General features: G+C 65.7%; 54 protein-coding genes and 3 tRNA genes (2 of these 57 only partly in view). 28 read left to right on the top strand and 29 right to left on the bottom strand.

Annotated elements, in window-relative coordinates; all coding sequences use genetic code 11:
- The 7 genes from M3N53_05275 to M3N53_05245 form a co-directional block, all read right to left on the bottom strand.
- Positions 1–495: the 5' portion of an ABC transporter ATP-binding protein gene (locus M3N53_05275; GenBank protein ID MDP9067747.1), read on the bottom strand. 552 nt of this gene lie to the left of the window's left edge; 495 of the gene's 1,047 nt are visible here — the first part of the coding sequence; it begins with the start codon at positions 493–495; its stop codon lies off the left edge, out of view.
- On the bottom strand, positions 495–1,595 hold the full coding sequence (locus M3N53_05270; protein ID MDP9067746.1) for an ABC transporter permease: 1,101 nt from the start codon (positions 1,593–1,595) through the stop codon (positions 495–497). Before M3N53_05270 ends, M3N53_05275 begins: the two co-directional genes overlap by 1 nt.
- Complete coding sequence (locus tag M3N53_05265) at positions 1,588–2,511, bottom strand: ABC transporter permease (GenBank protein MDP9067745.1); 924 nt, start codon at positions 2,509–2,511, stop codon at positions 1,588–1,590. The genes M3N53_05270 and M3N53_05265 overlap by 8 nt, the downstream gene beginning before the upstream one ends.
- Before the next feature lie 84 nt (positions 2,512–2,595).
- Positions 2,596–4,230 carry an ABC transporter substrate-binding protein gene (locus M3N53_05260; protein ID MDP9067744.1) on the bottom strand — a complete coding sequence of 545 codons (1,635 nt, stop codon included), beginning with the start codon at positions 4,228–4,230 and terminating at the stop codon, positions 2,596–2,598.
- Between the two features lie 104 nt (positions 4,231–4,334).
- Complete coding sequence (locus tag M3N53_05255; protein MDP9067743.1) at positions 4,335–5,798, bottom strand: M56 family metallopeptidase; 1,464 nt, start codon at positions 5,796–5,798, stop codon at positions 4,335–4,337.
- Between the two features lie 45 nt (positions 5,799–5,843).
- Complete coding sequence (locus M3N53_05250; protein MDP9067742.1) at positions 5,844–6,245, bottom strand: BlaI/MecI/CopY family transcriptional regulator; 402 nt, start codon at positions 6,243–6,245, stop codon at positions 5,844–5,846.
- Positions 6,246–6,363: 118 nt separating this feature from the next.
- Positions 6,364–7,926: a glycoside hydrolase gene (locus M3N53_05245; GenBank protein MDP9067741.1), complete on the bottom strand. Its 1,563-nt coding sequence runs from the start codon at positions 7,924–7,926 to the stop codon at positions 6,364–6,366.
- Between the two features lie 216 nt (positions 7,927–8,142).
- Here M3N53_05245 and M3N53_05240 point away from each other — a divergent pair, with 216 nt between their 5' ends.
- Positions 8,143–8,526 carry a hypothetical protein gene (locus tag M3N53_05240; GenBank protein MDP9067740.1) on the top strand — a complete coding sequence of 128 codons (384 nt, stop codon included), beginning with the start codon at positions 8,143–8,145 and terminating at the stop codon, positions 8,524–8,526.
- Between the two features lie 36 nt (positions 8,527–8,562).
- On the opposite strand, the gene M3N53_05235 is transcribed toward M3N53_05240, so the two are convergent.
- Positions 8,563–8,645: transfer RNA gene (locus M3N53_05235), tRNA-Leu, on the bottom strand.
- 71 nt (positions 8,646–8,716) lie between these two features.
- Between M3N53_05235 and M3N53_05230 the strand changes: the two genes are divergently transcribed.
- The 9 genes from M3N53_05230 to M3N53_05190 all read left to right on the top strand — a co-directional run bounded on the left by M3N53_05230 (position 8,717) and on the right by M3N53_05190 (position 19,500).
- Positions 8,717–9,505, top strand: a complete 789-nt coding sequence (locus M3N53_05230; protein ID MDP9067739.1) for a DUF3662 and FHA domain-containing protein — start codon at positions 8,717–8,719, stop codon at positions 9,503–9,505.
- Complete coding sequence (locus tag M3N53_05225) at positions 9,498–9,959, top strand: FHA domain-containing protein (protein ID MDP9067738.1); 462 nt, start codon at positions 9,498–9,500, stop codon at positions 9,957–9,959. Before M3N53_05230 ends, M3N53_05225 begins: the two co-directional genes overlap by 8 nt.
- On the top strand, positions 9,956–11,179 hold the full coding sequence (locus tag M3N53_05220; GenBank protein ID MDP9067737.1) for a Stp1/IreP family PP2C-type Ser/Thr phosphatase: 1,224 nt from the start codon (positions 9,956–9,958) through the stop codon (positions 11,177–11,179). Before M3N53_05225 ends, M3N53_05220 begins: the two co-directional genes overlap by 4 nt.
- Before the next feature lie 14 nt (positions 11,180–11,193).
- Positions 11,194–12,510 carry an FtsW/RodA/SpoVE family cell cycle protein gene (locus M3N53_05215; GenBank protein ID MDP9067736.1) on the top strand — a complete coding sequence of 439 codons (1,317 nt, stop codon included), beginning with the start codon at positions 11,194–11,196 and terminating at the stop codon, positions 12,508–12,510.
- On the top strand, positions 12,510–13,979 hold the full coding sequence (locus tag M3N53_05210) for a penicillin-binding transpeptidase domain-containing protein (GenBank protein ID MDP9067735.1): 1,470 nt from the start codon (positions 12,510–12,512) through the stop codon (positions 13,977–13,979). Before M3N53_05215 ends, M3N53_05210 begins: the two co-directional genes overlap by 1 nt.
- Positions 13,973–15,388 (top strand): protein kinase, encoded by a 1,416-nt coding sequence (locus M3N53_05205; GenBank protein MDP9067734.1) that lies wholly within the window; start codon positions 13,973–13,975, stop codon positions 15,386–15,388. Before M3N53_05210 ends, M3N53_05205 begins: the two co-directional genes overlap by 7 nt.
- 2 nt (positions 15,389–15,390) lie before the next feature.
- On the top strand, positions 15,391–17,307 hold the full coding sequence (gene pknB, locus M3N53_05200) for a Stk1 family PASTA domain-containing Ser/Thr kinase (GenBank protein ID MDP9067733.1): 1,917 nt from the start codon (positions 15,391–15,393) through the stop codon (positions 17,305–17,307).
- A 25-nt stretch (positions 17,308–17,332) separates the two neighbouring features.
- The gene (locus tag M3N53_05195) at positions 17,333–18,748 is read left to right on the top strand and encodes a glycoside hydrolase (GenBank protein MDP9067732.1); all 1,416 of its coding nucleotides are present in this window, start codon (positions 17,333–17,335) and stop codon (positions 18,746–18,748) included.
- A gap of 68 nt (positions 18,749–18,816) precedes the next feature.
- A complete protein-coding gene (locus M3N53_05190) occupies positions 18,817–19,500 on the top strand; it encodes a GerMN domain-containing protein (protein ID MDP9067731.1) in 684 nt (227 codons plus the stop codon).
- 1 nt (position 19,501) lies between these two features.
- Here the strand turns inward: M3N53_05190 and M3N53_05185 are convergent, their stop codons facing one another.
- From M3N53_05185 to M3N53_05175, 3 genes are read right to left on the bottom strand one after another with little or no spacing between them, the layout of a single operon-like run.
- Entirely contained in the window at positions 19,502–20,080 is a 579-nt protein-coding gene (locus tag M3N53_05185; protein ID MDP9067730.1) for an aminodeoxychorismate/anthranilate synthase component II, read from the bottom strand.
- Positions 20,058–20,603: a hypothetical protein gene (locus tag M3N53_05180; GenBank protein MDP9067729.1), complete on the bottom strand. Its 546-nt coding sequence runs from the start codon at positions 20,601–20,603 to the stop codon at positions 20,058–20,060. The genes M3N53_05185 and M3N53_05180 overlap by 23 nt, the downstream gene beginning before the upstream one ends.
- The gene (locus M3N53_05175; GenBank protein MDP9067728.1) at positions 20,596–21,648 is read right to left on the bottom strand and encodes an NAD(P)-dependent oxidoreductase; all 1,053 of its coding nucleotides are present in this window, start codon (positions 21,646–21,648) and stop codon (positions 20,596–20,598) included. Before M3N53_05175 ends, M3N53_05180 begins: the two co-directional genes overlap by 8 nt.
- A gap of 55 nt (positions 21,649–21,703) precedes the next feature.
- Here M3N53_05175 and M3N53_05170 point away from each other — a divergent pair, with 55 nt between their 5' ends.
- Entirely contained in the window at positions 21,704–23,011 is a 1,308-nt protein-coding gene (locus M3N53_05170) for a M20/M25/M40 family metallo-hydrolase (GenBank protein MDP9067727.1), read from the top strand.
- Positions 23,012–23,120: 109 nt separating this feature from the next.
- Here the strand turns inward: M3N53_05170 and M3N53_05165 are convergent, their stop codons facing one another.
- Positions 23,121–23,762 carry a sortase gene (locus tag M3N53_05165; GenBank protein MDP9067726.1) on the bottom strand — a complete coding sequence of 214 codons (642 nt, stop codon included), beginning with the start codon at positions 23,760–23,762 and terminating at the stop codon, positions 23,121–23,123.
- 39 nt (positions 23,763–23,801) lie between these two features.
- On the opposite strand from M3N53_05165, the gene M3N53_05160 reads away from it, so the two are divergent.
- Together M3N53_05160 and M3N53_05155 are read left to right on the top strand one after the other, a co-directional pair.
- The gene (locus M3N53_05160; GenBank protein MDP9067725.1) at positions 23,802–24,032 is read left to right on the top strand and encodes a cell division protein CrgA; all 231 of its coding nucleotides are present in this window, start codon (positions 23,802–23,804) and stop codon (positions 24,030–24,032) included.
- Positions 24,033–24,140: 108 nt separating this feature from the next.
- On the top strand, positions 24,141–24,464 hold the full coding sequence (locus M3N53_05155; GenBank protein ID MDP9067724.1) for a hypothetical protein: 324 nt from the start codon (positions 24,141–24,143) through the stop codon (positions 24,462–24,464).
- 3 nt (positions 24,465–24,467) lie between these two features.
- Here M3N53_05155 and M3N53_05150 read toward each other — a convergent pair whose 3' ends face one another.
- The 3 genes from M3N53_05150 to M3N53_05140 form a co-directional block, all read right to left on the bottom strand.
- A complete protein-coding gene (locus M3N53_05150) occupies positions 24,468–25,640 on the bottom strand; it encodes a thiolase family protein (protein MDP9067723.1) in 1,173 nt (390 codons plus the stop codon).
- Between the two features lie 132 nt (positions 25,641–25,772).
- Positions 25,773–27,887, bottom strand: coding sequence for a SpoIIE family protein phosphatase (locus M3N53_05145; GenBank protein ID MDP9067722.1), 2,115 nt, complete (start codon positions 27,885–27,887; stop codon positions 25,773–25,775).
- A 33-nt stretch (positions 27,888–27,920) separates the two neighbouring features.
- Positions 27,921–29,417 carry an MBL fold metallo-hydrolase gene (locus M3N53_05140; GenBank protein MDP9067721.1) on the bottom strand — a complete coding sequence of 499 codons (1,497 nt, stop codon included), beginning with the start codon at positions 29,415–29,417 and terminating at the stop codon, positions 27,921–27,923.
- Positions 29,418–29,467: 50 nt separating this feature from the next.
- On the opposite strand from M3N53_05140, the gene M3N53_05135 reads away from it, so the two are divergent.
- Together M3N53_05135 and M3N53_05130 are read left to right on the top strand one after the other, a co-directional pair.
- A complete protein-coding gene (locus tag M3N53_05135) occupies positions 29,468–29,857 on the top strand; it encodes an SCP2 sterol-binding domain-containing protein (GenBank protein MDP9067720.1) in 390 nt (129 codons plus the stop codon).
- A gap of 106 nt (positions 29,858–29,963) precedes the next feature.
- Entirely contained in the window at positions 29,964–30,725 is a 762-nt protein-coding gene (locus M3N53_05130) for a 1-acyl-sn-glycerol-3-phosphate acyltransferase (GenBank protein MDP9067719.1), read from the top strand.
- Here M3N53_05130 and M3N53_05125 read toward each other — a convergent pair.
- A complete protein-coding gene (locus tag M3N53_05125; protein MDP9067718.1) occupies positions 30,722–32,164 on the bottom strand; it encodes a hypothetical protein in 1,443 nt (480 codons plus the stop codon). The two genes, M3N53_05130 and M3N53_05125, sit on opposite strands and share 4 nt — an antisense overlap.
- Before the next feature lie 98 nt (positions 32,165–32,262).
- Positions 32,263–33,027 carry a copper resistance protein CopC gene (locus tag M3N53_05120; protein MDP9067717.1) on the bottom strand — a complete coding sequence of 255 codons (765 nt, stop codon included), beginning with the start codon at positions 33,025–33,027 and terminating at the stop codon, positions 32,263–32,265.
- A gap of 73 nt (positions 33,028–33,100) precedes the next feature.
- On the opposite strand from M3N53_05120, the gene M3N53_05115 reads away from it, so the two are divergent.
- Positions 33,101–33,652, top strand: a complete 552-nt coding sequence (locus M3N53_05115; GenBank protein MDP9067716.1) for a hypothetical protein — start codon at positions 33,101–33,103, stop codon at positions 33,650–33,652.
- A gap of 136 nt (positions 33,653–33,788) precedes the next feature.
- On the opposite strand, the gene M3N53_05110 is transcribed toward M3N53_05115, so the two are convergent.
- Positions 33,789–33,861 (bottom strand) — tRNA-Ala (locus M3N53_05110).
- A gap of 114 nt (positions 33,862–33,975) precedes the next feature.
- Between M3N53_05110 and trxA the strand changes: the two genes are divergently transcribed.
- From trxA to M3N53_05085, 5 genes are all read left to right on the top strand, one after another.
- Entirely contained in the window at positions 33,976–34,299 is a 324-nt protein-coding gene (gene trxA / locus M3N53_05105) for a thioredoxin (protein ID MDP9067715.1), read from the top strand.
- Positions 34,300–34,429: 130 nt separating this feature from the next.
- A complete protein-coding gene (locus M3N53_05100) occupies positions 34,430–35,809 on the top strand; it encodes a hypothetical protein (GenBank protein MDP9067714.1) in 1,380 nt (459 codons plus the stop codon).
- Positions 35,810–35,891: 82 nt separating this feature from the next.
- Positions 35,892–35,966, top strand: a tRNA-Ile gene (locus M3N53_05095).
- Between the two features lie 41 nt (positions 35,967–36,007).
- On the top strand, positions 36,008–37,459 hold the full coding sequence (locus M3N53_05090) for an MFS transporter (GenBank protein ID MDP9067713.1): 1,452 nt from the start codon (positions 36,008–36,010) through the stop codon (positions 37,457–37,459).
- A 4-nt stretch (positions 37,460–37,463) separates the two neighbouring features.
- On the top strand, positions 37,464–38,072 hold the full coding sequence (locus tag M3N53_05085; GenBank protein MDP9067712.1) for a DUF1684 domain-containing protein: 609 nt from the start codon (positions 37,464–37,466) through the stop codon (positions 38,070–38,072).
- Between the two features lie 42 nt (positions 38,073–38,114).
- On the opposite strand, the gene M3N53_05080 is transcribed toward M3N53_05085, so the two are convergent.
- The 4 genes from M3N53_05080 to M3N53_05065 form a co-directional block, all read right to left on the bottom strand.
- Positions 38,115–39,086 carry an ABC transporter gene (locus M3N53_05080; GenBank protein MDP9067711.1) on the bottom strand — a complete coding sequence of 324 codons (972 nt, stop codon included), beginning with the start codon at positions 39,084–39,086 and terminating at the stop codon, positions 38,115–38,117.
- A 77-nt stretch (positions 39,087–39,163) separates the two neighbouring features.
- Positions 39,164–39,898, bottom strand: coding sequence for an ABC transporter permease (locus M3N53_05075; protein MDP9067710.1), 735 nt, complete (start codon positions 39,896–39,898; stop codon positions 39,164–39,166).
- Positions 39,898–40,611, bottom strand: a complete 714-nt coding sequence (locus tag M3N53_05070; GenBank protein ID MDP9067709.1) for an ABC transporter permease — start codon at positions 40,609–40,611, stop codon at positions 39,898–39,900. The genes M3N53_05075 and M3N53_05070 overlap by 1 nt, the downstream gene beginning before the upstream one ends.
- A complete protein-coding gene (locus M3N53_05065; GenBank protein ID MDP9067708.1) occupies positions 40,608–41,738 on the bottom strand; it encodes a betaine/proline/choline family ABC transporter ATP-binding protein in 1,131 nt (376 codons plus the stop codon). The genes M3N53_05070 and M3N53_05065 overlap by 4 nt, the downstream gene beginning before the upstream one ends.
- A 63-nt stretch (positions 41,739–41,801) precedes the next feature.
- On the opposite strand from M3N53_05065, the gene M3N53_05060 reads away from it, so the two are divergent.
- Together M3N53_05060 and M3N53_05055 are read left to right on the top strand one after the other, a co-directional pair.
- Positions 41,802–41,945: a hypothetical protein gene (locus M3N53_05060; protein ID MDP9067707.1), complete on the top strand. Its 144-nt coding sequence runs from the start codon at positions 41,802–41,804 to the stop codon at positions 41,943–41,945.
- On the top strand, positions 41,942–43,036 hold the full coding sequence (locus M3N53_05055) for a saccharopine dehydrogenase NADP-binding domain-containing protein (protein ID MDP9067706.1): 1,095 nt from the start codon (positions 41,942–41,944) through the stop codon (positions 43,034–43,036). The genes M3N53_05060 and M3N53_05055 overlap by 4 nt, the downstream gene beginning before the upstream one ends.
- Positions 43,037–43,044: 8 nt before the next feature.
- On the opposite strand, the gene M3N53_05050 is transcribed toward M3N53_05055, so the two are convergent.
- The 7 genes from M3N53_05050 to dnaA form a co-directional block, all read right to left on the bottom strand.
- Positions 43,045–43,428, bottom strand: coding sequence for a DUF3566 domain-containing protein (locus tag M3N53_05050; GenBank protein ID MDP9067705.1), 384 nt, complete (start codon positions 43,426–43,428; stop codon positions 43,045–43,047).
- A 333-nt stretch (positions 43,429–43,761) separates the two neighbouring features.
- Positions 43,762–47,544, bottom strand: a complete 3,783-nt coding sequence (gene gyrA, locus M3N53_05045) for a DNA gyrase subunit A (GenBank protein ID MDP9067704.1) — start codon at positions 47,542–47,544, stop codon at positions 43,762–43,764.
- A gap of 14 nt (positions 47,545–47,558) precedes the next feature.
- Complete coding sequence (gene gyrB / locus M3N53_05040) at positions 47,559–49,469, bottom strand: DNA topoisomerase (ATP-hydrolyzing) subunit B (GenBank protein ID MDP9067703.1); 1,911 nt, start codon at positions 49,467–49,469, stop codon at positions 47,559–47,561.
- A 174-nt stretch (positions 49,470–49,643) separates the two neighbouring features.
- On the bottom strand, positions 49,644–50,123 hold the full coding sequence (locus M3N53_05035) for a DUF721 domain-containing protein (GenBank protein MDP9067702.1): 480 nt from the start codon (positions 50,121–50,123) through the stop codon (positions 49,644–49,646).
- Positions 50,113–51,288, bottom strand: coding sequence for a DNA replication and repair protein RecF (recF, locus tag M3N53_05030; protein MDP9067701.1), 1,176 nt, complete (start codon positions 51,286–51,288; stop codon positions 50,113–50,115). The genes M3N53_05035 and recF overlap by 11 nt, the downstream gene beginning before the upstream one ends.
- 24 nt (positions 51,289–51,312) lie before the next feature.
- Positions 51,313–52,437 carry a DNA polymerase III subunit beta gene (dnaN, locus tag M3N53_05025; GenBank protein MDP9067700.1) on the bottom strand — a complete coding sequence of 375 codons (1,125 nt, stop codon included), beginning with the start codon at positions 52,435–52,437 and terminating at the stop codon, positions 51,313–51,315.
- A 268-nt stretch (positions 52,438–52,705) separates the two neighbouring features.
- Positions 52,706–54,169, bottom strand: a complete 1,464-nt coding sequence (gene dnaA, locus M3N53_05020; GenBank protein MDP9067699.1) for a chromosomal replication initiator protein DnaA — start codon at positions 54,167–54,169, stop codon at positions 52,706–52,708.
- A gap of 450 nt (positions 54,170–54,619) precedes the next feature.
- On the opposite strand from dnaA, the gene rpmH reads away from it, so the two are divergent.
- The 5 genes in view from rpmH to M3N53_04995 are tightly spaced (at most 11 nt apart) and all read left to right on the top strand, a layout consistent with a single transcriptional unit that may run on beyond the window.
- Positions 54,620–54,757, top strand: coding sequence for a 50S ribosomal protein L34 (rpmH, locus tag M3N53_05015; protein ID MDP9067698.1), 138 nt, complete (start codon positions 54,620–54,622; stop codon positions 54,755–54,757).
- Positions 54,758–54,768: 11 nt separating this feature from the next.
- Complete coding sequence (rnpA, locus tag M3N53_05010; protein MDP9067697.1) at positions 54,769–55,089, top strand: ribonuclease P protein component; 321 nt, start codon at positions 54,769–54,771, stop codon at positions 55,087–55,089.
- Positions 55,086–55,310 carry a membrane protein insertion efficiency factor YidD gene (yidD, locus tag M3N53_05005; protein MDP9067696.1) on the top strand — a complete coding sequence of 75 codons (225 nt, stop codon included), beginning with the start codon at positions 55,086–55,088 and terminating at the stop codon, positions 55,308–55,310. The genes rnpA and yidD overlap by 4 nt, the downstream gene beginning before the upstream one ends.
- Entirely contained in the window at positions 55,310–56,290 is a 981-nt protein-coding gene (locus tag M3N53_05000) for a YidC/Oxa1 family membrane protein insertase (protein ID MDP9067695.1), read from the top strand. The genes yidD and M3N53_05000 overlap by 1 nt, the downstream gene beginning before the upstream one ends.
- A protein-coding gene (locus tag M3N53_04995; protein MDP9067694.1) for a KH domain-containing protein crosses the window boundary here: on the top strand, positions 56,287–56,406 show its 5' end (the start). Its footprint extends 426 nt past the window's final position; only the first 120 of its 546 coding nucleotides appear in the window; it begins with the start codon at positions 56,287–56,289; the stop codon falls past the right edge of the window. The genes M3N53_05000 and M3N53_04995 overlap by 4 nt, the downstream gene beginning before the upstream one ends.

Here is a 56,406-nt window from a genome sequence, read left to right as displayed (position 1 = left end):
GACCCGTTCTCTGGCGGAAGGGATCCGAACCCGATCCATCAACTCGATCGCCTTTTCCTTCGCGTCCGCCTTCGACATCCCCCGGTGCACCCGGAACATCTCGCCGATCTGGAAACCCACCGTGAATACCGGGTTCAACGCGGTGAGCGCGTCCTGGAAGATCATCGAGATCTCGCGACCTCGTACCGCGCGACGTTCCGACTCCGGGACCTTCAGCAGGTCCCTGCCCTTGTACCGGATCGCTCCGCGCGTGATGAAGCCGGGAGGCGAATCGATGATGCCCATGATGGCTTGCGCGCTGACGCTCTTGCCCGACCCGGACTCGCCCAGGATCGCCAACGTCTCGCCAGGATCGAGCGTGTAGCTGATCCCGTTCACCGCGTTCACGACGCCGTATGGCGTGCGGAACTCGACGGCGAGATCTTCTACCTCGAGAAGGTGACCTTCGTAATCACGCGCCCTGGTTTCGAACGTCACGCCCGTGTGCTGCATCATCAGTGGAGCCTCGGATCCAGCGCGTCGCGCAGAGCATCACCCAGCAGGATGAAGCTGAACACCAACACGACGAGGAAGGCTGCTGGGAAGAACAGCAGATGGGGGTACTCGAGGATCCGGTACTGCGCGCCGCTGATCATCAAGCCCCAAGAGATCGCCGGCAGTTGCAAACCCACACCCAGGAAAGACAGCGTGGCCTCCACCGCGATGATGATGCCCACGGTGATCGTCGCGTAGACGATCACCGGCGCCAGACCGTTCGGCAGGATGTGCCGTTGAAGGATCCTCCAGTCGCTCGCGCCGAGGGCTCGCGCGGCTGCGACGTAATCCATCTCTTTGACGCTCAAGACCGACGACCTCATCAGGCGCATCATCGTCGGCCAGCTGAACAGCAACAGCGCGAAGCTGACTTCAGGCACGCCCCTGTTGTTCAGGGTGTTCAGAACGACGATCCCGCCGAGCGTGATCGGGATGGCGAAGATGATGTCCGCAAAGCGTGCGATGAGACCATCGACCCAGCTACCGTAGAAGCCCGAGAGCGATCCCAGAGACACTGCGATCACCGAAGCGAAGAAGACGGTGAACAACCCGATCGTCAGAGACACTCGAGCTCCGTAGATCACGCGGCTGTAGTAGTCACACCCCTGCACGTCGAAGCCGAACGGGTGCCCGGGACTCGGGCCCCGGATCAGGAGCTTCCCGTCGACGATGTTGTTGCGCAGGTTGCAAGACAGCAGCGGATCCTGGTCGGTGAACAGCTGCGGGGCGACAGCCATCACCGTGTAGACCAGCAGCAGCCCCAGCGGCAGGATGAAGAACGGGTTTCGACGCAGCTGCCGCCATGCGTCCCCCCACAGGCTCGCCTGCCGCAGCGGCGCGTCACCCGCCGCGGCCGTGACGGCCGCCCCCGGGCCGGAGGGATCGGGACCGGACAAAGACGGGCCGTGGTCGATCGTTTCCTGTTGCGGCTCCTCCAGACCAGGCAACTCCATGCCCTCGCCGGGTTCCAGCGGCCGATCACGCTCAGTCATCGACCGGTCGCGCTGATCGACGGGCTCTAGTGGAGCGTCGCCGCCCGTCCGCCGCTCCTCATCAGTCATATCGGATCCGCGGGTCCAGAACCGCGTAGAGCAGGTCGACGATCAGGTTGGCGAACATGAAGATGAGAACTCCGGCCGTCACGATCCCCACCACTAGCGCTCCCTCCTGCCCGCGGATGGCGAGGAAGACCTCACGCCCGATACCCGGCATGTTGAAGATCGTTTCGGTCACGATGGCGCCACCCATCAGGATCCCCAGGTCGACGGCGAGGTACGTGATCACCGGGATCAACGAGTTACGCAAGGTGTGGCGCCCAACTACGCGGATGCGGGAGAGGCCTTTGGCCGTTGCGGTGCGGACGTAGTCGGCGCGCAGGTTCTCCCCGAGGCTCGTACGGAGAAGACGCGCGACGTAGCAGAGAGACAGTGAACCCAGCACCATCGCGGGAAGGAAGAAGCTCTCCGTCCCGTCCTGGATACCTGCGATCGGGAACCACCCGAGCTCCGCGCCCAGTATCAGCTGAGCCAGGAACCCCAGGACGAACACCGGAACGGACACGACCGTGATCGTCGACACCAACACTAGGTTGTCGATGAAGGAGCCCCTCCTCAGTCCCGCAAGCACTCCCGCCAGCACACCGAGGGTGGCCTCGAAGATGAACGCGAACAGTGCCAGCTTCGCCGTGATCGGGAACTTCTCTTTCATGATGTCGATCACCTGCTCGCCGCGGAAGGTCTGACCGAAGTCACCCTGGAACAGACCTCCGATGTAGTAGCCGTACTGAACCGGGAGCGTCTCGTCTAGGTGGTACTCCTCGCGGAACTCCCGCTGCACAGCAGGAGACAAGGGCTTCTCTCCCGCGAGCGCCCTGATCGGGTCGCCCGGCAAGGCGAAGACCATCGCGAAGATGAGGAAGGTCGCCCCGAAGAAGACGGGGATGATCTCGAGGAATCGCCTGATGAAGTACCGGCCCACCACTCCCCCTTGAGGAACAGGAACGGCCGGCTCGAAGGCCGGCCGTTCCGTTCGATGCTACCTACTTGCATATGTCCTTGCTAATTACGCGCTGCCGCCACCCACTACCTCGACATCGTCGAGACGCACGAAGCTGAACACGTCGACGATCACGTTGGTGACGTTCTCGCTGTGGCCCGCGTTCGTGACACCGAACCAGGTCGGGAACGCGGGAAGGTCCTCGAGGATCTTGTCCTCGGCCTGCTGGTACAGCGCGATCGCCGCGTCCAGGTCCTCTGTTGCGTTCGCCTGGTCGATCAGCTCCTGCGCCTCTTCGCAGCCGTGCTCCTCGTAACCGAACTCCTGAGAGGACCCCTCACAGCCGAAGATCGGCTCCAGGTAGTTCTGCGGGCTCGGGTAGTCGAACACCCAGGCGCCGCGGTAGGGGCCGGTGATCTTCTCCTCCTCTTGCAAGGTCAGGTACTCCTCGAACGCGAGCGACTCGAACTTGACCTTGACCCCGAGCGCGTCGCGCACCTGGTTCGAGTAGGCCTCCATCCACTCTTCGTGACCGCCGTCGTTGTTGAACCACAGCGTGACCTCGTCGGGGCCGCCGTTCTCGTCCCACAGACGCTTCGCCTCCTCGGGATTGAACTCGCAAACGGCGCCGCAGGCGTCTTCGCGGAATCCCGGGACCACCGGCGCGATGATCGACTTCGCCGGCTGGTAGGTGCCCTGGAAGATCGCGGTCGTGATGGCTTCCCGGTCCATCGCCATCGACATCGCCTGGCGAAGCTCCAGCTTGTCCCACGGCTCCTGGTACATCGGGAACCCGATATAGCCGAAGTACGAGCTCGGGACCGAGATGAAACGCTCGCCGAGCTCCGAAGGTGCCTGGGCGAGGTTCTCCGTCGGGATGGTGTCGGTGATGTCGAGGTCGCCGGCGATCAGGTCGACGTATGCAGTGTTGAGGTCCGCGTAGATCCGGAACTCGATCGCGTCCGCGTTCGGCTCCTCCCCCGCATAGTCGGCGAACTTCGTGACGTTGATCTCCTGGTCGTGCTTCCACTTCCCGTCCATCTCGTACGGGCCTTGGCCGATCGGCTTCTGGTTGTACGCGTCGGGGTCGTCGAAGAACGCCTCGGGCAGGGGGTAGAAGGCGCCGTAACCGACCGTCAGGGGGAACTGGCTGAAGGGCTCGGACAGCGTCACCTCGAAGGTCGTGTCGTCCACGACACTCAGGCCGCTCATCTCATCGGTCTTCGGGTCACCCTTCTCGGGGTTGAGGTCGTCGTAGCCCTCGATGTTGGCGAAGAAGTAACTGTTGAGCGCCTTGTTCTTCGCGTTGGCCGCCCAGTTCCACGCGTCTACGTAGTTCTGCGCGACGAGCGGCTCACCGTTGTGCCAGGTGTAACCCTCTTTGATCTTGACCGTCCACGTCTGGAGGTCTTCGCTCTCGATCGATTCCGCCACGTCATTGAAAGGCTCGGCCGTCTCGGGGTCGAACTCCACCAGAGGGTCGAAGAGCGCCTGAAGGACCTGCGACCCACAGGTCTCCTGGGTGTTTCCGGGCTGCAGGAACTGCGGCTCGCAGATCCCGACCGAGAACGTGCCACCGGTCGCGCCGCCGGTGTCTCCCGTGTCTCCGGTGTCACCACCGTCATCGCCACCACACGCAGCCGCCACGAGGGCAAGCGCGAGTAGTAGGGCCATGAGCGACATTCGTTTGGTTCGTCGCATCTCCCCTCCTGTGTTCGTCGCTGCAGCATCCGCGCCCAGCGAATCGGCCGATGCTACCACCGTAGTAGTAGGGCCGAACGAGCGCGTAAAGAACGGCGGGCGCGTTAGCGCAGGGGCTGCGGGCCCGGAAGCGGGCGAGTCAGAGCCGAGATCCGATAGAACCCGAACGGGCCGATCTGCGGAGTTCCGGGCAGGGGAACAGCGCGCCACCCCTGGGTTACCTCGGCCGTGAGGATGCGCGGGGAGAGGCCCCTTCGCTTCGCCCACAGAGCCATGGCGTCGATCCACCGGGGGAGATCCTTCTCTCGCAGGAGGTAGCCGTTGCCGAACAGGGAGAAGCGGGCCGAGGCAACCCCACGAGCGTCGCCTCTTCGCCCCTTGGCGCGGGCGGCGGCGGCGGCCTCCTGCTGCGCGCGTGCCCTCTGAGCCTGGATGCCTCGGTCCTTGAACCACAGCGGGACGTCGCGGGTCTCCGCGGCTCCCCACACGATGGCGAAGTCCGCCTGCTGCGCGACGCGAGCGCCTGCTTGGAGGCCGAGCACAGCGGCGAGGCAGGCAGCCGCGATGTAGGGGAGGTGAGTGCCGCTGAGGGGACGGGACGGACCGTCGGCGAGGACCAACAGGTTGGCCACCCGACGCCTGAGGCCGGCGCCCTTTCGGAGGAATCCCAGCCCCGGCTGAACCGCCCTGGATGGCCCGGACCGCATCAACTCGCACATCCTCAGGAGGCTGGACGCGAGCGCGAGAGGTTTTCCCGTCAGCAGAGCGGCCAGGCGATCCGCCTCGAACTCCCGCTCGGCGACAAGCCGTCTCAACGCGACGTGCGCGACGGGGTTCCACGCAACGAGGTCACGCAGTACACCCCCGATCACCATGACGGGGATGTCGCGCGACGCGATGTGCGCGATCTCATGCGCCAGGATCCCGTCGAGCTCGTCCGAGGTCAGGTCCTCGACCAGACGGGCAGAGATCAAGATCCGCTGGGTCCTGATCCCGGTGACGAACGCCCCCGGTACGTCGGGTGGCAGGAACAGGGTGGTCGGCGGCGTGCGCAGGCCGGCGGCCGAAGCAAGCACCGCGACGCGCCCCGCGAGATCCAGATGTTGCTGGGATGCGCGGTCCAGAGGCTGGCAGCGCGAGACCAGTCGCCTCAGCGCGATCGCGCCGGCGAGGCGCCGCAGAAGCATGAACGACGTGAATCCGGCTCCCAGCGCGAGCAGCCACGTGCCGGGCGCTCCCGACAGGACATAGGGCACCAGACCGCCGGAAGCACCGTCGGCCACGAACAAGAAATGCAGCAGACCCCAGTCGGGCTTCTCGAAGACCTCCGGCGCGAGCGGCTGGAGAACCGACACCTCCGGCAAGACGCTCTTCTGGAAGAAGAGGGCCGCCACGAGCGGGAGCCCCAATGGGAGGCCGAGAAGGATCGACGACGCGAGCGCGCCCGGACGGTCGATCAAGCGGCGCAGGAGCAACGCAACGGGAAGCGTCACGAGGGACACCGCGAGGATGACGACCCATGCGGAGTTGGTCTCGATCGTGACGATGGTCGGAGCTGCGGTGATCATGCTGGCGCCATCTACCCCCCGGTTAGAGGCGAGCGAAAAGGAAGGTCAGTCCTGCGCTTCTCGTTGCTGGATCGCTTCTCTGAGGCTCTCTATGACGTCCTGATCCTCTTCCTCGACCCGGTCGATGAAGTACGCCACGGCGGGGTCCCGGAAGTGGTTCACCAACCAGTCGACCACGGACTTGACCGTGGAGTTGGCATATTGCTCTCGGCTCATGAGCGGGAAGTAGTGGTGCGCCGGCTGATCCTCGACCCGGCGGAGGATGCCCTTCTCCGTGAGCCTGCCCATCGTCGTCATCACCGTCGTGTAGGCGATCGATCGCCTGTCCGCCAGCGCGCGGTGGACGTCACGGACGGTCGCTTCGCGACGATCCCACACGATCTCCATCACCTCGGCCTCGAGGGGGCCCAGCACGTCGGCCAGCGGCTGACGTCTTCTGGCGGTCATCGTGATCCTTCCATCCGCAGGTGCAAGAGGTAGATAGTACGCCCCCCCGCTCACTGGGCCACCCGTTTGCGTCAGGGTAGCGGTGCCACATCGCGGCGCGGCTGGCTGCGCCCCGTGGCTACCTGAGCTTCGGCGCGTTCACGATCGTCCCGAGCACGCCCTCGTCGCCGACATTGCTCGGGCCCTTGGTCGCGCAAACCTGGATGCAGATGTCCACATACGCCGCCCACGGCTGCCCCGCGCGATCGACCACGACATCGATGAAGTCGTAGACGCTCTTGCAGCGGATCGGACCGCACGTCCCGCGCACGAACGGGTCGCGTGGGTCGTTGACCGAGGCCGTGTGGAACGTGGGGTTCCGGTCGACGACGTCTTCACTCACGGTCATGTAGCCGTTCCACGTCACGTCCTTGTAGCGAGGGGGGTCCGGGGGGCCCAGGAAGAACAACTCGCGGAAGCACGAGACGGGGTCCGGTTTGCAGTCGTCGGTCTGCGGGAACGGTCGGCCGGGCGAGTTCGTGGACCCGTAGTAGGCGATCGCGACCTTGCCCGGCGCTCCGACGTCGATCTTCGGAAGCGTCGACTCCTTGATCCCGGGCGGCCCGATCATCATGGGCTCACTCCATCGCTTGCCGCCGTCGCGGCTGATCGCCAGGTACGGCATCCGGTCGCCCGCCACCCAGAAGTAGTAGACGTTGCCTTTCGCGTCCGCGGCCACCGCGGTCTCGTGCTCGTACACGCCGATCTCCGTCTGCGGCATGCCGTTGTCCGCAACCTGCACACGTTCCCAGGTAGCCCCCTCGTCGCGGCTGATCGCCAGCCAGGGCTGGCCGCAGAGACCCTTGGGCAGATAGACGGTCCCGTCGTCGCCGACGAAGCCGTGACCCACGGCGCCGTGGCAGTACCCCTCGAGGCCGAGGTCGTTCTCCTCTTCCATCTGCGTCCTGTACGGCAGAGTCCCCGTCGGAAGCCAGGTGATCCCGCCATCGAGCGACTTGAGACACTGCGCCGCGACCGAGTAGATCGTCACTCCGAACTGGGTCGAGCACGTATAGACGACGTTCGGATAGCCCACGGTAGGACTGACCACGGGCGGCCCCGCGAAGAGGTTCTGATGGTCCATCAATCCACAGTTGAGGACGGTGGTCGTCCAGGTCTTGCCGCGGTCGTCGGAAAAGGAGATCTCCGAGCACCCGAAGTAGAAGTCGTAGGTGAAGACGCGGTCGGTCCTGGGATCTACGTAGAGATATGGGTCGAGGGTGAGCGGGTGGCGCTGGCGGCCGGCGATCTTCGGCGACACGTCTTTCCACGTTCGTCCGCCGTCCTTCGTCCGCACGACCTTCGGCGGTCCGTCCAGCGCCTGGAAGAAGATCGACCCGTCGCTGGTGACTCCGAGCGTCGGCTCGCCGGCGCCGAAACCCGTCCGGAAGAGCCTGGCGCTGGCGCTCGAGGTGCCGAGGGGACGGCCGCCCGCGAGATGGGTCACCGCGGCGCCTCCCGCGTCGGCGGCAGGGGACCTTCGGTCCTCCGGCGAGGTGACGCCACCCGGGATATCCGGCACCGCCGGATAGGGATGCAGTAGCGCCTGCGGTAGATAGCGGCTCTCGTCCACAGTCGGCTGCGGCCACAGCGCGCCGAAGAACACCATCAACGAGATCCACGCCACCGCCAGCCGACGCACGTCTGCTCGCCTCCTCCCCCTCCGCTACCCCTGGAGGTATTCGGACCAGCCGTGGCCACTCCTGCAGCCGCCGCCGCTTAGCTCGTCCAGATGCTGACCCGCAGGCGTCGCGGGGGCTGCGAATCGTCTCTGGCGAGCCAGGAGGAAAGCGGCTTCTCCGGTAGAACCGTCAGTGAGGTGCCGGAACGAAACCGAGGCCCGGCAAGGAGGGTGGACATGTCAGCTTCCAAGATCGGGCGGCTCGCGGCGGTGGTCCTGAGCGCGGCGCTCTTCTTGCCGCACACACCCGCACTCGCCCATACGGTGAACCACGATGCCTTCATCTTCGTAGAAGCCATCAGCGAGGGCTTCCGCGGCGGCCTCAGCTCCAACGCCGAGAGTTGCCGATTCCACCGCAGGGTCGTCCTGGTCAAAGTTCTACGGACCGGGGAACACCGAGTGGTCGACCGGACGATGAGCAATGGGGAGGGGTACTTCCGCTTCTACGCGCCGCGGGCGCGCGGAAGGTTCTTCGTCAGGGCACCCTGGAAGAGGTGGAACGCCGACGGCCACGGGCACCGCTGCTGGGCAACGAAGTCCCAGACCATCACAAGGCGCTGACGGCACGGGCATGGCGACCCTCGCCTGCACGAAGTGTGGGCGAGGGGGGATTTGAACCCCCACACTCTTGCGAGCACTGGCACCTGAAGCCAGCGTGTCTGCCGTTCCACCACTCGCCCTCGAACGCGGCCAAGGATATAGAAGGCGCCCAGCGAGTGAGACCCAGGGCCGACGGGCATAATCGCGCCTCATGGGCGTCGCGAAGAGCATCGAGCAGCGGCTGGAGGGCCTCGTCGAGGGCTTCTTCACCAAAGCCTTCCGCTCGGGGCTGCAGCCCGTCGAAGTGGGGCGCCGGATCCTGCGCGAGATGGCGGAGAACAAGACGGTATCGGTGAACCGCGTGTACGCGCCGAACGAGTTCCGCGTGTTCCTCGGACCGGATGACCACGAGCGGTTCGCACAGATGGAGGCAGGTCTCCAGCGCGAGTTCTCGGAGATGGTGATCGACGAGGCCAAACAGAACCATTGGAAGCTGATGGGGCTGCCGCGGGTCACCTTCCACGAGGTCGACGAGATGGGGAGAGGCGAGCTTCGGGTAGAGGCGTCGCTCGTCGCGGACGATGCCGTAGAAGGTTCGCGGGTCTCGACGCGGGAACCTTCTCCCACAGACACCGCTGCCACGCGCGCGGTGGAGTCCGACACCGCGGCCAGGCTCGGCATCTCCAGCTCAGGCGCTCGACTGGTGGTCCTGGACCACGCGGGCGGCCGGAAAGAGACGATCTCTATCACCAGCGATCCCGTGGTGATCGGGCGGCTCTCCAGTAGCGACGTCGTGCTGGCGGACTCGAACGTGAGCCGGCGGCATGCCGAGTTGCGCCGCGACGCTGGCCGCTGGAGCATCGTCGACCTGGGCTCGACCAACGGGACCCTGGTGAATGGGAAGCTGGCACGGGAGCACCCGCTCAAGCACGGCGACCGCATCGCCTTCGGCACCAGCGAGCTGCTCTTCGAGGTCGAAGGCGCTTCCGCAGATGCCTGACCTCGTACTCGATCTCCTTAAGTACGTCTTTCTCGCGGTCCTCTACATCTTCATCGCTCGTGCCGTTCGGGCGATATACCTCGAGCTACGTCCGGCTGCGGCCGCGGCCCCCGCGCCGCGACGTTCGGCAGCTCAACCAACGCCCGCCCCTCGCGGCAAGAACAAGAGCATCCGCAAAGCAGCGGTCGTCGAGGGCGACAAGAAAGGGCGGACCTTCGACCTGACCAACGAGTTCATCATCGGCCGCGCCGACAAGTGCCACCTGGTGCTAGACGACTCTTACGTCTCGCAGATGCACGCTCGGATCTTCCCGAGAGACGACAGCTACCTCGTGGAGGACCTCGGCTCCACCAACGGCACCTATCTCAATCGCCGGCGCATCACGTCACCGACCCAACTGCAGCGGGGCGACCACGTCAAGATTGGCAAGACGGTCCTGGAGATGCGTCGATGAGACCGATAGTCGCTGCGAAGACCGATGTCGGCCGGGTGCGACAGGGCAACGAGGATTCGTATCTCGTAGCCGAGCCCTTGTTCGCCGTGGCGGACGGGATGGGCGGTCACCTAGGTGGCGAGATCGCGTCGGAGACCGCCGTCGACACGATCACCGAACGGGCCCGGGCGGAGGCGCCGCAAGACGCCGCCGGACTCGGCGCGCTCGTGCGGGCGGCGAACTCGGCTATCTGGGAGAAGGCGCAGGGGGATCCGAACCTGCACGGGATGGGGACGACCTGCACGCTCGCCCTCGTAAGAGATGGCGAGCTACACCTCGCGCACGTGGGTGATTCACGGGCCTACCTGTTGCGAGCGGGCGAGCTGTCGCAGCTGACCGACGACCACACCCTCGTCAGCCGGATGGTGCGAGAAGGACGCTTGAGCGCCGAAGAAGCGGACCGTCACCCTCAACGGAGCATCATCACGCGCGCTCTCGGCGTCGACGCGGACGTCGAGGTCGACGAGATGTCGCTCGGCATAGAGGAAGGCGACCGGTTCCTCCTCTGCAGCGACGGCCTGACCTCGATGATCGACTTTCAGGAGGTACACAACGTCCTGGGACGGGAGCACGATCCCCAGAGCGCCGTGGACCGCCTGGTGGAGCTCGCGAATGAGGCAGGTGGCGAGGACAACGTGACCGTCGTCGTCATCGATATCGCGGACGACGCGGGTCGGTCTGCACCGGCCACCGCAGCGACCTCCGCAACACCCCCGCCCCCGCCGCGCGAGGACACGGACCCGAACCCGGTACCTGCTGCGCCGGCGGTCGACACGGGAGTGCACCGGCTCGACGCGGTGCGGGCGCAAGAACAGCCTCCCAGGAGGCGCCGGTCCCGGCCGTTCCTGGTCACGCTGCTGCTGCTGTTGATCCTGGCGGCCGCGGCCTTCATGGCCGCTCGCGCCGCGCTTGCCACCTCATACTTCGTCGGTACCGACGACAACGGCATAGTGACGATCTACCGCGGCATCCCCGAGGAGATCGCGGGGCTAAGCTTGAAGCAGTCGGAGGAGAGCACCGGCGTCGCTGTAGAGGACCTTCCGGACTTCCTCCGCGGCGGCGTCGAGGAAGGGATCAAGGCGGACTCTCTCGAAGACGCCCGAGCCAAGGTCCAGAACCTCGAAGAGCGCGCACGAGACGCCGAGTTCGAGAAGACATCCCAGGGAGGCAACAACAACTGAGCGCGCAGCTGACGATGCGGCGCAACCGCGAGCTCTCCCTGTTGATCCTCGCGCTCATGCTGGGCTCGGGCGCGCTCGCGCTCGTTGCGCTCGCGCGGGATGCCGACAAGGTTGGGGTGGCAGCACCCTTCATGGCACTGCTGACCTGTTTCTACGCAGCGGCACATGTCGCGGTGCGGAAGGTTGCACCGCAGGCCGATCCTTTGATCGTTCCCGTCACCGCGATCCTCAATGCGCTCGGGCTCGCGGCCGTCTACAGGCTGTCGCCGGCGGAATACGGACCCGCGCAGATCACCTGGACCGTCGTCGGGATCGGTTGCTTCATCGGGACCCTGGTTGTGGTCCGCGACTTCCACACGCTGAGCCGGTACAAGTACATCCTCGGCTTCGCAGGAGTAGCCCTTCTCCTTCTCCCGCTCGCTCCCGTGATCGGGGCCACGATCAACGGCGCACGTCTCTGGGTCGCCATCGGACCGGTCTCGTTCCAGCCGGGAGAACTGGCGAAGGTCTGCCTCGTCATCTTCTTCGCGGCCTACCTCGCCGAGCGCAAGGAGCTGCTCGCGATCGCCTCCCGCCGCGTGCTGGGATTCCACGTGCCGGACCTCAAGCATTTCGGGCCGTTGCTCGTCATGTGGGGGTTGTCGCTCGCGGTGATGTTCTTCGAGAAGGACCTCGGATCGAGCCTGCTGTTCTTCTCCATCTTCTTGGTGATGTTGTACGTGGCGACGGCGCGCATCGTCTACGTGGCGTTCGGGATGTTGCTGTTCCTGCTCGGATCTTTCGTGGGCTACCAGATGTTCACACACGTACAGCAGCGCGTTCAGATCTGGCTCGACGTCTTCGATCCGAAGTACATCAGCGACGAGGGCTACCAGCTTGCGCAGTCGCTGTTCGCTCTCGCCACCGGTGGCCTGTTCGGGACCGGCCTCGGGCAAGGGCGGCCGGACCTGATCCCCGCAGCTCACACCGACTTCATCTTCGCCGTCATCGGTGAGGAGCTGGGGATGCTCGGCACCGCCGCGGTACTTCTGTGCTTCATGCTCGTCGTCGCGCGTGGGCTGAGGATCGCGATGCAGTCCCGGGACGACTTCGGGCAGCTGCTGTCGCTAGGCCTCGTGACGATCTTCGCCATTCAAACCATCATCATCCTGGGCGGCGTGACGCGGCTGATGCCGCTGACCGGGATCACGTTGCCGTTCATGTCCTATGGCGGATCGAGCCTGCTCTCTAACTTCATCCTCGTAGCGATACTGATCCGGATCTCGCACCAGACGGCGGCCGCGCCCGACCCCGCGATGACCGGAGAGATCTTGATAGGAGGTCGGCGCTGATGCAGCGACAGATCCGCAAGGTCGGGTTCGGCCTCGTCGTGGCGTTCATGGCGGTGTTCTTCCAGCTCAACTACGTGCAGATCTTCGCGGCGGAGCGGATCGCTTCGAACAACGCGAACGTGCGGTCTTTGCTGCGGGAGTACTCGATCGCTCGCGGCGACATCCTCACGCTCGACGGCACGCGCGTCGCCGTGAGCGAACCGACGGGTGACCGGCTCGAGTACAGGAGGAGCTACCCGGGCGGTGCGCTCTACGGTCACATCACCGGCTACTACTCCATCCGCTACGGCACCTCCAGGATCGAATCTGCTTACAACGAGCAGTTGCTGGGCGACAGCGGGGTCATCTCCATGCAGGACATCCAGGACCAGTTCCTCGGATCCGGCGAGGAAGGAGACGACGTTCGGCTCACGATCCACTCGCGCCTCCAAGAGGTCGCCCGCTCAGCTCTAGGCGACAACGAGGGCGCCGTCGTAGCGCTGGACCCGCAGTCGGGGGAGGTGCGGGCGATGTGGAGCAACCCGTCCTACGACCCCACACCACTTGCGTCGCACGACGGGAAGGAAGCGAAGCGGTACTGGGAATCGCTCAACCCCGACTCTCCGACCGGACCTCTCGTATCCCGCGTGACATCCGTCGGCTACCCGCCGGGCTCGACCGCGAAGGTCGTCACCGCGGCCGCGGCCCTCGAGTCCAAGTACGAGCCGGATTCGGTGTTCCCCGACCCTGTCGAACTGGAGCTTCCGCAAACGGACGAGACCCTGACGAACTTCACGAAGACGAGCTGTGCCGGCGGACAGATCGACCTCCGCACCGCGCTGGAGGTCTCCTGCGACACGACCTTCGCCATGCTGGGCATGGAGATTCCGAACGAGATCCGCCAGATGGCGGAAGCCATCGGCTTCAACGAACCGATCCCATTCGACGTGGGTACGGAGCCCAGCAACTTCCCCGAGGTCGGTGAAGACGCGAAGCCTTTCCAGGCCTACGTTGGAATCGGCCAGGGTGACGTGGTTGCGACGCCTCTGCAGATGGCGCTGGTGGCGGCCACCGTTGCGAACGGAGGCGAGGTGCCGCGGCCCCAGCTCGTTCGAGAGGTGATCGACCCGTCCGGCGGGATCGTCGATCGGATCCAGCCCGAGAGCCTGGGGACCGCGATGTCCTCGGAGACCGCGCGCGAGGTCACGGAGCTGATGGAAGCCGTCGTGCACGGCGACAACGGCACCGGCCAGGCGGCGCAGATACCTGGAGTCACGGTGGCGGGTAAGACCGGGACCGCGCAGACGGTCGAGGGTGAGAATCCACACGTTTGGTTCATCGCGTTCGCTCCCGTCGAGGACCCACAACTGGCGGTCGCGGTGATCGTCGAGAGCGGCGGGACGGTCGGCTCCGAGGCCACCGGCGGCGCCGTCGCGGCTCCCATCGCGAAGCAAGTCCTGGAAGCGGATCGCCAGATACGCGAATGGTAGAGGGGACCCTCCTATCTGACCGGTACCGCATCGAAGAACGGCTCGCGACCGGCGGGATGGGCGCGGTGTACGCCGCAACCGACCAGCGACTGGGGCGGCGGGTTGCGGTGAAGGTACTGAAGGAAGGCCTGGCCGACGATCAGCGCTTCGTCGAACGGTTCCGGCGCGAGGCGCGAGCCGCGGGGGCGCTGTCACATCCGAACGTCGCCGGCGTGTACGACTTCGCCGAGCACGCGGGACGCCACTACATGGTCATGGAGCTGGCCCAGGGCCGCGATCTCTCGTGGGTCCTGCGCGAGGAGGGCCCGTTGTCCCCGGAGCGAGCTGCGCGCATCGGAAGCCGGATAGCGCGCGCTTTGGCGCACGCGCACGCGGCCGGCGTGGTTCACCGCGACATCAAACCGGCGAACGTGATCGTTGACGACAGCGACAAGGTCAAGGTCACGGACTTCGGCATCGCTCGAGCGGTCGGAGATTCCTCGCTGACGGCAACCGGATCGATGCTCGGGACGGCCCACTACATCTCTCCGGAGCAGGCTTCGGCCGGGGAAGTCGGACCCCGCTCGGACATCTATTCGCTCGGCATCGTGGTTTACGAGATGCTGACCGGGACGCTCCCGTACACCGGCGACTCTGCGATCGCGGTGGCGATGCGTCACGTCTCCGAAGAGGTTCCCGCCCCCAGCGCCATCAACGGGCAGGTCCCACAAGCCCTCGACGCGTTCGTCGCACGGGCAACAGCCAAAGATCCCAAGGATCGGTTCGCGGATGCCGGTCACATGGCCACGGCTCTGGAAGAGACCCTCGGCGGCACGGTCGAGACGCCGACCGCGGCTATGGGAGTCGCCGCGCCCGCGGCCGCCACCGCTGCCATGACAGGAGCGGCAGCGGGGGCGACGCAGACACTCGGTCAGACCGTGTGGCCCATTCCCGGAGAGCGATGGGATCCACAACGCCTTGGGCGACGCGTCGTCCTGTTCTTCGCCGCCCTCTCACTGATCGCGCTGCTGTTGCTGCTGTTCCGGCTCGGAGGCGACGAGCAACCTGCGGCAGCCGTCGGTGGTCAAGAGCAAGTGGAGTCACCGATCGAGGAGCCGGTAGCAGAGGAGACCGCCGCCGAGCCCTCCGGTAACTACGTCCTCTCGGAGGACGTCATAGGCGCGGACTACCGCGAGGTCGAAGAGATCCTGAAGGAGGCGGGGCTGAGCGTTGGGAAGGAAGACGTGGACAGCGACGAGTTCCCCAAAGACGCCGTCGTCGCCACCGATCCACCTCCCGGCACGGAACTAGAGGAAGGGGACGCCGTTACCCTCTTCGTAAGCAAGGGCGAGGACTTCGAAGAAGAGGACGACGACGAGGGCCCGCCCGGGCACTCCAAAGGAAAAGGGCCGAAGGAGAAGGACGACTAGAGGTGACTGCAGAGGCCAAGACCTACGGCCAGCGCTACGAGGTCATCGAGCGCGTCGGGGTCGGCGGCATGGCGGAGGTCTACCGCGCCCGCGACGGCTTGCTGGGGCGCGAGGTCGCGGTAAAGGTCCTGAGCGACCGGCTGTCGACCGACCAGTCGTTCGTCGAACGTTTCCGGCGCGAGGCACAAGCAGCCGCCAACCTGAGCCACCCGAACATCGTCTCGCTGTACGACTACGGCTCCGACGACGGGGCGAACTTCATCGTCATGGAGCTGATCGACGGTCGGGGCCTGGAAGCGGTGATAGCCCAGGAAGGTCCGCTGCTGCCCGAGCGCGCCGCCGAGATCGCCTCCGACGTGGCGAGGGCGCTGGAGCGTGCGCACAACACCGGGCTCGTTCATCGCGATGTGAAGCCCAGCAACATCATGATCACGTCCTACGGCCAAACGAAGGTCACCGACTTCGGGATCGCACGGGCCCTCGGCGACGGCGACCAGACGATGACGCAGACCGGGATGGTCATCGGCACCGCCTCCTATCTCGCTCCTGAGCAAGCTCAAGGGAACCCGGTAGACGTTCGCTCGGATGTCTACGCACTTGGATGCGTGCTCTTCGAGATGTTGACGGGACGCGCGCCGTTCACCGGAGACACCCCGCTTTCGATCGCGTACAAGCACGTCAGAGAGACCCCCCAGAAGCCTTCTGATCTGAACCCCGACGTGCCGGACGCGCTGGACGCCATCGCGTTAAAGGCCCTCGCGAAGAACCCGGACAACCGCTACCAGACGGCTCGGGAGATGCGAGAGGACCTCCAGCGCTTCATCGAGGGGCAGCCCGTGCTGGCGACCCCTCTGCTCGCAGCTGCAACCACCGTCGCCCCGGCCGCCACCGGAACGCAGGTGATCAGCCGGACCGAGGACGAGTGGGTGGATGAACGCGAGCCCGACAAGAAGCGCGCCGGGATCTACGTGGCGGCGGCACTGTTGATCCTCGGGGTGTTCGCCCTGCTCGCCTACCTGCTGGCGAACAACCTGCTCGGCGACGACGAAGACGCGGTGGCACAGATCCGGGTTCCGGACGTGGTCAACGAAAAGGAGGAGACCGCCCGCGGCATCCTCGAGGACAAAGGTTTGGAGGTCGACGTCAGGCTCAGGCCGAGCAACAAGCCGAAAGGGATCGTGGTGGAGCAGGACCCGGAGGCGGGCGAGAGGCTGGAAGAAGGCGGTCTCGTCACGCTGTTCGTTTCGGAGGGGCCACGGCAGACCGAGGTGCCCGACGTCATCGGGCTGTCACAGGAAGAAGCCGAGGCCGAGCTCGCCGATGCCAAGCTGACCGTCGGCGAGATCAGTGTCGAGTCCAGCGACACGGTTGAAGCGGGCTCTGTGATCTCGCAGTCGCCGGAGCCGGGCGAGGAGGTGGATGTCCGGAGCGAGGTGGACCTCGTCATATCGGGCGGCCCCGAGGCCGTCGTTGTCCCGTCCGTGATCGGGCAGAGCGAGGACACAGCGGTGGCCGAGATCGAAGCGGCGGGTCTCGTCGCAGACGTGCTGACCGCACCCAGTGAAGACCCCGAAGGTGTCGTGTTCGCGCAGGATCCGGAGGCCGGCGCCGAGGCGCAGCCCGGGGACGTCGTCACGATTACGGTGTCCGAGGGGGCACGGGAACGCGAGATGCCGGACGTGACGGGGCAGGACGCTGACGACGCCGAAGCCTTCCTCGAGGCGGAATTTGGGCTCGTTGTATCGCAGGTCCAACAGGCATGCGCTAACGCGACTCCACCGGGGGCGGTATGCGACCAGGATCCGGCGCCGGGGACGCCGGTGGCCGAGGGCGACGAAGCCACGCTCTTCGTGCAGGCCGGCGACGCCACCTTGCCCGGCGTGTTCGCCTCACTGCTCGCACTGCTGTTCTTCGTATAGCTAGAACGGGACTAGGCTCGTTCACATGCGGATGGTGCGGCGGGCTCTACCGATCTCGTTACTGGTGACGCTCTTCGCCGCGTCCTCCTTGTCTTCTTCTGGAGCCAGCGCCGCGGATGTCGGTTTTGCGTCGCCCGTGCGCGTGTCGGCTAACGACGATCAAAGCGCGGCCGAACCCTCCATCCGGGCGGCTCGTGACGGAACGCTCTACATCTCGGCCCCGACAGGGCTCGGGGGGGCACGCATCCAGGAGAAGGGCCGCGGCGGTGACCTCTTGTGGCGCTCCGACGACGACGGCAAGACGTGGGAGTTCCTCGGGAACTACGACCCCGCGCAAGGCGGTGGTGACTCCGACATCGCCCCCGATCGCGAGGGCGTGCTGTGGGCGTCCGGACTGACGCTGGCAAACACCACCGTCGGGATCTCGACCGACAGGGGCGAGACCTTCAGGAACAACCCGGTCGGCTCGCTGGAGACGGTCGTCGACAGGCAGTGGATCGAGACGTACCGGGCCGAGCCCTTCGCGTTCTTGACCACCGGCCAGATCAGCGATCGCCGCATCATCCTGAGCCGGATCGAGCGCAGCGCCGGCGACTATCCGGTAGTGACGAAAACCGTGACGGTGTCGGGCGAGCAGGAGGAGTACCAGTGGCCCGGTGAGATCGCGGTCGACGAGACCGGCGGTCTGGTCTACGTCACCTACAACACCGACGGAGAGCCGGAGCGGAACGACCAGATCGTCGTCACGCGGTCGGACCTAAAGCTCGAACGCAACAAGCGCTTCACGGTCACCACCACCAAAGGCGACAGCTTCGACTCCTTCAGCGCGATCGACGTCGATCAAGCGGGCAACGTCTACGTCGTCTGGACCGAGCGTCGCCCACAAGGGCCGAAGGCGAAGTTCGGCAAGACCAACTCGTACCTGTCGGTGAGCAAGGACAAAGGGCAGAGCTGGTCGACACCGGTGAAGCTGAATACCCGGATGCGAACGACCACGTTCCCATGGATCGTCGCCGGATCGAAAGGCCGGGTGGCCGTCGCCTACTACGGGATCAGGCAGCGCGGGCCGAGTCCGGAGAACGTGTTCCACGAGACGCGCAAGGTCCTGCCCAAATGGAAGGTGTTCGTCGCATACTCGCTGAACGCGGATCGCGCCGGTGCAACTTTCCGCAATGTCCGAGCCGTGCCTCGATTCATCCACGAGGGGAACCTGTGTACGTCCGGCACCGGGTGCGCCCCCGGAACCCGCGACCTGCTCGACTTCTTCCAGCTCGACCTGGACGCCTGCGGAAAGATCGTTATCACCTACACCGACAACTCGACCGACGTGGTGGAGAAAGATGGGACCCGCTCTACGAACAACCAGGAGTACGTGTCGTTCGTCGGGCAGGATTCAGGGCCCAGCTTCTATACCCAGCCGCTCAACCCAGAGGTCTGCTGAGACACCTGCTTGGAGCAGCTCTGCTGCTCGTCGCTTGCACACCGTCTGCTCAGCCCGCGCGGGAACCGGTGTCCGGCGGCGCCATCAGCACTTTCGTCGCGGTCTACCACTACGACGACGAGGCGCTGACAGCGGGATACGAACCCTTGCCTGAAGGCGACGTCGAACCAGTGACGGCATTGGTCGGGCTGTTGCTCCAGCGGTCACCACCGGAAGGGCTGCACTCGGCTATACCCGCGGGCACGACGTCACCGTCTCAGGCGGAGGCGGGCGACGCGTTGGTGCTGGAGATGAGCGAGCCGTTCTGGTCCGGCCCCCCCGAAGACATCCGTCGCCGCGCCGCGCAGGTGGTGTTCACGATGGCGAGCTTGGAGGAAGGCAAACGCATCACGCTGCTGAACGGACTCGTGCCCGGCGAAGTCACCGACGTGAACGGCGAGGTCCTGCAGCAACCGCTGGGACGTCACGACTTCCGGGACCTTCGACCATGGATCCAGGTGATCCAGCCGGTGGCGGGCGCGGTCGTCGGGAGCGACGTACCGGTGCGCGTGCTCAGCCGCGGCGGTCATGCACTCCGGGTTTCGGTGACTGACGGCTCGGGCGCGACGCTGCTCAGCGAGAGAGTGCGGCGCGACGGCGGCAGCGTGGGACCGATCCCACCCGACGCGCCGGAGGAGCTGACGATCACCATCGGCAGCCGCATCACCGGCGCCGTTCGCGAGGTCGACGTCCCGGTTCGCTTCGGCCTGTGAGCTAGCGCGCCGCCGCGAGATCGAGGAAATTACGCAACAACAGCGGGCCGTCGGAGCTCAGGACCGATTCGGGATGGAACTGCACCCCCTCGACCCGGAGCTCCCGATGGCGCACCCCCATCACGACGCCGTCCTCGCTGCGCGCCGTAACCTCCAGCGCGTCCGGGAATCCATGGGGTTCGATGGCGAGCGAGTGATAGCGGGTCGCGGTGAAAGGTGACGGCAGGTCAGCGTAGACCGAGCGGCCGTCGTGCGTCACCTGTGACGTCTTCCCGTGAACCGGCCCCACCGGCGCACGCTCGACCTGGCCCCCGAAGGCTCTCCCGATGCACTGGTGGCCCAAGCACACTCCCAGCACAGGGACCTTCCCCGCAAACGCCTCTACCGCCCGGATCGACACCCCGGCGTCGTCGGGCGTGCCGGGCCCCGGCGAGATCACTACCGCGTCGGGCTTCAGGTCGTGCAGCTCGCTCACGGCGGCATCGTTTCGGACCACGACCGGCTCGGCCCCCAGCGCGCCGAACGCCTGCGCGAGGTTGAACACGAACGAGTCGTAGTTATCGACGAGCAGCAGACGCATGGCCCCTCCATGCAAGAGTCACTCCGGCGGCGAAGGTGCCGATCACCAGCGGTGCGTAACCCGCTATGCGCTTGGCCTTCCCCTGCGGCTTGGCGGTCACCAGCTCGTCCGCGGTGCCGTTCTCCCACTCGGTCTTCGAGCCGATCCGGTGGTAGCGGTCCCACGTGGCCGCGATCGCGCCGACCTCCGCGGCCACCGCGAGACCCGCGGCCTTGGACACCGCGGCGGATCCTGACGACCGCAGACGTAGAGCGGTAAGGAAGCTCCCGACGAACGCGAGCAGGTAGCCCAGCGGCATCAACCGCACGACGGGCTCCATGTCGCGCGGGTCGCGGAAGTACATCCACATCCAGTCCGGCGCGTGCTTGTTCGAGAGCATGGCCGACGCGGTGAGACCGCCTGTTGCGATCAAACCGCCGGCGAACGCCGAGCTCCGCAGCGCGCCGCGCTTGGGCGCGGAGCCGCCGAAGAAGAACCCGAAGAAGGCCAGGATCGGCCAGTCGATGATGAAGGTCTCAATCACCCCCGCCGTTGGTCGGTGCGATCCATCCGTTGTCGCGGTACCAACGCAGTGTCTCACGCAGGCCGGGCTCCGGTTGCGGGTACTCGAAGGTGAAGCCCGTTCGCTTGAGCTTGTCGTTCGAGTAGCGGAAGTCGTAACCGAAGTACTGCACCTGGTCGTACTCCAGCAGCGGGCGCTTGCCGCTCCGCCGGGTCGCGATGGCCGAAACCCTGGCCGCACCGGACAGCACCTTGCGCATCGCCGTGAGTGGCAGCGGCGGCAGGATCCGCGGGCGCGTCCCCATCTCCTCCGCCACCAACCTCGTCAGCGCGACGGCATCGATGCGCCCGTCGTCGGTGACGTTGTACGCCTCGCCGTCGGCGTCGGGATGATCCGCAAGATGCAGCGCGGCTCGACACAGGTCGCGCACGTGAACGAAGGGGATGTTCCCGCGCAGATTCCGGATCACTACTGGCTTGTCTGCAAGCTGCAACAACAACTGTCCCGATCCATATGCGGCGCGAGGACCGTAGGGCGATGTCGTTCTCGTCGAGGTCACCTCGAACCCATCGCGTCTGTACGAATGCGCCAGACGCTCCTGATCCCACTTCGAGACGAGATATGCGTTGCCGGGTCGCTTCGGCGAGTCCTCGGTGAAGGGAAGCCTCGCAGGGTCGGGCGTTCCGTAGATCCCGCCCGCGCCCCAATTGACGACGCGTCTGCACTCCCCTCGTGCGACCAGCGCGTCGAACAGATTGCGCGTTCCGTCGACGTTCACCGTGCGCAGCAGCGACTCGGGCGCCAAGTAATCGAAGACGGCCGCGATGTGGAACACCACCTCGGCCCCGTCCACGGCGGCCGCCACCGACGCGGGATCCGTTAGATCCAAGGGAACGAGACGGGCACCCGCGACGCGGCAGACCTCCGGCCACCTCGTCCGATCGCTCTCGACGGCCGCCAGCGCGGAGGGAAGATCACCCGCGACGGCATCGTGTCCGGCCTCCGCCAGCACCTCGACCATGTGGGAGCCGATGAACCCGCAGGCGCCCGTGACCAGCGTCTTCATGGCGGGGCAGCGTAGCCCTTCGCTCGGGCACAGAACTCGTAGCTAATCTCCCACGATGGATGAGGTGGAGCTACTTCAGGCGCTGGTTCGGGTTGACACGACGAACCCGCCGGGGAACGAGGAACCAGCGGCCGAGCTGCTGCGGAGCTACCTCGACGCAGCAGGGGCCGAAACGAGCATCCACCGGGGTCCCGAAGGTCGCGCCAACCTGATCGCGCGCCTCGATGGCCCAACAAGTGTTCCCGCGCTCGTGTTGGTGTCACACACAGACGTGGTCGGCGTGGAGCCGGACAGCTGGAGCCGCTCCCCGTTCGGCGGGGACCTGCACGACGGGTCGATCTGGGGCCGGGGCACGCTCGACATGAAGGGGATAGCCGTCATGCATGCGGCCGCGCTCGCGGCGGCCGCCACTGTGGGGGTGAAACGCGAGGTCATCCTCGTCTCGTTCGCGGACGAAGAGGCTGGCGGTCGCCAAGGAGCCGCCTGGATGACGAAAGAGCGGCCGGAGCTGATCGGCTTCGGCAACGCGCGTCCGTGTCCCGAGGCCTTAGGCGAAGGCGGGTTCGGCCTCTCGGGTGTGCTGGAGCGCCCGCTGATGCCGATCGTGGTCGGCGAGAAGAGCGCGTTGTGGCTGGAGCTGAAGGCGGTGGGCGACCCCGGCCACGGCGCGCTACCGCCCGCGCGGCAAGCGAACGTGAACCTGGCGCGGGCCCTGACGAAGATCTCCGGTTTCCGCGCGCCGCGGGTGCATGACGTGATGAGGGAGCAGTTCCACCTGCTGGCGCAACAAGCATCGGGGGCGCGGGCCGCAACATTCAAGGCGCTCGCCTCCGGCGGCGGCTCCCACGTCGCGCGCGCGATCAAGAGACCCTTGTGCGCCCGCGGAGCGATCGCTACCTTGCTGTCGGACACGCTGACGCCGACCCAGATCTGGAGCGGCTACAAGCACAACGTAGTGCCGGGTGAGGCGAACGCATCGCTCGACTGCCGTCTCTTGCCGGACACCGACGTGGATGCACTGGTGGGCGACGTACGCGCCACCTGCCGCAATTACAACGTGTCCGTCACCGAAGTCGCCCGCCATGGCGGCCCTGTGAGTGCACGCACCGCACTGTTCGAGACGATCGCAGAGACCTCGGCGTCACTCCTCGAGAGCCCGCTCGTGGTGCCGTCGCTCACCTCTGGCATGACCGACCTCCGCTACCTGCGGAGCTTGGGCGCGACGGCGTACGGATGGGTCCCGCTCGTTCTGGACGACGATCTGTTGAAGACGATCCACGGCCACGACGAACGCGTCGGCGTCGCCGCGTTCGAGCGCGCGGTCGAAGCTATGACGCAGGTGGTCGTGCGGGCGACGACCTAGAAGTTGGCGGGGAGCAGCTCCTCCGACAGCATCACCATGACGACCGCGGTGGCGACCGCTACGAGCGCCCACAAGAACAGCTCGCCAAGGCGCGACTTCCACGAGCGCTTCACGTCGTCACCAGAGTTCCGAACACGATCAGCCGCTGGGCCGCGGAATACTTCGGGTTGCAGGTGGTCAGGACGATCTCGGCTGCGTCGCTCTGAATGGCGATCGCCAGCGAGTCCGGGCGGACGATCCTCTTCTCGGTCACCTCGTAGGTGAACTCGCCCCACTTCGTCTTGGTGATGATCTCGTCGCCCTCCTGCAGCTTGTCCAGATCGAAGAACGGCGCGCCGTAGGTAGTGCGGTGACCGGAAACGATCACCCGCCCTTTCTCGCCCGGCCATACCTCTTCGAACTCGGTACACAGAGGCCGTTCGAAGCCAGGCCGGCACGACGGGTAGTGCCCCGGACCCCTCTTCAGGTCTTCCGTTCCCACGCCCTCGATGACGATCTCGTCGAAGTCGATCGAGGGCATCACGAGGTTGAACACCGGTGCGCCCGGTCCCGGCGCATAACCCTGGGGAGGGCCGCTGGGACCTTCGTCCGCCGGCGCGGCAACGACCGGCTGCGCATCGAACTCTTGGCGCAGGGCCTCCTGCTGTTGCTGCGTGTACAGCCCGGTCCCCCATAGCGTCCAGCCGACGAACAGCAACACCCCGACGCCGACCGAGATGAGGAACTTCCCGAAGATCCGAAGAGCTTTCACTGGATGGATTATCGGGTGCCGCGGCTACTATCTGCACCTATGCCCAAGAGTCGTTCCAAAAGAGTCAGGGCCCAGCCGCCGCCGAAGCCGAAGCCGAAGCAGTCGCCACCGTGGGTGGGGGCGCTGTTCTTCACGCTGATCGCGGCAGGTGTGCTCATCATCATCAGCCACTACCTAGGCGTGCTGCCGGGGGGGACCCGGGGCTACCAGCTGTGGCTGGGCCTGGGGCTGATCTCGGCCTCCTTCGTGGTGGCCACGCAGTGGCACTGAACGGACCCCCGCACCTCTCCGCGACCTCCAAATGACACGCGTGTCGTTTCTCCACCGCTGTGGAGAAAGCTGTGGATACCCGGGTCGCCGACCAGCAGGCGGAGCGCTTTGAAGCCGACTCTGGCGACGGCCGCAGGCATCCTCCTAGTGGTGCTGGGCTACTTCTATGGCTTCGGACGCGCCGCGATAGCCCTGGCCATGGCCGCGACGATCATCTACCTCGGCTTCAGCTACTTCAGCGCGGCCGGGCAGGTGCCACCCGACGTCGACACCGAGGACGTGAGCGAGGAAGGCCTCATGTACGTCTGCCGTATGTGTGGGCTCGAGCTGAAGGTAGAGACGGCGACGACGGATCGGGCCCCGACCCACTGCCGCGAGAAGATGGAGCTGGTGAACGTGGCGTCTCCTCGGACGCCGCTTCGTCCCGTCTAGCCGCTAGGTCAGCCGCTCGATGATCGTCGCGTTCGCGAGCCCGCCGCCCTCGCACATCGTCTGGAGCGCGTAACGCCCCTCTCGCTGTTCGAGAGCGTTCACCATCGTGGTCATCAACCGTGCGCCCGATGCGCCGAGTGGGTGCCCCAGCGCGATCGCTCCGCCGTGAACGTTCACCCTCTCGTCGAACCACGAGTCGTCGGCGCCGAGCTCCTTCTTCCACGCCAGCACGACGCTCGCGAAGGCCTCGTTGATCTCGACGATGTCGATGTCGGCCAGCGTGAGCCCCGCCTTCTCCAACGCCTTGCGGGTCGCGGGGATCGGGCCGGTCAGCATCGTGACCGGATCGGTTCCGGCGAGCGCGAACGAGACGAAGCGCGCACGTGGCGTGAGCCCGAGCTGCTCGGCCCTCTCCGGCGTCGTGATCACGAGAGCGGCAGCTCCGTCGGTGATCTGAGACGAGTTGCCGGCGGTGACCACGCCGTCGGCCTTGAACGCAGGCGGCAGCGCGACCATCTTCTCCGGATTCGGGGTCCGGATCCCCTGGTCCGTTTCGAAGAGCTCGGTTCCTTCCTCGCTCTGGACCTTGATCGGGAAGATCTCGTTCCTGAAGGCGCCCGCTGCCGTCGCCGCGGCGGCCCGCTCGTGAGACCGCATGCTGAAGGCGTCAAGCTGATCGCGCGTCAGCTCCCATCGCTCCGCGATCATCTCGGCCGAGATCCCCTGCGGGACGAGGCCGCCCTCGTAACGACCCATCAACTGCTCGCTGAAGGGGAAGCCAGATACCTGCGCGCTCGATCCCATCGGGACGCGGGTCATGTTCTCTACGCCACACGCGATCGCGACATCGTAGGCACCGGATATCACCCCCTGCGCGGCGAAGTGAGCCGCTTGCTGCGACGACCCGCACTGGCGGTCCACCGTTGTGGCCGGCACTTCCTCCGGAAGACCCGCGGCCAGCCACGCGTTGCGACCGACGTTCAACGACTGGTCGCCGACCTGCGACACGCACCCACAGACGACGTCGTCGATCAAGGTCGCGTCGATACCGCAGCGGTCCACGGTCTCGTTCAGCACGGTTGCCAGAAGGTCCACCGGATGCCAGTCCTTCAGCTTCCCGTTGCGCTTACCGAGGGGGCTGCGGACGGCCTCAACGATCACTGCCTCACGGGTCATCGAGCGACTCCTTCTTTGTTGAGCCGGTGCGGTTTAGTGCGCTTCTTTTGCTCTTACCGCACCGATGAGATCCCGTCAGCGGTCAAGCCGCTTACGGGATTTCTTGACGAGAGGTCAAGTATGCACCGGAACCTACGCGCCGGCGGCATCAAGTCGACGCTTCAGGGTGATCGTCGTGCCGCTGTCGGAGGAAGCGATCTCGACGTCGTCCATCAGCTCGCGCATCAGATACAGCCCCCTCCCCCCGGCCGCGAAGCGATCGGGAAGGTCCGCAGAGTCGAGCAAGCCCGCGTCGAACCCGCCACCATCGTCGGCGACCGTGACCGATACGCACGAGCGGTCGACGCTGCAGCGAACGCGTACCTCGCTGCGCCCGTCGGGCTTGCGTCCGTGCCGGTACGCGTTCGCGGCGGCCTCCCCCGTCGCCAGCAGGATCTCGCTGGAGACGTCGACCGGAGCGCGCACATCCGCGAGGAACCCCGCGACGAAGGACCTCACCTCCGGGACCCGCATGGGTTCGTTCGGGAGGACCAGCTCGCGCGACGGATCCTGCAGCGTCGAGTCCGGAACGACCTGACACACGACCAGCGCTAGGTCGTCGCGAAGCTCGTCTGAAACCCATGAGTCAACGCTCCTCCTCAATGCGTGCACGAGCTCTCCCGGCGTCCCGACGCCGTACTCCCCCACGATGTCGGCGAACTTTCCCTGCCCGAAAGGACGGCCGTGCCGGGGAGCCTCGGTCAGACCGTCCGTATAGAAGACGAGCATGTCGCCCGGCAGGAGGTCGATGCGGGCGACCTTGTAGTCCGTGCCCTCTTCGATCCCTAGTGGAAGACCGCCTTCGCCCAGCCACTCGACCTCTCCTTTGCTGCAGCGGTAGAGAACGGGCGGGACGTGACCCGCGTTCGCGTACTCGAGGACTGCGCGTTCCGGATCGAGCACGCCAAGAAGGAGACGGACGAAGCGCTCGTTGCTCGATTGTGAATGGACGAGCTGGTTCATCGAGCGGAGCAGAGACCCGGCATCGGCGTCGCTCGCCGCGAGCGAGCGAAGCGTGTAGCGGCTGAGAGCGGCATCGTTCGCCGCGCGGGGCCCGATCCCGCAGACGTCTCCGAGCACGACGGCCATACGGCCGTCTCTCAGGGTGACGAAATCGTAGAAGTCGCCGCAGACGGCGCGCGTTCCCGCCGCGGCGACGTAGTGCGCGACCAGACCGAGCCGTGGAAGGGCGGGGATCTGATCCGGAAGGAGTGCTCTCTGGTAGCTCTCGGCCGTTTTGCGCGCGCGTTCGTACAGGCGCTCGACTTCCTCGGCTCTCGCGGAGGCGTCGGTGATGTCGGTGAAGACGTCGATCCGGCCGACGAGCGTCCCGTCGTCGTCGAAGGTCGGTCCCGAATAAAGCCTCAACTTGCGGCGGGCAGGGATGATCTGCTCGATCGTGCACCGGATCTCGGCGTGAGGCTCATCACGCAGTACCTGGAAGGCCTCCATGAAGTCTTCCGGCTCCTCCGTCTGCTTTGCGACCGTTCGAAGGAGCTCCACCACCGGTTCGCCGAGGAAGGCATCTGGATCGACGTCGAACAGGCGCCCGGCCCGTTGGTTCACCACCCGGGCGATCCCATGCCGGTCCCGGAAGACAACGGCTTCGTCAACCGCGTCCAGAACCGCTAGCAAGCGCTGTCTCACCGCCGTCGCGAGCTGATGCTCTCGCTTCTCGCCTCGGTAGTGCGTTCGCAGCTCGCCGGCGAGGAGGCCCGCCACCGAGCCACAGAGCAAGAAGATCCCGCTCGTGAGAACGGCCGGGACGACGGCTGGCGGGGGCCCCGTTGCGGCGGCGACGCCTAGATAGCCGACGATCGCCAGGACCGACGCCGCTAGTGCTTCGCGAAGGGTAGCGAGGAGACCTGTCGCCACGACAACCGGAATGAAGACGAGTTGGATCGCCGCCAGCTCACCGCGCAGGAGAGCGAAGAAGCCAGACGCGAATCCGATGTTCACCGCGACGCCGAGCCACGCCACCCACGGCCGATCCACCTCCTTCGACAGAAGGAGGCGGAAGAACACGCCGAGCCACAAGGCCAAGACGCCCGTTAGAAGGAGGCCGGCTCGATACGTGGCGGCCGGGAGGGGCGCGAGGTGCAAGATCCCGAGGATCAGGGCGGCCGTTCCCCAGGCCGTCAGCTCCCCGATCTGAACGGCCCAGCGCCAGCTTCCCTTGGTTACGGTTCGCCGATCCCTCGAGAGCATCGTCCCCGCCTTGATGCGGCTGATAGGCACACCCTAATCAACGTCCGATGCGATCCACCGTTCTCCGGCCGGCGCGACAAGGCCTTGCTCCGACAAGAGCTCGAGCATCGACAGAACCTGCAAGCGGGCGACCGGGTGCAACTGAGTCGGCGTGTCCGAATAGACGAGGGACACGACCTCCTCGGGTGTGGAGGGACGGGAGCGAAGCGCCTCCAGCACCGCGGTCCGGCGCTCCTCGCGGTGCGCCAGATATCCGTCGATCACGACGCGACCCCCGTCCAACGGACGGAAGTGACCGGGGTAGATCCGGTCGACGGATAGCTCCCGAAGGCGGCGCAAGGTGTCGAGGTACTGGCGCATGTTGCCGTCGGGGGGAGCTATGACCGCGGTGCCCTCGCCGAGGATGTTGTCGCCCGCGAACAGGCTGGCCGCGGCCTCGAAATAGAAACAGAGGTGATCACTCGCGTGCCCTGGCGTGTGGAGCGCGAGAAGGTCACCTCCCCCGAACTGCACCACATCGCGATCGTGCAGCGGAACCGCGGCGACGCCTCCGACCTCCGACGAGCCGAACGCGCGGACCGGGCACCCGAAGTGGTCCACGACCGCGCCCACTCCTCCCACGTGATCCCCATGCCGGTGCGTGACCAGAACCTCCGAAACCTCGCCGGCTGCCTCGAACAACGTCGTCAGGTACTGCTCGTCGTCCACCGCAGGATCGATGACGCAGGTAGGGCCGGAGCCGACGATGTAGGTGTTGGTGCCGGGGCCGGTCATGAGGCCGGCGTTCGGAGCCAGGACCACGTGAACCAGAGGAGAGAGCCTCACCGACAAGACGCTCCCGGAGGCACCGACCGGTGCTTCCGCCAGCGACCTCTTTATCTCGCCGACGGAGGCGCGTCCGTCCAACCTCTGCAACATCTCGATCGTGGGCGGCGCCATCACCAGATCTCCCGTCGCCAGGGCCGCCAGGGCGTCGGCCGGAGGAGTCCACCAACACCGCTCGACCTCGCGCTCATCCGGCACCGGCACCCACCCCGGCGGCGCCTCGGCTACGAAGAACCGAGCGTCGAAGCGAACCGGCGCTCCCAATGGCGTCACCCAGCGGCCCGCCGGCACCAGGAGATCCGTGCGGAGCCTGACACGCAATGCATCACAGCGATCGAGGAAACCCGCGGCGTCTTCGGCGTCTTCGCGCCGCAGCAGGTCCGTGGGTCCTTCGGCGAGAAGCAGGCCGACCTCCTCGAACGCCTCCCGTAGCGCGCAAACGAACGCACTGAGAGCGCCGGCACCATCGTCGAGGCCGAGGGCGCGAGCAGCGTCATCGGGGGTGCGGGTCGACAACGGCGCCCAACGAGGATCGAGGTCGGCGCCCGATGTCGCGCCTCCCGGGAACACCGCGGCGCCGCCCATGAAGCGCAAGCGCTTCGGTCTCGTGGTGAGGAGCACCTCGGGGCCGGCTGGGCCCTCGCGCAGCAGCACCAACGTGGCGGCGGGTCTCGGTGGTGGCGGCTCACCATGACTTCTGCTCATAGGGAGACGGTATGTTCTGCGCCGCAGACACGTCGATCAAGGAGGCAGCCGTGGCAGTGAAGTTCCTGACCGAAGAATGGGCTACGACGATGACGGACGCGTTGAACTCGTCGGATGATTTCAAGAAAGCGGCCTCCGGCCAGCAGGTGAAGCTGCAGCAGGTCGTGACCGACACTCCAGACGGCGGTGAGGCGAAGTACTACTTCACTCTCGACGGCGGGAACGCTCAGGTGGGACTGGGCGAGGTCACCGATGCGGAAGCGACGATCACCCAGAACTACCAGACCGCCGTGGCGATCGTTAAAGAGGAGCTGAACGCACAGAACGCGTTCATGCAGGGCAAGTTGAAGGTCTCCGGGAACATGATGAAGCTCATGCAGCTCCAGGGCGTCTTTAACGCGATGCCTAAGGCCGCGCAGGGCATCGAGGTCGAGTACTAGAACCGCCGGCAACCACGAGGCCCGCGCCGCCGCCACCGGGCGTGGGCCTTTCTCTTTACGGCCGCGCCCGCAGGTACGGCGCCGGTTCTCGTAGAGTCCCGTGCCAATGGAATACGTCTACCCGTTCATCGAGCTAGTGGCCAAAGGCGCGATGCGCGCGATGGCCTACGACGTCCGCATCACCGGCGAAGAAAACATCCCCGCGAAGGGCGCCGGAGTTCTTGCCTCCAATCACATCGGCTATCTCGACTTCGTCTTCACCGGGCTCGCGGCTGAGAGGCGCAGGCGCCGGGCGCGCTTCCTCGCGAAGCGCGAGGTGTGGAACAACAAGGTGGCGAAGGTGCTGATGAATGGCATGCGCCACATCCCCGTCGACCGGGACCGCGACCCCGCCAAGGCTTACGCCGCCGCGATAGACGCTTTACAGCGCGGGGAGCTGATCGGCATGTTCCCCGAGTCCACGATCAGCCCCTCGTTCGTTCCGCGCAGGGGGAAGACCGGCTCGGCGCGCATGGCGCAAGCGGCGAGCGCTCCGCTGATCCCGGCAGCTGTGTGGGGGACCCAGAGGATCCTGACCAAAGGTAGGCCGAAGAACCTGCAACGGAAGCTCGCGATCGTGGTGAACGTCGGAGAGCCCATCCCGACCGAGCCAGACGACGATCCACGCGCTCTCACCGACGAGCTGATGCAGAGCATCGGTCACCTGCTGAAGCAGGCGCAGGACTCCTACCCGCAGGTTCCCGCCGATGACTCGGACAGGTGGTGGCTCCCGGCGCACCTCGGCGGAACCGCGCCGACCCCCGAGCAGGTAGAAGACAAGCTGCGCGGTCCGGGGAGAAACGCCGACCCGTCGGATCCCGCCGCTTAGAGCTTCCCCAACCTCACGGCGTCACCGAGGTTCGAGTTGCCCTCCAGGAAGTTCACCCTCGCGACCTCTTTCTCGAACGGGCCCTTGTAGTCGAGGATGTAGAGACCGTTGCGCAGGTCGACCACGTAGATGAGGCCGTCCTGGATCACCGGGAAGCTCCACATCACGACCTTGTCCTGACCTGCGCTCAGCGCGGGGTCTTCCTGAAGGACGACCGGCTCCGGCTGCGGCTTGAACTCCGCTGCCTGCGCCGGCTTCGCCGGGTCGGACACGTCGATCGCCTGGAGCCCGCCGGAGTGCCAGGTCACGAAGGCCAGGTTCTCCGTGAGCGTCGGGTTGTGCGCCGCGTAGCTGGACGACGGGCGAGGGACATCGCTCTTGCAATAGTCCGGATCGTTCTGCGGAAGCTTGTATTCCGCCACTACCTTCGGCTTCTCGGGGTCGCTCGTGTCCAGCATCCGGGCCCACCCCCACGGGCAACCGCCTGAGTCCAGCGGGCGTAGCGCCTCGCCGTAAACCTCATCGGTCACCAAGACGTAGTCGCTTCCGAAGAGAGGGGCGGCGCTGTGGGCACCGGGACCGATCTCCTCGGGCCAGCGCGGCGCGTCCTTCGGGTCCGTGATGAGCTTCGCCTCGGGCTTCGATCTGCCGCGGGCGAAGTCGCTCGAGTCCACGACCATGAAACCGGCTTCGAGGTAGGCGAAGAAGGCCCTGTTGCCGTCGGGAGTCACGGTGAGCGAGTGCAGACGGTTGTCGTTACCGGGCTCGCCGACGGTGAAGCTCTGCTTGCCGAGCTCGACGAACTTCTTCTTGCGAGCGTCCGAGATGTCCGTCACCAGAAGCTGGGTGCTGCCGCCGGGCGTGGACAGGAACAGCAGGGCGCGGCCTGGCTTGCGCGGGTCGTCCCACAGGTACATCTCGTGCGGGTTCACGCTCGGCTTGTACTCGGCCACGAACTTAGGTGCCGCGGCGTTTTTGCCGGAGATGTCGTAGAAGCGGAAGTTGTCGTCGACGCTGCGCGGCGAGCAGGCGTGGATGAGCTCACTGCAGTTCGAGCCAAGGTTCATCACGATCAGGAGCTCCTGCTCGGGCCATATCCGTAGCTCGCGCGAGGTCTCTCCCTCGTTGTCCTGGTGCGGTTGGCCGATCGAGTGGACGACCTCAGGCTTGCTCGGGTCGGAGACGTCCACGACCTTCACGCCGTTGTCGACAGGCTTCGCGCCCCCGTCGGTGCGACTGCCGACGTAGACGTAGTCGCCGTGCACGGCGAGGGCCGCGTTCATCCCGCGGTTGTCGAGGGCGGAATGTCCGATGACCTCGAACGACCCTTTCGGATCTCCATCGGCGACCACGACGGTCGGACCATCGTTGCGTGCCGACGCGGTGAGGGGCGCTGCGAGCAACGCAACCGACACCGCCGCAGTGAGTAACCGCTTCATGTTCGTCATCTCCAAGAGTCGTCGGGTGGGGTGAAATGTCTGATTCCCCTAGGTTCGACGGCTCCTGGATGTCTCCTCCGGGTATCGGAGTGGTTTACTTAAGCGCGCGGCCCCATGATCCCGGCGTAGATCTTCCCGCCCGCGGCCCCGATCACTGCAGACAACAACAACCCGGTGAGGAACGAGTCCATGCGGATCCCATCCCAGACACTGGGCTCGGGATCCGAGGGTTCCTCCGCTGCCGCCACCACGTTTGGGACGGCGGCGCGCTGGCGTCCGCGGTCGAAGAACCCGTCGCGGCGCGTTTCGGATGCTCCCGAGCGCGTACCGGTGTCGTCATCGTCGCCCGACCCGGCGGCGCCGGCGGACGCGGCGGTCGTGTCTCCCTCCGTTCCCTCCGTGGTCGAGGCTCCGTTCGATCCAGACCCGGTGGTGGAGGAGCCGGTGGAGGAGCCTGCTCCCGAGCCGGAGTCGGTTTCGGCACCCGCGCACTCATCGCCCTGTGTAGCGGTGAAGCCGAAGTCGCCCGTCGTTACGTGCGGATCGAGGCGCGAGTACGCCGTGAACTGGACGACGTAGGGACCGGCCGCGACGCCGCTCATCGAGACCGACATCTCGTAGCCGAATATGGAAACGTCACCGGCGTCCACCTGGCGGCCGCAGGGGTCGAACACCTTGAGCCACGACCCGCCCGCCAGCGGCTCGGTGAACTCGGCGGTCACGCTCGAGGGAGCCCTCGAGACGGTGGCGCCGTTCGCGGGATCCGAATCCTTATAGGCCGCGTGAGCGAACGCGGGCGTTGCCGCCAGCACGAGCCCCAGCAACATCGAGGCAGCTAGCAGAAACGTACGCAAGCGGTTCATGCACACAAGCGTACGACTCGCCCGTCCCTAATCCTCTAGAGGAACGATGACCGGAACAGCGAATCCTGAGGCCATGCGCCGATCGTTCGTCATCGTCCTGCTTGCCGCACTCACCGCGTTGTCGGTCGCGCCGGCCGGCGCGGGGAAGTCGAACCTCACGGTTCTGGGGACGGACCCTGCCGGGGACGGACTGCCGGCCCTGGACATCACCTATCTCCAGGTCGGCCGTGCGGGCACGAACCTCGAGATCAGGATCGGCATCGACAAGATGCTCCCCCGCTCCGGCGGGTTCCCACTACTTCCCGGCATCGAGTGGGTCTTCGATGTGAAGAACCGCACCTTCATAGCCGAAGCCGTCGCCGGTACCGGGGCGCCGCGCTTCTACCTCTTCGAGCAGAAGGGGGATTCGTACGAGCAACTCGAGAGCCCGACGGGGACCTACGACCCGGCGGACGGGTATGCGAGCATCCTCGTCCCCCTGAAGACGATCGGCGCGAGAAGCGGCGTCAAGATCTCCGGTGCCGACGGTCTCGAGCATGGCGATGTCGACGCCCACGTTCACCTCGGTCCCGAGACCTACTACCCCGACGGGATGGAGACGAAGAAGGACTTCATCGTTCCTTAACCGGCGGAACGAAGCGCAGCTTCGTGGAGCGGATCGGGCTCGAACCGACGACCAGGCGGCGCAGCCCCCCGGCGGTGAGAGAGGCCCGGGCAAGGCGGGAGACGCGGAACGAAGCGCAGCTTCTGGCGGAGCTTCGTGGAGCGGATCGGGCTCGAACCGACGACCCCCGGCTTGCAAAGCCGGTGCTCTACCAACTGAGCTACCGCCCCTCGACGCCAATTATGTGGGTAGACCGTGTTCCGCCGGGCGCCGGGGCGGGGAATATAGGCTCGCCGCGGGCGTTTCACCAGGTGAGCAAGCAACCCCGATCAGGAGGCCGCACAGTGGGCAACATCCAAGAGGTTAACGAGCAGGACTTCAACGAGGTGGTGCTGGCGGCGGACACCCCCGTCATCGTGGATTTCTGGGCCGAGTGGTGCGGACCGTGCCGGCTGGTGACGCCCGAGCTCGAGAAGATCCAGGGCGAGTACCAGGAGAAGGTGAAGGTCGTGAAGCTGAACATAGACGAGTCACCCGGCATCGCCTCGCGCTATGGAGTCATGAGCATCCCGACCATCGCCCTGTTCATGGACGGAGGCGTGAAGTCGCAGGTCGTCGGCGCCCGGCCGAAGGATGACATCGTGATGGGCCTCGGGCTCAACGCCTAGCGACAGGCTTCGATAGCTCAATTTTGGACGGCCCCCGCGGGGGCCGTCTTCGCGCCCGGCGCAGGAGATGCGCCTTTTGTGGCCAACTGTACGGAGCAACCAAAACCAGCCAACCCAGGGGGTATGCAGCATGCGAGGAAAGACCCGTGCGGCCGTTGTGGCGGTCGCCATGCTGGCGGCGCTCTTCGGAGCCATTCCGGCGACGGCGAGCCATGACGAGGACATGCATTCCGACAGCATCAAGCTTCTGAAGCGGGAGGCCTTCGACGCGGACAAGGATCTTCCCGCTCAGGGATCCGACCTCGCCTTCCAGGGCAAGACCGTCATCGCCGGCTCCTACCAGGGAACGGGCTTCTTCAAGATCCTGTCGCGCCGGGACGGGTTCATAAAGCAGGTGGGCTTCCATCAGTGCCCCGGGTCGCAGGGCGACGTCTCGGTGCGGGGCAACCTGCTGTTCGTTTCGATCGACGCGACGGGCTCCAACAACGTGGAGAACCCCTCCTGCAACAACACGAAGACGAACCTCAGCGACACCTCGCTGGGCAAAGAGGGCGTCCGGATCGTCGACATCTCGAACCTGCAACAGCCGAAGCAGGTTGCATTCATCGAGACCGACTGCGGCTCGCACACGAACACGCTCCTGCCCGACGGCGACACCACCTACGTCTATGTCGAGTCGTACCCGATCAGCGGTCAGGGTCCCAGCTGCAACCAACTCACGCACCGCAAGATCTCGATCATCAAGGTTCCGAACGCAGCTCCCGAGAAGGCCGAGCTGGTCGGTACCGACACCGGCTTCCTCCCGCCCGACACCGTCGGTTGTCACGACGTGACCTACTACCCGCAGCGCGACCTCGCGATCGCGGCCTGTCTGGGCGTCTGGATGACGTGGGACGTTTCGGACCCGGCCAAGCCCGTCGTCCTATCGGAGACCAGGAACGAAGAGATCGAGCTCGACCACTCCTCCGCGATCACATGGGACGGCAACATCGCCTTGATCGGGGATGAGCACGCGGGAGCGGCGGGTGGTGGGGGTTGCTCTCCCAACTCGGACAGTCCCGTCGGGGCGATGTGGTTCTACGACATCTCGGGCGACAACGTGAAGAACCCGAAGCTGCTGGCGCACCATTCGCTTCCTCGGGTCCCGCCGTTCGGTGGCGACGAACGCGATCGCGTTAGGTGCACGACGCACAACTTCAACGTGTTGCCGATGAAGGACCCGACGAAGTACATCGTGGTTTCCTCGTACTACGCCGGCGGGATCGCGGCGCTCGACTTCAGCGACGTGAAGAACGGAAACGTCGAGGAGATCGGTCACTACATCCACATCCCCGGCGGCGTGCTGCCGGACACGTGGGCGGCGTACTGGTACAACGGGCGCATCTACGCGAACAACCATCTCGGCGGGCACGGGCTCGAGGTCTTCAAGCTGAAGGGCACGGGCCGCAGGCAGGTCAAGTTCTTCAGCGGCGACACGAATCCACAGGTGCAGGTGCCGAGCTTCAGGTAACACAGGGAGAGTTGACTATCTGTTAGCGGGGGCCGCCTTCGGGCGGCCCCTCTCGCGCCAGCCCATAGAATCGCTCGCCGTGGGGCCCATAGCTCAGCCCGGTTAGAGCGCACCCCTGATAAGGGTGAGGCCGATGGTTCAAGTCCATCTGGGCCCACTTCTAGGAATCCACACCCGCTCGGTTCGGTTGGCCCACGCATGATCGACGAAGGGATTGCGTACAACAGCACCACGGGCCGCTGGATCATCCTCGCCACCGTCCTTGGCTCGGGGATCGCGTTCCTGGACAGCACCGTCGTCAACGTCGCGCTGCCCGCGATCGGATCCGACTTCAACACCGGCTTCTCCTCGCTGCAGTGGACGATCAGCGCGTACATGCTGACGTTGGGAGCCCTGCTGCTCGTCGGCGGAGCGCTCGGGGATCTGTACGGGCGCAGGCTGGTGTTCGTCATCGGCCTTACGGCGTTCACGCTCGCCTCGCTGTTGTGCGGAGTGGCTCCGACCGTGGGAGTACTGATAGCCGCTCGCGCCCTGCAGGGCGTCGGCGCCGCACTGCTCGTACCCGGAAGTCTCGCGATCATCTCCGGCAGCTTTCGCGACGAGGACAAGGGGCAAGCGATAGGCGCCTGGTCGGGGCTCTCGGGCGTCACCACCGCCATCGGTCCCTTCGTCGGAGGGTGGCTGGTCGACTCGGTGTCGTGGCGTCTCGTGTTCCTCATCAACCTCCCGCTTGCCGCGCTCGCGATCGCCATCTCTCTGAAGCACGTCCCCGAGAGCCGAGACGAAGCAGCTGCGAGAACGCCCGACGTGGCCGGCGGCATCGCGGCCGCGATGGGGTTGGGAGGCATCGTGTTCGCGCTGATCGAGGGTCCCGCACGCGGCTGGGATCAGCCGCTCGTCCGAGCGGCGGGAGCGGCGGGCATCATCGCGTTGATCGCCTTCCTCGTGCTCGAAGCGCGCAGGAGACATCCCATGATGCCGTTCAGCATCTTTCGCTCTCGCCAGTTCAGCGCTGCGAACGCGACGACGCTCGTGGTGTACGCGGCTCTCAGCGCGAGCGTGTTCCTGTTGGTGATCCAGCTCCAGAAGATGCTGGGTTACTCGGCTCTCGAATCGGGTGCAGCATTGATCCCGGTCACCCTGTTGCTGCTGGTCCTGTCGCCAACCGCGGGGAGGCTGTCTCAACGCTGGGGGCCGCGCGGACCTATGACCGCGGGCCCGCTGGTGGCAGGTGTCGCTTTCCTCGCGTTGATGGATACCTCGCCGGGAAGCAACTACTTCAGCGACCTGTTGCCCGGCATCCTGCTGTTCGGGCTGGGCCTCGCGGCAACCGTGGCGCCGCTGACGACCGCGGTTCTAACCGCGATCGAAGGGGCTCACGCCGGAATCGCTTCCGGGATCAACAACGCCGTGGCGCGGGTGGCGGGGCTGCTCGCGGTCGTGTTGGTCCCGCTTGCGGCCGGGATCAGCGGCGTGGACGAGGTCGGCGGCGAAGCCTTCTCAGCAGGGTTCCGGCGCTCGATGCTCATCAACGCGGGTCTGTGTGGGATCGGCGCACTGATCTCGTTCGTGTGGATCAGGAAGCCGCCGGGCGCGCTCGCGACGACGGTCCCGCCCGCTCCTGATAATCCGGCGGAAACCGTAGTTTGAATCGGTGAACACGGCCGAGGCTCTCGAGCTGCTCGACTGGAAGAGGAGGGTCTTCGCGCTCTACGCAGAGGTGCGCGAGGAGTTGGACCCCGAGCGCGCATGGCAGAGGTGGCGACAAGAGCGCGACGAACTCTTCCGGAACCATCCGCAGTCGGCATTGACCGAAGAAGCTCGCGCGGCTTTCTCAGGGCTCTCTTACTTCCCGTACGATCCTGGGCTCCGCCTGCGGGCTCGGCTAAACCCCGCCTCCGCCGAGACCTACTCGATCCCGACCTCCGGCGACGAGACGATCGAGTTCCAGCGTCTGGCTACGGTGGAGTTCGAGGTGCGGGATCGCGCCTGCTCACTCGAGGCTTATTGGCTGACCGGCTACGGCGGCGGTCTGTTCCTACCGTTCCGCGACGCGACCAGCGGATCCACCACCTATGGCGCGGGTCGCTATCTCTTGGACACGGTCAAGGGCGCCGACCTCGGCACCGACGACGGCGCGATCGTGCTCGACTTCAACTTCGCCTACAACCCTTCGTGCTCGTACAACCCGCGCTGGGTATGTCCGCTGGCGCCTCCTGCGAACCGACTCGACATCCCGGTAGAGGCCGGAGAGCGGACGTAGAGAGAGGGCCGCGACGACGGACCCTCCCTCTGCGTCGCCGCGCTACTGCGCGGGCTGCGCGAGATCGCTCGTGGTTTGGAGGCCGTACTTGTCGGCCGTCTCTTGGGTAACCACGAAGGCGTTCTGGTCGTTCGCCTCTGCGGGCTCCAGCAGCCTCAGGTCGTCTTTCTCCAGCAACGGCTCGAGCAGAGAGACGTTGTTCGCGGGATCGCCGGTCGCCTCTGCATCGGGGTCCAGGAACAGCAGCAGGGACCCGAGGTACTCGGGCGCGATGTCCACGTCGCCCTTCTTCAGAGCCGGATACAGGATCTCGCGCGAGCCGAGATCGGTCTGACGCTCGACCGTGTACCCAGCCGCCTCGAGCACCTGCGCGTACATCTCCGCCACGATCTGGTTCTCGGCAAAGGCCACGGCTCCAACCGTCAGCTGGCCCGAAGCGCCACCGTCGGCCGTTATGCCCTCCTGCTCCAGGAAGTCGGCAGCCACGTCCGCCGGATCTTCCTGGTCGAGCTCGACACGTCCGTTCAGCTCCGTGATGTTGTCGGTCGTAAGCGCGGCACTGACTTGATCCAGAAGCTCGGCCGCGGACTCGTCCACCTCCTCGGACACGAGCGGGACGATGTTCTCGGCGGTCTGGAGACCCTTGTCGTCCTCCAACACGACGAAGTCGTTCGCCACGATCGCACTAGACGTGGAGAAGAGGAGGCCGACATCGACCTGGCCGGCCTTCAGTGCCTTCACCGTCAGCGGGCCGCCGACGTCGAGAGGCTTGAACTCCGCGAACTCGATGCCGTAGGTCTCCTTGAGACCGGGGATGCAGAAGGGGCGCTTCGGACACTCCGGCGGAGCTCCCAGGGTCAACTGCGACGCGATGGGCTCACCACCACCGCCTGCTGGCGCCTGTGGCTCGTTGTCTTCGCTCACTCCCGACCCGCATGCGGCGAACACCAGCGCCGTCGCCAGTGCCGCCGCAAACAGGGTCGCCCCATGAGCGTTGCTGCGGGGTTTCCGCATGGGTCTTCCTCCGTTTCCGATAGGGGGGCTGACGTCACAACCCCTGAACAGCGTCGAACCTTACCGAGACGGCTGCGCTAGTTCTCGCGCGGGAGCATCCGGGTGGAGCCACGCGCAGGCTTCGTGCGATCAGAGGCCGAGTGAGGCGTCGCCACCCGCTCGAGGAGGCCGAAAGACAGCTCCGTCACCACCGCTACCGCCGCGACCAGGATGGCGCCGGCCACAAGCTGGACATCGTCGCCGGCGGCGAACCCGTCGACGATGTAGCGGCCCAATCCGCCCCAGGCCGCGACCGCCCCCAGCGTCGCAGTGGCGACGACCTGGACCGCGGCAAGACGCAACCCGGCGACGATCAGCGGCGCTCCTAGCCGAAGCTCGATCTGGAGCAGGATCTGGCGCTCGGTCATACCCATCGCACGAGCGGATTCCACCGTGTCGACATCGACACCGTTGATCCCGATGTAGGTGTTCGTGAGGATCGGCGGTATCGCCAAGAAGACCAGCGCAACGAACGTGGGCCAGAACCCAAGGGTTCCCGGAACGTCGATCAACAGCGCAAAGAAGATCCCGAGGATCCCGAACGAGGGCAGCGCCCGCGCGAGGTTTCCTATCGACACCACGGCGGCGCCGAAGCGGCTCGTGTGGCCCACGTAGAGCCCCAGCGGCAGGACGAGTAGAGCCGCCAGTCCGACCGACTGGAACGACATCGTCATGTGCTCGTAAAGCCGCACGATGATCCCGGGTTCGATACCCGATCCCGCCCAGGCCTCCGCGGACGCGAACCACCTCAAGACGTTCGCCAGGAGCTCCATCAGGAAGACACCTTCGGGGCGAGGGACGCGAACTCACCACGGTCGAGGCGCCGGACTCGCGACCACGGCGTTACGGCGCGCTCCAACAACACAAGGACCGCGTCTGCGGCGACGCCCAGCAGCAACGACAGGGTTGATCCGACGAGGGTTGCGGTCACGAAGTCGGTTCTCATCCCCGCGAGGATGAACGCGCCAAGCCCCCCCTTCCCGATCAGCGCCGTAACGGTGACGAGGCCAATGGTCGTGACCGTCGCCAGCCGGATCCCGGCAACGATCACGGGAAGCGCGAGCGGCAACTCGACCCTCCAGAGCAACTGCCGCTCGGAGTACCCCATCCCTCGCGCCGCCTCTCGCACGTCTGATGGAACACCCCCCAGCCCGGCGACGGTGTTGCGGATCAGGATCAACAGCGTGTAGCTGACCAGGCCGATCTCCGCCGTCTGCACCGTCAAACCCGTGTACGGCTGGAGGAAAGCGAACAGGGCGAGGCTCGGGATCGTGTAGAGAACGCCGGTCACCGAGGTGACGGGTGCATAGAACCAACGGTGGCGATACGCATACACCGCCAGCGGGGCGGCGATAGCGAACCCGATCGCCACCGCCAGAACCGTCAACTGGATGTGCTCCAGGAACTGGGCGTAGATCCTGTCGCCGTTCCGAGCGACCCAGGACCAGTCGATCGAGACGGCACCGACGAACCCCGCGGCGCTCATGCGGTGATCTCTTTGGAGATGCGTTCGAGGGACAAGATCCCTGCGTAGCGCTGCCCTTCGGTTGCCACGACTGCAACCTGGGTGCGCGACGTAACTATGGAATCGAGAGCCTGCCGCAGGTTGCTGTCATAGGTCACGTACGCGCCAAAGGGGCGCGGTTGTGCATCGCCGACGACCCGGCACCCCTGCAACAGCTCTGCGTCCACCCAGCCAAGCAGCTCGCCGTCGTCCACGACACTGCACCAGTCGTAATCGAACTTCTCCATCGCGCGCGCGGCCTCTTCCGGCAGATCGGAGGAACGCACGACCGGCCCCTCCTCGATGCCGATGTCGGACACCTTCATCAGCGCCAGCCTCTTGAGGCCGCGCTCTCCACCTACGAACTGCTCGACGAAGTCGTTCGCGGGAGACGACAAGATCTCGCTCGGCGAAGCGAACTGCTCGATGATGCCGCCGCGGTTCAGGATCGCGATGCGATCCGCCATCTTGATCGCCTCGTCCACGTCATGCGTCACGAAGACGACGGTCTTCCGCAACCGCTGCTGGATCGCCAGGAACTGGTCCTGCAGACGTTCTCGCACGATGGGGTCCACGGCACCGAACGGCTCGTCCATCAACATGACGGGAGGGTCGACCGCGAGGGCGCGCGCCACTCCGACCCGTTGCCGCTGTCCTCCCGATAGCTCGCTCGGGTACCGCTCCAGCAAGGGCTCATCGAGCTCCAGGATCTGCGCCAGCTCGTGCACGCGATCTCGCGTCTTGTGCTCGGCCCAGCCGAGGAGCTGCGGGACGGTCGCGATATTCTGTGCCACGGTGCGATGAGGCATCAGCCCGATGCTCTGGATGACGTATCCGATGCCGCGTCGAAGGGCGACCGGGTCCTGCTGCATGACGTCTGTTCCGTCGACGATGATGGTGCCGGAGGTCGGCTCGATCAGCCGGTTGATCATCTTCATCGTCGTCGTCTTGCCGCAACCCGACGGCCCGACCAGAACGACGGTTTCGCCGCGACGGACCTCCATCGACAGGTCGCGAACGGCTGGGGTCGCGGAAGAGCGGAACGACTTCGACACGTTCCGCAGCCAGATCATCGGGTCGTCCGCCACGTCTCCTCCAACGACGCTCATAGGTTCCGGGTCATCCTAGGAGGAGCCCGGATCTACGTGGGGGGCGCCTCCTATAGTGAACGGATGTTTCGTCCTATCCGCAGGCTCATGGGGGTCGCTGCGGTTGGAGGCCTGGCCGCGTGGTGGCTGCGACTCCTCGCCCACTCGAAGCGCGCTCCGGCCGAAGGCCGCTGGCAGGAGCTACAGCTAGACGACCCACCCTCGTGAACGTTCTCCTTCTCGGCGCCAGCGGAACCTTCGGGCGACGTACTGCTTCCGAGCTGCTGCGAACCGGTGCGGTAAGAGGCCTCACGCTTGCGGGACGGAACGGCGGGAAGCTGGAACGTCTGCGCGCACGCCTGCAGGGTCGAGCATCCCTCGAGATCGCCGCCTTCGACATCAACGACCGCGACGAGCTGGCGCGACGCTTCAGTGTCCACGACCGGGTCGTGTCGTGTGCAGGACCCGCCTACCTTCTCGAAGAGGCGTGTGTGGACGCCGCGGTCCGGTCAGGGACGTCGTACGTCTCTCTGAACGATGACCTGGAGGCGGCATCGGCGGTCGCTGCGCGGGATGACGAGGCGCGCGAGCGCGGCGTCACCATCATCAGCGGTTGCGGCGCGGCGCCGGGGATCACGAACCTCCTGATCGCGCTGGCAGCCGAACAGCTCGAGGAGGTTCACGAGGTCGAGGTCGCGATCGGTGCCTCATCCGCCGACGGAGGCGGTCCCGCCACGGACCTCCACTTCATCGCGATGCTCGCGCGGGCCACCCGCTCCGCTCGCGCGGATGACGACGGGAGCCGATCGCCTCATCCGGTTTACTTCCCGGATCCGGTCGGGTGGGTCGAAACCTTCCCGTGTGGACATCCCGAGGAGCTAGCGGTGCGGAGGGAGCATCCGAGCCTCGCATCGTTCCGGTTCCGCATCGGGCTCGCGGAGAAGGCCGTGATGGACGTGATCCGGGCGAGCGTGGCGACGCGGGTCACGGCGACGGAGACCGGGCGACGACTGTGGCTCAAGATCGCGCAGCCCACCCGCCCGCTGCTGGAGAAGCTGTCCGCGGGTGCGGCGCCGTGGACCGCGTTGCGGACCGACGTGCGTGGGAGGAGCGGGGGCCGGAGCAAGACGATCTCCTACGGCGTGGTCGACCATCTGGTGAACCTCGCATCCATCCCGCTCGCTCTCGCGGCAACCGAGCTCCCACCCGGCGGTGGCGGCGTATCGAGCCCCGAGCGGACGTTCGAATCGCAGCGGTTCCTATCGGCCATCGCGACGAGGGGGGTCAGGTTCGCCCAGCTACAACCGCACGCGTGGTGATAGCGAGCTCAAGAGTCCCGTTCGACGAAGGTGAGCTCGAGGCCGCCGAATAGATCCGAAGCCACGTTGTAGAGGATCGCAAGAAGCGTGTTGACGAGGGTGCCGAGCACACCGACGACCAGCCCGATCAACAACGCCCACTTCTCCACGACCCCGAGGGTGATGTCGACCTCCTCGTAGAGAACGAGGGCGCGTCCCAGGTCCTCGGCGGCGTCGAACACGCCCATCGCTTCAACGACGGAGTACAGGATCGCCACGATCCCGAGCCAGACCAGGAGGAAGATCAGGTAGAAGAAGCCGGAGAGCTTCAGGACCGAGAACGGGTCGACGTGGCGGATCGTACGCTTGACCCTGCGGGCGCCGCTTCGTTTCCGCACTTGCTGCCTGCGCACAGCCGCAGCATCCGCTCTGGCGGCCGACGATTCTGGGGGCCGGGGAAAAGCCTCCGTCCGTTCGCCCAGCCTGGCCGCGTCATCGTAAGAAGCGTCCGCGCGTGCAGGTTGCCTCCGGGTGGAGGGGAAAGGTTCATCCAGGGGGTCCAAGAGCGGCCCGGTCGGTGAACCCGGCGCGAGGTGTCCACCCGAGGCAGCTCCTACCTCCGGCTCGACACCACCGGTTCGTTCTTCCCTTGACGGCACGACCGCCCCTCCTTGCTGGACCTCGTCGGGCCAGTATGGGCGAAACGAACCGGCCGGCCGGTGCCGGCGCGGCTGCATCTCGCCCACCTACGTTAGACGGCCCTGCGGGTTCTCCTCTTCCTCACCGACAACCGGGGCAACTGCCGAGATGCTGGTGCCATGCGCCAGGTTCATCACGCGGACACCGGTCGCAGGGCGCCCCTGCCGCGAGATCGTGTTCACGGCCATCCGGATCACCACGCCGTCGTTCGATATGAGGAACACCTCGTCGCCGGTCCGGACCACGCACGCGCCGACGATCGGCCCGCGTGGCTTCGTCAGCTTCGCCGCGATCACGCCCTTGCCGCCGCGGCCCTTGCGCGGGAAGTCGCCTAGCTTCGTGCGCTTGCCGTAGCCGAACTCGGTGATCACGAGGAGCTCGTCGTCGTTGTTGTCGATGATGTCGCACGCGACCACCTCGTCATCGGGATCGAGGCGTATGCCGATCACGCCGGTGGCGGTCCGGCCCATAGAACGCACGTTTTCCTCCGAGAAGCGGATGGCCTTCCCCTTGCGCGTGATCAGAAGGATGTCATTCGTGCCGGAGGTGGGCCGCACCCGCACGACCTCGTCGCCATCGCGCAGGTTCAAAGCGATGATGCCCTCGCGGCGCGACGAGTCGTACTCGCGGAACAGCGTCTTCTTGACCATGCCGTTCTTCGTCACGATCAGGAGGTAGCGATAGGTCTCGTAGTCGCGCGTGTCGATGACCGCCGCGACCTTGTCCTCGGGACGCATCGACACCACGTTGACCACTGCGGTTCCGCGGGCGGTCCTGTCGCGCTTCGGGATCTCGTGAGCCTTGATCCGGTAGACCCGCCCACTGTTCGAGAACAGAAGTAGGTAAGCGTGTGCAGTCGTCGTGAGTAGGTGCTCGACGATGTCACCTTCTTTGAGATTCGCGCCCTTCACGCCCCGGCCGCCTCGGCCCTGCTGACGGTAGGTGTCGAGCGGGACGCTCTTGATGTAGCCATCGCGCGACACAGAGATCGCGAGGTCCTCGTCCGCGATCAAGTCCTCGATGTCGAACTCGCCCTCGTCGTGTGCGAAGTGCGTCCTGCGCGAGTCGGCGAAACGTCTCTTCACCTCGCGCGCTTCATCGGCGATGATCGCCCGCACCTTCGCCTCGTCGGCGAGGATCGACTCCAGCTCTGCGATGGTCCGCTGCAGCTCCTCGTACTCGTCGCGGATCTTGTCCTGCTCCAGAGCGGTCAGACGCCGGAGCGGCATGTCCAAGATGTGGTTCGCCTGGATCTCGGTCAGGCCGTAGCGCGCCATCAAGCCGCCGCGGGCCTCTTCGACATCGGCGGCAGCGCGGATCAGAGCCACGATGTCGTCGATGTGGTCGAGGGCGATGATGAGCCCCTCGAGGATGTGCGCCCGCTCCCGCGCCTTCCGCAGCCTGTACGTCGTGCGGCGGATGATCACCTGGATCTGGTGCGAGATGTACTCCTGGATGATCTCGCCGATGTTCAGCGTGCGAGGCACGCCGTCGACGATCGCCAGCATGTTGACGCCGAAGTTGTCCTGCAGCTGCGTGCGCTTGTAGAGCGTGTTGAGGACGACCTGCGGGACCGCGCTCTTCTTGAGGTCGATGATCAGGCGCATCCCCTGACGAGAGGACTCGTCGCGCAGGTCCGCGATCCCCTCGAGCCGTCCGGTCTTGGCGTTCACAAGCTCCGCGATCTTCTGCGCAAGGCGAGCCTTGTTGACCTGATAGGGAAGCTCCGTCACGACGATCCGCGGGTTCCCCTTGGGTCCTTCCTCGATCTCGCAGACGGCGCGCATCTTGATGGAGCCGCGTCCGGTGGTGTAGGCCTCGTGGATCCCCTGACGGCCGAGGATGACTCCGCCGGTCGGGAAGTCGGGGCCCTTGATGTGCTTCATCACGGCCGACAGCATCTTCGCCGGGTCTTCGGAGAGCTCCGGCTTCTCGAGCACTTCGACGACCGCGTCGATCACTTCACCAAGGTTGTGCGGCGGGATGTTCGTCGCCATGCCGACCGCGATGCCGGTCGAGCCGTTCACGAGCAGGTTCGGGAACCGCGCGGGTAGCACCGAGGGCTCGAGGTCCTCACCGTCGTAGTTCGGCGAGAAGTCGACGGTCTCCTCGCCGATGTCGCGCAGCAACTCCATAGAAAGCCGCGACAACCGACACTCGGTGTTGTGGCTGACGAAGCCGTTCGTGATGAAGGAGTGGTCGTCGGAGTCGACCCGGATCGAGTACACCGGTTGCACACCGGCGTCTTCCACCGTTGCCACTTTGGCGAAGTAGTACTGCCCACCCACAAGCGGCTCGATCACCGCCTTCACTTCGTCCGAGCAGATGTTCTCTAGGATCTGGTCCCGGTCTCGCTCCCACCGCTCGATGCGATCGATGTTGTGCTTGATGAGCCACTCTCGCTGCTTCCAACTCCCACCGCACTCTTGCCGGACGTAGTGGGCGAGGTAAGGGACGTGGTCCGAGGACATCGCGCTGCTGGTCGCGGGGATGGTCTCGAGGTCGCGAAGGAGCTTTTCCTGCTTGCGCCCGAAGAACCCGACACGAGAGGCGAACAGCCTCAGGTCGCGGCGGTTACCGATGTAGACCTTGATCTCTCCGCGACCGGACACGCACTGCCGCGAGGCGATGCCGAACTCCAGCAGCAACTCCTGTACGTCCTGCGCGAGCTGGAAGCTATAGGTCGAGTAGCTCACCTGCCCGGTGTTGCGACCGAGCAGCGACGAGCTGCCGTCCCCTTCGAAGAGTGCCTGCAGGAAGGCTCGCTTGAACGCGGGACCGCTCCGCCATACGAGCTCGGGTACCGATTTCACGTCGGCCTTCGGGCCGATGAGACAAGCGAGCGGACTGCGGGTGAAGTGCTCCATCCAATTCTGGATGTCCAGTCGGTAAAGGAACTTGCTCGATTTGAGCTGCTGGGAACGAACCGTGCGGCGACCGCCCACAACCTCGTCGAAAGCGTCGAGGACTGCGTCGAAGTACTCCTGGTCCACGTTCGCGAAGCCGCCCACGGTCTCCGAGGCCCAGCCTTCCGATAACCACGCCCCCGCGAGCGTGGCGACCTTCCAGTCCCGCTCCGTGAGGACTTCTTCTTCTGGCGCCAAGCCGCGATTCAGCACGACGTAGGTGCCAGACTCGACCTCCTCAAGCAGCTTCCAGAGCAGCATGGGCACCCCGGCTACGGGCACGAGACAGAGGACAGGATGGTTGTGAGTACCTGTTAGCTCGTATCCCTCGGTTGTTCTGATTCGCACCGTCGGGTGCTCGCCGCTGTGAAAGAGCTTTGAAGCCTTCTTGGGGTTCCCGTCTCTATCAAGAACCTTCAGATCGAGATCAACGTCAGAGTCTGAGTCGATCCTGGCGAGAGAATCCATTCGCAGCGTTCCGTCAACTGCTCTGATTCTCGTATCGCCAGAAGTACAGTAGCGCATGGCGGCTGGCGCGTCGCCGTCTACCGAGCCGAAGTTTCCTTGCCCGTCGATCAGTAGGTAACGCGTCGAGAAGTCCTGCGCCAGGCGCGCGAGCGCGTCGTAGATCGATTGGTCGCCGTGCGGGTGATAGGTCTTCATGACCTCGCCGACCAACGCGGCGCACTTGCGGAAGCGTTGGTCGGGGCGCAAGCCTGTATCGAAAGCCGCGTACAAGATGCGGCGCGTCACGGGCTTCAACCCATCGCGCACGTCCGGCAGCGCGCGGCTGACGATGACGGACATCGCGTACTCGAGGAACGAGTACTGGACCTCCTCACCGAGATCGATGTCTTCGATGCCGTCGCCGGGACCGCCCGGGTCACCGGGAAGCTTGTCTTGGAAAGGATCTTTCGGAGCCATGACCTACCTGTGGTCTAGATGTCGAGGAAGCGGATGTCTTTTGCGTTTCGCTGGATGAAGGTCTTGCGCGCGTCCACGTCTTCACCCATGAGCGTGGAGAAGATCTCCTCCGCGAGGGCGGCGTCCTCCATCGTGACGCGCAGAAGAGTGCGCTGCTCGGGATCGAGCGTCGTCTCCCACAGCTGCTCGGCGTCCATCTCACCAAGGCCCTTGAAGCGCTGCGGCACAATCTTGGACCCGTTCTGTTGCTCGGCGCGGAAGGCCTCGAGCTCGGCGTCGTTCTTGAAGTAGTGGACCTTGCCTTTGAACGGCACGCGATACAGCGGCGGCTGCGCTACGAACAGATAGCCGGCGTCGATCAGCTCGGGCATGAAGCGGAAGAAGAAAGTCAGCAACAACGTCTTGATGTGCGATCCGTCCACGTCCGCGTCCGCCATCGAGATGATCTTGTGATAGCGGCACTTCGACGCGTCGAAATCGTCCCCGATCCCGGTCCCGACGGCAGTGATGATCGCCTGGATCTCTTTGTTCTCGAGGATCTTCGCGAGGCGAGCGCGCTCGACGTTCAGGATCTTGCCGCGCAGCGGCAACACGGCCTGGTTCTCGCGCTGCCGTGCGTTCTTGGCGGTGCCACCGGCGGAGTCACCCTCGACGATCAGGAGCTCGGCCTTCTCCGGATCTCTCGTCTGACAGTCCGCGAGCTTGCCGGGCAGCATCGACGACTCGAGCAGTGACTTGCGCCGGACCAGATCGCGCACCTTGCGCGCCTCGAGCCGGGCGCGCTGGGCCGAGATCGCTTTGTTGCAGATGGCGCGGGCCTCGGCGGGATGCTCTTCCATGTAATCGGCGAAGAGCCGGTTCATCGTCGTCTCGACGAAGGAGCGGATCTCGGTGTTGCCGAGCTTGGTCTTGGTCTGTCCCTCGAACTGCGGGTTCGCGACCTTCACCGAGATGATCGCAGTGAGACCCTCGCGGCAGTCCTCGCCGATGAAGGGTTGGTCCTTCTCCTTCAGCAGTTGCTTGGCGCGGGCGTAGGAGGTCACCACCTTCGTCAGCGAGCGGCGGAAGCCCTCTTCGTGCATGCCGCCCTCGTGCGTGTTGATGTTGTTCGCGAAGGTGAAGACGGACTCGTTGAACGACGTTGTCCACTGCATCGCTATCTCGAGCTCGTGCTGCTCCCCCTTGCCCTCGAAGTACACGACGCGTTTGTTCACGGCGTCGCGCGACGAGTTGAGGTGCTTGACGAAGTCGATGATCCCGCCGGTGTAGCGGAACACTTCCTCCTGCGCCGGCTCGATGCGGTGGTCCACGAGCCTGATCTCCAACCCTTTGTTGAGGAACGCCATCTCGCGCATGCGCTGCGCGAGGGTGTCGAAGCGGAACTCGCGCTCGTCGGTGAAGATCAGCGGATCCGGCCAGAACGCCACCTTCGTCCCGGTGCGCTTGATGGCTCGTCCCGGCGTGAGCTTGCGCTGCGGCTTACCCCGCTCGTACTCCTGGTTCCAAACCTTGCCGTCCCGCGCGATCTCGAGCTCGAGTCGCTCCGAGAGCGCGTTCACGACCGACACACCCACGCCGTGGAGGCCACCGGACACCTGATAGCCCTTGCCTTCGAACTTGCCTCCCGCATGAAGCGTCGTCAGGACCACCTGGGCCGCCGGCTTTCCCTTCTGCGGCCCCACCTTGATCGGGTCGACGGGGATCCCTCGGCCGTTGTCGGTGACCCTGCAGCCACCATCTGCGAGGAGCTCCACGATGATCCGGTCGCAGTAGCCGGCCATCGCCTCGTCCACCGCGTTGTCCACGACCTCGTAGACCAGGTGGTGGAGGCCTCGGGCTCCGGTGGAGCCGATGTACATCCCCGGCCGTTTCCGGACGGGGTCGAGGCCCTCCAGAACCGTGATGTCTTGTGCGGTGTACGACACTTCGTTCCTCGTTTTCGTGGCGGGGATCGAGGGCGGCTTGGAGGCGCTCACCGCTCGCCCGCCCCACTAGGCGCGAAGAGCCCGGAAAGCCGCTGATGGGCGCGCTCGAAGAGAGCGGAGAACACTGGGGTCATGGAGCTAAATAGTACCATCTAGCTGGGCATTTCCTCGATTTCAGCCTCTCTCGCGACGCTCCTCGAGGCGTCTCTGGTCCCGGCGCGCGAGCCACGCGGAACGGGCCTTCTCCAAGGCCTCGCGCGGGTCCTCGAAACCCGGCTCGGAGGCTTCGGATGGCGGCTCGGCGGTCTTTCGGACCGCGTCCGCTCGCGGCCGCGAGGGAGCCTCGCCGGGGGCGCTCCACACCCGCACCTCGGTGACGACCGCTCTCCCCAAGTGCTGGTTCGCGCGCTGCTTGATCTCCTCGCTCAGGTACCCGATCTCGTGCGCCCACACAGGTGAGTCCGCGCGCAGCCTCAGGACACCGCCTCTAAGAGACGTTGGCTCTGCGTGGGATGCGACGTCCAGCCCCACGACCTCGTGCCAGCGGCTCCAGAGCTTCCCGGCCGCTAGAGCGTCGTCCAGCCCAAAGCGCGCCGCTGCCCCTCCGAGGAGCCCCTTCAGCGAGGTTGGTTCGCCCGAGCTCTTATCCGACATCGCGGATCTTGCCGTCTGTGACCTCGATCAACTTTTCGGCTCGCAGGGTCTCCAACGCAAGCGGTTCCGCCGAGGTCACGACCGTCTGACCAACACCGCGTACCGCGTCCGCCAACCACCGACGACGGTGGGGATCCAGCTCCGAAAACACATCGTCCAGCAAGAGGATCGGTTCCTCGCCCAGAACGTCCGAGAGAAGGTCGAGCTCCGCCAGCTTCAGCGCGAGCGCGCTCGTGCGCTGGTCTCCCTGTGAAGCGAATGCACGTGCGGCCAACATCGACCCCGCGTTGTCGCCGCGCGAGGCGAGCTTCACGGTGACATCGTCTCGCTGCGGACCGACCAGCGTCGCGCCGCGCTCGAGCTCGGCGCGCCGTAGCTCCGAGATCCGCCGCGCGACATGGACCTCCAGCGCCGAGCCCGCTACCTTCTGCGCGCCGTTCACGATCGCAGCTGCATCTTCTTCAGGGAGCCAGGAGCTCAGATACCCCAGCTCCAATCGACCGTCTCCAGCGATCTCCTCATAGCGTTTCGCTGCATGCGGTAACAGGTCCCGCAGTGCCTCGAGTCTTGCAGCCGCGACCGCGGCCCCCGCCCGGCAGAGCGAACGATCCCATACCTCCAGCCGTCCGACGGCATCGGCGGGGGCCGCTCCCCTAAGAGACCGCAGCAAGGCGTTCCTCTGGCGCAGGACCCTTTCGAGCTCGCGCCGGAGCGAGTCGCGCGCCGGACGCAGCTTCACCACCAGCTCGTCGAGGAAACGGCGCCGTCCGTCAGGAGATCCCTTCACCAACGACAGCTCGTCGGGGCCGAAGAAGACGGTTACGACCACCTCCGTCAGTGCCGTCGTCCGCGGGACGGCGGTCCGGTTCAGGAGCGCTCGGGTTCCACGGCCAGGCCGGATCTCCAGATCGATGTGAAGGGCGCGAGAGCCCCGCGTGACATCCGCGTGGATCAGCGCCGCATCAGCTCCCTGTCTCACGAGGGCTGCGTTTTCGGCCCGAGGAGAGCCGAGGCCGCCGAGGCCGCCGAGGCAGTGGAGCGACTCCAGCAGGTTCGTCTTGCCCTGCGCGTTGCGCCCGACGACCAGGTTCAGACCGGGGGCGAAGGAGACGCTTTCCCGCGCCAGATTGCGGAAGTCAACCAGGACCAGCTCGTCGACCCGCATCGCGCGCCTGAAGTCGTCCCGGGACTACGAGAGCCGAACCGGCATCAAGAGATACGTGAAGTCTCCGCTCTCTCCCCGCAGGATCGCCGGCTTCAACCCGTCGCCCACTTGCATCTCGATCCTCTGCGACGGGATCGCAGAGGCGCCGTCCAGAAGGAACTGAGGATTGAAAGCGATCACCAGCTGCTCGCCTTCGTACTCGGCCTCGATCACCTCTTGGCCCTCCCCCACGTCGGGGGTGTGTGCAGATACCTCCAGCTCGGGTGCGAGCTGGAGCTTCACCGGCAGGTTGTTCTGCGCCAGGAGCCCGACGCGCTTCGTGACCTCCAGCAGCATCTCGCGGTCCACCGTCAAGGTGTTCGGGTACGTCTCGGGGATCAACTGGCGGTACTTCGGGAACTCGCCCTCGATGAACCGAGAGCCGATCACCCACTCGCCCTCCTCCTCACCTCCGGCGATCGAGAAAGCCACCAGGTTCTCTTTCACCAGGGCCGACACCGCGCCGGTCGCTCCCTGCAGGGCACGAGCGAGTTCCCCGAGGGTGCGCGCCGGCAGCACCACCTTCCGCTCTTCCTCCGGGCCGCCCGCGGCGTCGAGGTGCCGCACCGCGAGGCGATACGAGTCCGTCGCCGCCAGCGTCACGCCGCCGGCTTCCAGCTCCCACAGGACGCCCGTAAGGATCTGCCGGCTCTCGTCACCCGAGGCCGCCCGCACCACTTGCGAAAGCGCAACAGCAAGATCGGCCGCGTCGATGGAGACCGCGACCCCGTCGCTGTCGTCGCGGTCCTCTATGGGGAGCGCAGGGTAATCATCGGGCGTGAGGGACCGGACGCGGAAACGCCCCCGGCCGGATCCGATCTCGACCTCGCCGTCCGTTCCCGCGACCGACACCTGACCGCTGGAGAGGTTCCGCGACATCTCCCCGAAGAGCCGGCCCGGAACAACAGCAGTGCCAGGTTCGTCGACCGCGGCCCTAAACGTCGTCTCCATCGTGAGCTCGAGGTCGGTCGCCGCGACGCGCACGCGCCCATCTTCGGTCGCCTCGAGGCGGAGCCCCGACAGGACCGGAAGGGTCGCTCGGTTGGAGATCGCCCTGGACGCGAACTGCACCGCACCCAACAGGTCATCTCGCTCGCAGCGGAACTTCATGTCGTGCCTCCGATCTCGTTTCGTTGTCTGGACACGGTAACTGCATGGTGTGACAGGTTTCTCAACGGTTTTGGATTTCGTTCGCTAAAAGGTTTTCTAGTACGTACTAGTAGGTGCTGTTGGCGATGCGGATAAGTCGGAGAACAGCAGGTAGTGCTGAGGTTTGAGCGCGCGACGCCCGGGGGATAACGGCGGGCTCAGGACGCGGGCCGGCGCGGGCACCCCGCGGAAGTTCGTCTTATCCACGCGATCCAGCAAGATGTGGGCGTCAGCCGCGAGCTGCTTGTTGACGGATCCGTGTCGTGAGCTCCCGGACCTGCTCGAACCAGCTCTCTCGCTCCTGCATGTGTTGGCGAACCTTGTTGACGGCGAAGACAACGGTGGAATGGTCGCGGCCCCCGAAACGCTCACCGATCTTGGGCAGCGAGAGATCCGTGAGCTCTCGGCAGAGATACATCGCCATCTGACGAGCGTTCACTAGAGGCCGCGACCTGCTGGGAGAGCAGATCTCCTCGGGGGTCACGTCGAAGTAGTCGGCGGCGACCGAGATGATGAGATCCGAGGTCACACGCGCCTCGTTGGTGTTCGGGAGGAGCGATTGCAAGACACCTTGCGCGCCCTCGAGCGTGATGCTCGAGCGCGTTAGAGAAGCGTAGGCGGCGACGCGGATGAGGGCGCCCTCGAGCTCGCGGATGTTCGTCTGGATGCGGCTTGCGATGTACGACATGACCTCCGGCGGAACCGCGAGTCGCTCGGTCTCGGTCTTCCTACGCAGGATCGCGAGACGGGTCTCCAGATCCGGCGGCTGGATGTCGGTGATGAGCCCCCACTCGAAGCGGGTGCGCAAGCGTTCTTCGAGCGTTGGGATCTTCTTCGGAGGCCGATCAGACGTGATCACGATCTGGCTTTTCGGATGGAGCGCGTTGAACGTGTGGAAGAACTCTTCTTGGGTCCGCTCCTTGCCCTCGAGGAACTGGATGTCATCGATGAGTAGGAGATCGGCAGCGCGGTAGCGCTGGTGGAAGCCGCGGATCGAGCGACGCTGCAGGGCCTCGATGAAGTCGTTCATGAACTGCTCGGTAGAGACGTAACGAACTACAGAGCCGCGGTGCCAGTCGCGCGCGTAGCGACCGATCGCGTGCAGGAGGTGCGTCTTTCCGAGTCCTGCTGCCCCATAGATGAACAGAGGGTTGTACGCCTCGGCAGGAGCCTCCGCGACGGCGAGCGCCGCGGCATGCGCGAAGCGATTCGAAGATCCGATCACGAAGGACTCGAAGCTGTACTTCGGGTGGAACTGCGGGGGACTGTCGGTCGCCGCCGGCGGCGGATCGAGCAGAGCGGAACCCGGACCGGGAGGGTCCTCCACCTCGGGCGCGTCGGGCGCCTCCGAGAGCGACTCGTCGACCACGAGGGCTATGGAAAGGTCGCGCCGCGCAGCCATCGAGGTGGCGGCGCGCAGCTGTGGCGTGTATCTGTCCTCGATCCACTCCTTCACGAACAGGCTCGGAACCGCGAGCACGAAGCTGTCGCCGTCTAGCGCCACAGGCTTGGTGCGTGCGAACCACGCCGAGAAGTTCCCGCGGAGCTCGTCGCGCAGGGTCCGCTCCGCCACCTTCCACAGCCCTTCGACCTCGTGAACCTCTGCCTGTCGATCCATCGTGAGGACCGGGTCGTGGTGTTGCACCGGTTCCCTGTCCTCGCCGATCAGCACAACGTCACTAGCACTCTCCATCGGGGGCCCCCTTACCAACACCTTCGTCCACAGCACGCCGGTCCGCGAGGTCCGGAGGAACCGGGTGTAGGGCATCGCGATCGTCCGCGACGGAGAGACGAGAAAGCGGGTGTGAGCAGGCACTTCGCGCCGGTCAACAGCCTTATCCACAAGTGTGGACAACCGATTCCGGCCCTAGCTAAATGCTCAACCACGTGGCTCGGGGAAGTGCCGCAGTCCCGCCCTCGGAAGGCTTCCCGGAGGCTCTGGACCGGGGGGCATCGTAGCCAAATCCGCCCAGCGCGCGTCAAGTGGATCGAGCAAAACTAGGAGAACGCGCGAGCGATTGGCTCTCTACGTGGAGAAACGGGAGCGACGCTATACTGCCGCAGACGTCGAAGAGCCCCGCGGATTTCGCGATGTTGATTGCGAGCGGATCCAGGTGGGCCCAACAGGATCGGGTGAGCCCCAGTGACCAAGCGCACGTACCAACCCAACAATCGCCGCCGTAAGCGCAAGCATGGGTTCCGCGCCCGCATGAAGACCCGCGCCGGCCGCGCGATCCTCAAGGCGAGGCGCGAGAAGGGCCGCGCCCGCCTGTCGGCGTAGCGCACCTAAGCATGAAGCAACCGCTTTCCCTATCCCGCCGCGGCGACTTCGGGCGGGTCCTGCACGATGGGACCAGGATCCGAGCGGTGGCGGGCACGATGATGGTTGCGAGCCGCGCAGACGCCGATTCGCCGGGCCGGCTTGGACTCGCCGTCCCCGCCCGCGTCGGAGGCGCGGTGGGCCGTAACCGGATCAAGCGTCGCCTGCGCGCGGCCTTCAGGGCCGCGGGTCCCACCGGGGTCGACGTCCTCGTTCGGGCCGAGGCGACCGCGCAGACCGCTCCGTTCCAGGAACTGGAAGAGATGTTCCGCCGGCTGTCGCTGAGCCGATGATCGGGCGGGTCCTCGTCTCGCTGCTCCAGGTGTATCGGCGGCTGATCTCGCCGCTGTTCCCCCCCACCTGTCGCTTCGCCCCCAGCTGCTCCGCCTTCGCCATAGAGGCGATCGAGCGCCATGGACCCGCGCGCGGGACGCTCCTGGCGCTGAAACGGATCGCTCGCTGCCACCCCTGGTCCGCCGGTGGTCCAGACCCCGTTCCGCCTAGGGTCGCCTGATGGGTTTCTTCGAGGTATTCGCGGCCGCGCTCGCCGGCTTCTACGCCGTGGTCCGCAACTACGGGCTCGCGATCATCTTGTTGACCGTGGCGGTGCGGGTCCTCCTCCTGCCTCTGTCGATCAAGCAGACCCGCTCGATGCGAGAGATGCAGCGGATCCAGCCCGAGGTGAAGAAGATCCAGGCCAAATACAAGGGCAAGAAGGACGCCCGTCAGCAGATGAACGAGGAGATGATGGGCCTCTACAAGGAGCACGGGGTCAACCCGTTCGGCGGGTGCCTGCCGCTCCTGATGCAGATGCCGGTCTTCATCGCCCTGTACCGGTTGATCAGCACGCCGCTGGCCTACATGGGCTACAAAAAACTGTCGGGTACCGACGACTGGGTACCGGCGGAACCGATCGAAGGAGTGATGGCGCAGGTCCAGGACTCCGCGCTGGCGAGAGCGCTGGACACCGCGCCCGTCGAGGTGAACAGCTTCCTCGGGGTCTTCCGGCTGGACTGCCAGCCCCTCAACGTCTTCCGGGATGCCCCCGGCTGTGAGGGCGGAGTCCTCGGCTTCCTCCCGTACCTGATCCTGATCGGGCTGATGGGCTTCACGACCTACTACCAGCAGAAGCAGATGCAGGTGCAGCGGGGCGCCGCGACCGATCCGTCGGCTCAGCAGGCGCAGATGGTGATGAAGTTCATGCCGCTGATGCTCATGTTCTTCTCGTTCCAGTTCGCGGCCGGCCTGACGTTGTACTGGCTGACCACGAACGTGTGGAGCATCGTCCAGCAGCACATCATGCTGCGCGTGGCCCCCGCACCCGCCGACCCGGAACCATCGGAGAAGAAGGTGGTGGCTCAGCCGAGCAAGGGCTCGAGCAAACCGAGCTCTGGAAAGCCGCCGAAGGGTGCGCCCACCAAGCCGGTGACGGGCGACCCGGCGCGCTTGGAAGGACCGAAGCAGCCTTCGAAGAACAAGAAGAAGAAGAGATGAACGAAGAGCCCGAGGTGATGCAGGAAACCACCGCTCGCGAGACCGCCGACGCGCTAGGGGACCCCCCAGGCTTGGAGACGGAGCCCGCCAGCCCCGAGGACGTGGCGTCAACCGGG

This window comes from Actinomycetota bacterium (assembly GCA_030776625.1).
GTDB lineage: Bacteria > Actinomycetota > CADDZG01 > CADDZG01 > WHSQ01 > MB1-2.
The sequence above is the reverse complement of the archived record's forward strand: the minus strand, read 5'-3'. Positions and strand labels throughout refer to the sequence as shown.

Bases quoted from the DNA above. Each gene is read 5' to 3' on its own strand.
- M3N53_05230 (MDP9067739.1), top strand. From the start codon at position 8,717: ATGGGCGTCGCGAAGAGCATCGAGCAGCGGCTGGAGGGCCTCGTCGAG.
- M3N53_05225 (MDP9067738.1), top strand. From the start codon at position 9,498: ATGCCTGACCTCGTACTCGATCTCCTTAAGTACGTCTTTCTCGCGGTC.
- M3N53_05145 (MDP9067722.1), bottom strand. From the start codon at position 27,887: ATGCTCTCGAGGGATCGGCGAACCGTAACCAAGGGAAGCTGGCGCTGG.
- M3N53_05215 (MDP9067736.1), top strand. From the start codon at position 11,194: ATGCGGCGCAACCGCGAGCTCTCCCTGTTGATCCTCGCGCTCATGCTG.
- M3N53_05115 (MDP9067716.1), top strand. From the start codon at position 33,101: ATGCGCCGATCGTTCGTCATCGTCCTGCTTGCCGCACTCACCGCGTTG.
- M3N53_05070 (MDP9067709.1), bottom strand. From the start codon at position 40,611: ATGAGCGCCGCGGGGTTCGTCGGTGCCGTCTCGATCGACTGGTCCTGG.
- M3N53_05195 (MDP9067732.1), top strand. From the start codon at position 17,333: ATGCGGATGGTGCGGCGGGCTCTACCGATCTCGTTACTGGTGACGCTC.
- M3N53_05000 (MDP9067695.1), top strand. From the start codon at position 55,310: ATGGGTTTCTTCGAGGTATTCGCGGCCGCGCTCGCCGGCTTCTACGCC.
- M3N53_05260 (MDP9067744.1), bottom strand. From the start codon at position 4,230: ATGCGACGAACCAAACGAATGTCGCTCATGGCCCTACTACTCGCGCTT.
- rnpA (MDP9067697.1), top strand. From the start codon at position 54,769: ATGAAGCAACCGCTTTCCCTATCCCGCCGCGGCGACTTCGGGCGGGTC.
- M3N53_05065 (MDP9067708.1), bottom strand. From the start codon at position 41,738: ATGAGCGTCGTTGGAGGAGACGTGGCGGACGACCCGATGATCTGGCTG.
- M3N53_05080 (MDP9067711.1), bottom strand. From the start codon at position 39,086: ATGCGGAAACCCCGCAGCAACGCTCATGGGGCGACCCTGTTTGCGGCG.
- dnaN (MDP9067700.1), bottom strand. From the start codon at position 52,437: ATGAAGTTCCGCTGCGAGCGAGATGACCTGTTGGGTGCGGTGCAGTTC.
- M3N53_05160 (MDP9067725.1), top strand. From the start codon at position 23,802: ATGCCCAAGAGTCGTTCCAAAAGAGTCAGGGCCCAGCCGCCGCCGAAG.
- M3N53_05090 (MDP9067713.1), top strand. From the start codon at position 36,008: ATGATCGACGAAGGGATTGCGTACAACAGCACCACGGGCCGCTGGATC.
- M3N53_05035 (MDP9067702.1), bottom strand. From the start codon at position 50,123: ATGTCGGATAAGAGCTCGGGCGAACCAACCTCGCTGAAGGGGCTCCTC.
- M3N53_05255 (MDP9067743.1), bottom strand. From the start codon at position 5,798: ATGATCACCGCAGCTCCGACCATCGTCACGATCGAGACCAACTCCGCA.
- M3N53_05140 (MDP9067721.1), bottom strand. From the start codon at position 29,417: ATGAGCAGAAGTCATGGTGAGCCGCCACCACCGAGACCCGCCGCCACG.
- M3N53_05170 (MDP9067727.1), top strand. From the start codon at position 21,704: ATGGATGAGGTGGAGCTACTTCAGGCGCTGGTTCGGGTTGACACGACG.
- yidD (MDP9067696.1), top strand. From the start codon at position 55,086: ATGATCGGGCGGGTCCTCGTCTCGCTGCTCCAGGTGTATCGGCGGCTG.
- M3N53_05240 (MDP9067740.1), top strand. From the start codon at position 8,143: ATGTCAGCTTCCAAGATCGGGCGGCTCGCGGCGGTGGTCCTGAGCGCG.
- recF (MDP9067701.1), bottom strand. From the start codon at position 51,288: ATGCGGGTCGACGAGCTGGTCCTGGTTGACTTCCGCAATCTGGCGCGG.
- M3N53_05185 (MDP9067730.1), bottom strand. From the start codon at position 20,080: ATGCGTCTGCTGCTCGTCGATAACTACGACTCGTTCGTGTTCAACCTC.
- M3N53_05060 (MDP9067707.1), top strand. From the start codon at position 41,802: ATGTTTCGTCCTATCCGCAGGCTCATGGGGGTCGCTGCGGTTGGAGGC.
- M3N53_05150 (MDP9067723.1), bottom strand. From the start codon at position 25,640: ATGACCCGTGAGGCAGTGATCGTTGAGGCCGTCCGCAGCCCCCTCGGT.
- M3N53_05210 (MDP9067735.1), top strand. From the start codon at position 12,510: ATGCAGCGACAGATCCGCAAGGTCGGGTTCGGCCTCGTCGTGGCGTTC.
- dnaA (MDP9067699.1), bottom strand. From the start codon at position 54,169: ATGGAGAGTGCTAGTGACGTTGTGCTGATCGGCGAGGACAGGGAACCG.
- M3N53_05220 (MDP9067737.1), top strand. From the start codon at position 9,956: ATGAGACCGATAGTCGCTGCGAAGACCGATGTCGGCCGGGTGCGACAG.
- M3N53_05270 (MDP9067746.1), bottom strand. From the start codon at position 1,595: ATGACTGATGAGGAGCGGCGGACGGGCGGCGACGCTCCACTAGAGCCC.
- M3N53_05100 (MDP9067714.1), top strand. From the start codon at position 34,430: ATGCGAGGAAAGACCCGTGCGGCCGTTGTGGCGGTCGCCATGCTGGCG.
- M3N53_05125 (MDP9067718.1), bottom strand. From the start codon at position 32,164: ATGAAGCGGTTACTCACTGCGGCGGTGTCGGTTGCGTTGCTCGCAGCG.
- M3N53_05175 (MDP9067728.1), bottom strand. From the start codon at position 21,648: ATGAAGACGCTGGTCACGGGCGCCTGCGGGTTCATCGGCTCCCACATG.
- M3N53_05130 (MDP9067719.1), top strand. From the start codon at position 29,964: ATGGAATACGTCTACCCGTTCATCGAGCTAGTGGCCAAAGGCGCGATG.
- M3N53_05120 (MDP9067717.1), bottom strand. From the start codon at position 33,027: ATGAACCGCTTGCGTACGTTTCTGCTAGCTGCCTCGATGTTGCTGGGG.
- M3N53_05205 (MDP9067734.1), top strand. From the start codon at position 13,973: ATGGTAGAGGGGACCCTCCTATCTGACCGGTACCGCATCGAAGAACGG.
- M3N53_05075 (MDP9067710.1), bottom strand. From the start codon at position 39,898: ATGGAGCTCCTGGCGAACGTCTTGAGGTGGTTCGCGTCCGCGGAGGCC.
- gyrA (MDP9067704.1), bottom strand. From the start codon at position 47,544: ATGGCTCCGAAAGATCCTTTCCAAGACAAGCTTCCCGGTGACCCGGGC.
- M3N53_05250 (MDP9067742.1), bottom strand. From the start codon at position 6,245: ATGACCGCCAGAAGACGTCAGCCGCTGGCCGACGTGCTGGGCCCCCTC.